This window comes from Bacteroides gallinaceum (assembly GCF_030373775.1).
Taxonomy (GTDB): domain Bacteria; phylum Bacteroidota; class Bacteroidia; order Bacteroidales; family Bacteroidaceae; genus Phocaeicola; species Phocaeicola excrementipullorum.
Genome location: NZ_JAUDEN010000003.1, coordinates 115,344 through 173,014, shown reverse-complemented (window position 1 = coordinate 173,014; position 57,671 = coordinate 115,344). Strand labels below are relative to the sequence as shown.

The following is a 57,671-nucleotide window of genomic DNA, read 5'->3' as shown; positions in this document are numbered from 1 at the left end:
AGCAGCAAAGGTCGTGTCGAAATTCCCCAGAATCATGGAGTTTCCGATCCCTCCCAGCATACCGATAAGCAGCCACGGAAGACGGGCTGTGGTCTGACGGAATACATTATCGTCCGTTTCCACGTCCTGCGACAATCCGGAAGCCAGCTGGTAGTCGCGTTCGGCCTGTTCGCGCACTTCATCCATCACGTCATCAACAGTGATGCGGCCCACCAGCCTCCCGATACTGTCCACCACCGGAACCGCCACCAGGTCATATTTTTCAATCGTCTGCACAACTTCCTCAACCGGCGTATCCACACGCACCGAGATAGGGTCTTTCTTCATCACGTGCTTCACTTTAGACACAGACGGGCTCGTTATCATCTTTTTCAGCGGGAACACCCCCCTAAGCCGCTCGTCATCATCCACCACGTATACATAATAAATTTCATCCATCTCTTCGGCCTGTATACGCATCTCGCGCAAGCACTCAGGCATACTCCAGTTCTCGTTTACGACAACCATCTCCGTACCCATCAGACCGCCGGCAGTGTCTTCATCATATTTCAAAAGATCAACGATGTCGCCCGCCTGCTCGATATCCTCGATGTGAGAAAGCACCTCTTCCTGCTTGTCTTCGTCCATTTCACGGATAATGTCCACGGCATCGTCCGAGTCCATATAGTCGACAAAGCGTTTGGCGATGGTTTCCGACGGCAGGACCTCAAGGAAACGCTTTCGCGCGTCCTCATCCATTTCGATAAGCACGTCGGCCGCAGTTTCATTGTCAAGCAAAAGATACACGAACCGCGCGTCTTCAGGGTCCAGTTCGTTACACAGTTCGGCGATATCAGCCGGATGGAGGCTCGAAAGCACCTCCTTCAACTTGTCTGATTCCTTGTTCTCTATCAGCTCGGTAATCAGTTTGATGTCATCGTTGTTCATCCTGAATGCAAATTATCGTTTGTGTTTACAAATTTTGTGCCCGTCCCGCCAACGCTTCTTCCAGCCTGTTGGTCAGTTCAACAAACTCCTGAACCGACAACTGCTCGGGACGCTTGTCGAAAACCGGATCAGCTGCAAGCGGATGCCCTTTCCCCAATATGGGAGAAATGGAGTTCCGCAAAGTCTTGCGCCGCTGGTTGAATGTGGTCTTGACAATCTGTTTGAACAGTTTTTCATCGCAGCCCAGCTCCCGGGTTGCATTTCTTGTCATGCGGATAACCGCGCTTTTCACCTTCGGAGGAGGATTGAATACATGCTCATGCACCGTAAACAAGTATTCAACCGTATACCATGCTTGAATAAGAACACTCAGAATGCCGTATGACTTGTTTCCCGGAACGGCGGCAATACGCTCGGCCACTTCCTTCTGAATCATGCCTGTACAGCAGGGAATCAGTTCCTTATTGTCCAGCATCTTGAAAAAGATCTGGCTGGAAATGTTATAGGGATAATTTCCCGTAAGCACGAAAGGCTCTCCGCCGAACACTTCCTTCAAATCCATCTTCAGAAAATCCTGTTCAATGATGTCCGCGCCCAACTGAGGAAAATTCTCCTTCAGATAAGCTACCGATTCGAAATCAAGCTCGACCACCTTCACCGGCCTTCTCTTCGGAAGAAGGAACTGAGTCAGCACCCCCATTCCGGGTCCTACTTCCAAGACTGGAATATCCGGACACGCATCCACCGAATCTGCAATATCCTGCGCTATCTGCAGGTCTTTCAGAAAGTGCTGCCCCAAGAATTTTTTCGGTTTTACTAATTTCATTTTGCAGGTTTTAGGGTTTAGTCAAATAAAATTTTCCTGAACGGAATACTATATCAAGCAATGATATTATCTTTGCGTCCTGCAAAGTTAAACATTAATCTTTTTATATACCGTAAATTTTGGAACGAAGTGGCTTAAAAAAAACAATAAATAAGATTCTGCAGATTGCTTTTCCGCTGGTTTTAGGAGCTGCGATTCTGTTATGGACCTATCATGGGTTTGATTTCCGCCAAGTATGGAAAGTGATGAATGGAGGCATGAATTACTGGTGGATGTTGTTTTCACTGGTCTTTGGCGTACTGGGCCATGTGTTCCGCGGATGGCGGTGGAATCTGTCGCTGGCTCCTTTAAACGAATATCCGAAACGCTCGAACAGTGTCTATGCGATCTTTATATCTTATGCGGCCAATCTGGTGTTGCCGCGCGTAGGCGAAGTTTCCCGCTGCGGAGTGCTGTCAAAATACGACGGAGTTTCTTTCTCCAAATCGCTGGGCACTGTCGTGACCGAGCGTTTGATTGACACGCTCTGCGTATTGACAATTACGGCTGTAACATTGCTGCTGCAATCAAGGGTCTTTGCCGCCTTCTTCGACAAGACAGGGACGAATGCCCATTTCTTCACCCATCTGTTTACTTCTACCAATTTCTATATCACACTGGTCTGCATCGCGGCTGTGGGCGTCCTGGCATTCTTCCTGATCAAGAACCTTTCGGTATTTGCGCGCGTAAGGGGCTTTCTAGGAGATATCTGGACCGGATGTCTTTCGCTTCGCCATGTCCACAACCCCGCATTGTTTATCCTTTACACCATCGGCATATGGGCCTGCTATTTCTTTCAGTTCTATGTCAGCATATTCTGCTTCGACTTTTCCGCCGACTTGGGATGGATGGCGGCACTCGTCATGTTTGTTGTGGGAAGCATAGCCGTTGCCGTACCGACACCGAACGGAGCCGGCCCGTGGCATTTCGCTGTAATCACCATGATGATGATGTATGGGGTCAGCAAAGAAAATGCAGGAATATTTGCCTTGCTTGTGCATGGTATTCAAACATTTTTATTAATTTTGCTAGGTATTTACGGACTGGTGGCTCTGCCGCTGACAAATAAAAAACACTAATTGTTTATGAACGAAATCCTTTCTTTAGCTCCGCAAAACGTGTGGAAACATTTCTATTCGTTAACTCAAATTCCCCGTCCTTCGGGACATTTGGAGAAAATCCAGGCTTTCTTGCTCGAATTCGGCAAACAAGCCGGCGTAGAATCATTCCAGGATGAAACCGGAAACATCGTTTACCGCAAACCGGCCACTCCGGGTATGGAGAACCGCAAGACCGTAATCTTGCAGGCACACATGGACATGGTGCCACAGAAAGAAAAAAGCGTTGAACATGATTTTGAAAAAGATCCGCTGCAAGTATATATAGACGGCGACTGGGTTAAAGCCCAAGGAACCACATTGGGTTCGGACAACGGCATGGGAGTTGCTGCCATTATGGCTATAATGGAAGACAAGACATTGAAGCACGGACCGCTGGTAGGGCTGATAACAGCTGACGAAGAAACCGGAATGTACGGAGCTTTCGGACTGAAACCGGGAACGATTGAAGGAGATATCCTGCTGAATCTCGATTCTGAAGAAGAAGGCTTGCTCTATATCGGCTGCGCCGGAGGAGAAGACCTCACGGCTACATTGGAGTACAAAGAAGAAGAAACTGATCCGGAAGACGTTGCGCTGAAAGTAACCTTGAAAGGTTTAAGAGGAGGACACTCCGGAATACAGATCGGATGGGGCCACGCCAACGCCAACAAGCTGATGGCACGTTTCATGAATCAGGTCATTACATACGACGAAGCCTGCCTGGTTTCGTGGGAAGGAGGCAATATGCGCAATGCCATCCCGCGCGAATGCGAAGCAATCATCACCGTTCCCGAATCGGAAGTGGATGATGTACTGGCTTACGTAGGAGAGTGCGAACAAATATGGCGCGACGAATACGACACAATCGAAGACAACTTAAGCTTTACAGCCGAACGCGTCGAACTGCCGAAGTACATGGTTCCCGATGAAATCCGCGACAATCTGGTGGATGCAATCTATGCCTGTCCGAACGGTGTGGAGCGTTATATCCCCACAATCCCGGATACGGTAGAAACATCTTCCAACTTAGCTATCGTAAAGATAGCCGGCGGAAAAGCTGAGATCAACGTGCTGACTCGCAGTGCTCGCGAATCGATGAAAGACTACAGAAATACGGCTATCGAAAGCTGCTTCTCTATGGCCGGCATGCACGTAGAACGTTCCGGAAGTTATTCAGGCTGGGAACCGGATGTAAATTCTCCAATTCTCCATGCCATGAAAGAGTCTTACAAAAAACAATTCGGCGAAACTCCGGAAGTAAAAGTTATACACGCAGGATTGGAATGCGGCATTATCGGTGCAGTAATTCCGGGACTGGACATGATTTCTTTCGGACCAACCTTGGAATGTCCGCACACTCCGGAAGAGCGTTGCAATATCCCGTCTGTCAAGAAATTTTATGAATTTCTGACAGCTACGCTGGAAAATACTCCGGCAAAGGAATAGCGCCAACTTCCATTACATACCAAATCGGTTTCCGCCAAATAACGCAGAAACCGATTTTTTTATACAAAGACAACCTTAGCGGAAAACACAATGAATTTAGAACGATTCCTCAACGCACAAAAGACAACTTACGAGCAGGCTCTCGCCGAAATAAAAGCAGGAAAGAAGACAAGCCACTGGATCTGGTGGATTTTTCCACAGATGAAAGGACTGGGATTCAGCTATAACTCCAACTACTACGGCATTGATGACTTGAATGAAGCGCAAGACTATCTTAAGCACCCAGTTCTGGGGAAACGGCTCCGCGAGGCAACCGAAGCATTGCTCCATTTAAGCGGAAAAAGCGCAAAAGAAATATTCGGACCGATTGACGCAATGAAGGTACGCTCCTGCATGACTCTCTTCAATGAAACGGCAGATGACTGTTTGTTCAGACAAGTAATCACACGTTACTTTAAAGGCGAAGCAGATGAAAAGACGCTGAATCTCATCGGGAGATTCAACAAGCCCGTCTTGTTAGGCAGCATAGCCGGTGATGTCATAGGCTCATTTTACGAACGGAACAGCACCAAAAAGCAGGATTTCCATCTGTTCTGTCCTTTTTCCACTTTCACAGATGACACTGTAATGACTGTTGCAATAGCCGAATGGCTGCTTACCTCAAACGATCTGTCGCAAATAATGCGTCGTTATGGGCGGAGCTATCCCCATGCCGGCTATGGAGGCACATTCAGGAAATGGCTTCAAGGAGAAATCTCCGGCCCATACAACAGTTTCGGAAACGGATCAGCCATGAGAGTCAGTCCCGTCGGATGGGCCTTCGACACACTGGAAGAAACGCTGAGAGCAGCAAAAGAAAGTGCAGAATACACACACAACCACCCGGAAGGCATCAAAGGAGCACAGGCAGTGGCAGCATGTATCTATCTGGCAAGAAACGGAAAAGAAAAACAAGACATCAAAGAATATATAGAACAGCAATTCGGCTACAATCTTGAAAGACGATGCGACGAGATAAGACCGTCGTACAGATTTGACGTCACCTGCCAGGGAAGTGTTCCCGAGTCAATCATCGCATTCCTTGAAAGCACAGACTTTGAAAGTGCTGTCCGGCTGGCTGTTTCATTGGGAGGCGATGCTGACACAATGGGAGCCATTGCCGGAGGAATAGCAGAAGCGTACTACGGCAGCATACCGGACCATATCAGACAGGAAGCAATAAAACGAATTCCCAAAGAGTTCACGGATACCATGCATAAATTTTATAACAGGTTCATATCCCCCAGGAAGCAGTAAGAAAAAAGCCCCCAGGCATGAAACAAACTGCCGATGCAAGGATGATCTTTACAAAACGCATCCGCGAAACAAAACGGACATCTTTTTTGTTTAAAAAATTGGAAGTTATAAATCAAATAGTTACCTTTACAAAAATGAACAAACATTAATTATGAGTCATGGAATTTTACATTTCAAATAATAACGAAAAAGAAGGTCCGTTCACTCTTGAAGAGCTGTCTGCAAAAGACATTACTCCTCATACGCTGGTATGGGCAGTAGGATACAAAGAATGGAAAGCGGCAAAGGATGTTCCCAAGCTGAATGACATTATTTATAAAACACCCCCGGCTCCTCCCGTCCAGCAGCCAATGCCGAAAACATGGCTGGTGGAATCCATTCTGGTCACCCTCTTTTGCTGCCTGCCGTTTGGCATTGTCGGCATCATCAACGCCGTAAAGGTAGACACTCTTTACTACGGCGGGCTTTATGAAGAATCGGTATACCGCTCAAACCAAGCAAAAAAATGGATTCTGTGGGGATTCTTCGTAGGACTGGCAGGCGTTCTGCTTTATGTCTTCTTCCTTGTATCCACCATTATCTTTGAACATTATTCTTAAATATTTTTTATTATGGAAACAAACACATGTCCAAAAACATGGATGGCCGAATCCATCCTCGTTACAATTTTCTGCTGCCTGCCGTTTGGCATCGCAGGTATCGTCTTTGCCGCCAAAGTCAGTTCTCTCTATGCGGCAGGCAAATATGAAGAAGCTGAAGCAGCCAGCAAGAATGCAGGCAAATGGACCAAAATCGGATTCTTTGCCGGAATCGTTGTCATCATTCTCTACACGCTCATCTACGGAGCCACACTTCTCAGTCTGCTAAACTCCTGACAAATGAAAGGAAAGGGCATTCTGATAGCATTGCTTGCCGCTGCTTTAGGATTCGTATTCTTTGCCTTCAATCCCGGCACAACAGCACTGTTTCCCAAATGTCCTTTCCTGATGCTCACCGGATTCCGCTGCCCCGGATGCGGCTCACAGCGGGCTGTCCACAGCCTTCTTCATCTTGACATAGCACAAGCTTTCAGCTACAACGCGCTTCTCGTATTGTCCCTGCCGATTCTTCTTCTTTTGGGATATGCGGAACTTGCAAGAAAAAAGAATCCTCTATTTTACAGAAAGATTCACCGTCCCGTTTTTATCTGGAGCTATTTTGTGATCGTTGTAGCTTGGGGCATATGCAGAAACATATTTAACGTATAGCTGCTTTTGAAGCAGCCAGGCAATCAGTCTGCTTTCAAAAACCTTTTAAAACCATAACAATGAATCTTGAAAAAACATTAGTCATTCTGAAACCCAGCGCAGTACAACGCGGACTGGTGGGAGAAATCACTTCACGTTTCGAACGGAAAGGTCTGCAACTGGCAGGAATGAAAATGATGCAACTGAACGACGAGTTGCTGAATGAACACTATGCGCATCTGGCAGACAAGCCGTTTTTCAGCCGTGTGAAAAAATCCATGATGGCCTCTCCTGTCATCGTATGCTGTTATGAAGGCGTTGATGCAGTACAGGTCGTACGCTCCATGACAGGAGCAACCAACGGGCGAAAAGCTGAACCGGGAACCATCCGGGGAGATTACAGCGTCAGCGGACAAGAAAACATCGTACACACATCCGACTCTCCCGAACATGCGATTGTGGAACTCAACCGCTTCTTCAAGCCGGAAGAAATCTTTGACTATACGCCCAACGCACTGCCTTACCTCTACGCCAACGATGAATATTAAAGAGAGAAAAAACAAAAGCCACAGAATGATTTACCTGCAATCCTCCTGTGGCTTTTTTGCTGATTAACACCGTTAAATCGACAGCTCGTTAAGCACGTCAATCAAACTGTTGTCGATAGGCTTATGCTGCTTGATGGCTTCCGCTATGGGCACATAAACCACTTTGTCGTTACGGATACCTATCATCACATTACGCTGCCCCTCCATCAAAGCCTGAATGGAGGCGCATCCCAAACGGCTGGCCAGGATACGGTCGCCCGCACTTGGCGAACCGCCCCGCTGCAAATGACCGAGAATTGTGACACGCACGTCATATTGCGGATACTCCTTCTTCACACGGTCGGCATAATAAGCCGCACCTTTACCCGTAGCACTTTCCGTCACGATGACGATGCTGCTGTTCTTGGTCTTTCTGAAACCACGGCTGATAAACTCCTCCAACTGATCCTTGTCGGTCTGGTCTTCCGGAATAATGGCAGCCTCAGCTCCCGAAGCAATCGCACTGTTCTGCGCGAGAAATCCGGCATCACGTCCCATCACCTCCACAAAAAATATGCGCTCGTGCGAAGTGGCCGTATCACGAATCTTGTCTACACAGTCGACAATCGTATTAAGCGCCGTATCATAACCGATCGTACGGTCCGTACCGCACAAGTCGTTGTCAATGGTTCCCGGCAATCCGATGCACACCACATCGTCATGTTCCTGAGCAAATACCCTGGCACCTGTAAGGGAGCCGTTTCCACCGATAACAAACAATGCGGTAATTTCCTCTTTCTGCATCACTTCGTATGCCTTCTGCCTTCCTTCTGGCGTTTCAAAATCTTTCGAACGGGCCGTTTTCAGAATCGTGCCTCCCCGCTGGATAATGTTGCTTACATCTTCGGAGGTCAGTTCACGAATCTCATCGTGAATCAGGCCTTCGTAGCCCCTATAAATACCTTTGACTTTATAACCGTTGCAAATAGCACTCCGCGTAATGGCACGGATAGTAGCGTTCATGCCCGAAGCATCGCCTCCCGATGTCAAAATGCCAATATAACCTTTCTTTTCCATAATTTTCTGAGATTAGTTTCTGTGACCAAGGAACTGCAAATACCACTCCACGCAAAAAGGAAAGGCATCCTTTTTCTGAAAATTAAGGCATTTCACAAATTTTAAGACAACAGTCTGCATTTCTGTCAGCCAACGGAACTCTTTACTTCAAGGCATAGAACTGTTCGATAAGCGAAGTCAGATTGGCAGTAAACAAGCGGACGGAAATAGCCAGCAGGATGATTCCGAAAAACTTCCGGATGACATAAATTCCGCCCTTGCCCAAAAGACGCTCGATGCGGTCGGTCAGCTTAAGCACCAGAAAAACGCATATCATATTCAGTACCAGCGCCAGAATAATATTGACCGAAGCATACTCCGCCCGCAACGAAAGCAAGGTAGTAAACGAACCGGCTCCTGCCAGCAGCGGAAAGACAAGAGGAACAAGCGTCGCCTCTTTAATGGGGCCGATATTCTTGAATATCTCAATGTCAAGAATCATTTCAAGCGACATCAAGAAAATAACGAAAGCACCGGCCACCGCAAACGAAGCTATATCCACCTGAAAAAGACGCAACATCATGTCACCGGCAAAAAAGAATCCCAGCAACAACGCAAAAGCGATAAGCGTAGCACGAATAGCGTTGACCGTCCTTCCCTTCTGCTTCTGATCTAAAATAATCGGTATAGCCCCGAATATATCAATCACGGCAAAAAGCACGATAAAAGCGCTCAACAGCTCTTGAAAATCAAATGCACCCATAAGTCTTATAAGTCTTGAATCAGTTTTGGGCAAAGATAGCACAAATTACAATAAATACAACCAGACAATCAAAAACAAATTTCCCCACGAACTCTGTATCTCTAGCCTGAAGATACAAATCTTCAGACTAAAGATATATATATCCAACCTGGAGATGCACATCTTCAGACTGAAGATACAGAAACAGCCGCGACAAAGATCAAAAACATTATCAGACTGTAAGAAACGATAAAAAAGATAAAAGGCAGCACGGCAAACGCATCCTTGTCAAATTTATGGTTAACTTTGTATGTTAAAACGATAACTTAACAAAGTTAATGAAAATGGAATTTCAAATGTATGACAAGCTGTTGCAGCTACCGCTATTTCAGGGATTGGGAAAGAACGAGTTCACCCAAATCATTGAAAAAGTGAAACTGCATTTCCATAAATACAGCAAGGACGCAATCATTGCAAGAGAAGAGGAGGCATGCAAAAAGCTTATCTTCATTCTGGACGGAGAAGTGTTGTATGAAGCGTATGATCCGGACCAGAAATACATGCTTCAGGAAACCATAAAGGCGCCCCATATCATCGAGCCATACTCGCTCTTCGGGCTGAAGCCGTACTACAGCGCAACTTACTTCGCTTCCACAGAAACTAACGTACTGACCATCGACAAGAAATATCTGCTGATCAACCTCAGGCTCTACGATATCTTCATGCTCAACTACCTCAACATGCTGAGCAGCCGGGCGCAAATGCTCAACAAGAAATTATGGGACGTACGCATAGGAAACACGTACGAAAAAATCATATCGTTCCTCACACTGCGCTGCAACACGCAGCAGGGACCGAAAACATTGTATGTGAAGATGGAGGATTTTGCCGAAATGCTCACCGACACCAGGCTGAACATCTCGACCGCCCTCAATGACATGCAGGACAACGGACTGATAAAGCTCAGCCGGAAGAAAATATTAGTGCCCGAGCTTGCAACGCTGATTGACTTCTGTAAAAACAAAAAGAAAAAGGAAACGAACAAATGAACACCCACAGAGAAAACCCTTTTCTGCACGCATACGGAACACCGCACGAAACCGTTCCGTTCAACCGGATTGAGCTGAATGACTATGAGCCTGCCATCCGTGAAGGAATGAATGAGGAAGACAGGGAAATCGAGCGGATAACCGACAATACGGAACCGCCCACTTTCGAGAACACCATTCTGGCTCTGGAGAATTCGGGCGCACTGCTGGAACGTGTCACCACCGTGTTCTTCAACCTGATGAGTGCGGAAACATGCGATGAAATGGACGCGCTGGCAGAAAAAATGATGCCGGAACTGTCTGAACACAGCAACAACATAAGCCTGAACCCCAAGCTGTTCAGCCGTATCAAACAGGTGTATGCGCAAAAAGAATCGCTAAAACTGACTGCTGAAGAGGAACAGCTTCTGCAAAAGACTTACGACGGATTCATGCGCAACGGGGCAGACCTCTCCGACAGCGACAAGGAAATCTACCGGAAACTGTCGGCCGAACTGAGTTCGCTCACCTTGAAGTTCGCCCAAAACCACTTGAAAGAAACAAACAGCTTCGAACTTGTCCTGACAGACAAAAACGAACTGGAAGGATTGCCGGAAAGCACCGTCGAGGCTGCCAGACATGCCACTGAGGAAAAAGGCAAGAAAGACTGCTGGATGTTTACCCTGCAGGCACCCAGCTATGTGCCTTTCATGAAATACAGCGCAAAACGCGGGCTGCGCAAGAAGCTCTACATGGCTTACAACACGCAATGCACGCACGCCAACGAATACAACAACACGGAAATAGTGAAGCGGATTGTAAACATCCGCATGGAAATGGCACAACTGCTCGGATTTAAAGACTTTGCGGACTATGTGCTGCGCAAACGGATGGCAGAGAACAGCGGCAATGTATACAAGCTGCTGAACGACTTGCTGGATGCCTATTCTCCAGCCGCACGCAAGGAAGTGGAGGAAGTTGAAAAATTGGCACGCGAAACGGAAGGCGAAAACTTCATCCTGATGCCCTGGGATTTCTCTTATTATGCCGAAAAGCTGAAAGACCGGAAATACAGCCTGAACGACGAAGAACTTCGCCCCTACTTCGAGCTGGGCAAGGTAAAGCAGGGAGTTTTCGGACTCGCCACAAGACTTTACGGAATCACTTTCAAGGAAAACAAGGAGATTCCCGTTTACCATCCCGACGTTCAGGCTTATGAGGTATACGACAAAGACGGAAGCTACCTGGCCGTACTTTATGCCGACTTCCACCCGAGGGCAGGCAAACGCTCCGGCGCATGGATGACCAGCTACAAAGAGCAATGGACCGACGCTGAAGGCAACAACAGCCGTCCGCACGTTTCCATAACAACGAACTTCACGAAACCCACTTCCGATCGGCCGGCATTGCTGACTTTCTCAGAAGTGACCACTTTTCTGCATGAATTCGGACATGCGCTCCACGGCATATTCGCAAACACCCGGTTCAAGAGCATGAGCGGAACCAACGTATACTGGGATTTCGTAGAACTTCCCTCTCAGATTATGGAGAACTTTGCGACGGAAAAAGAGTTTCTGAGCACCTTCGCACGCCATTACGTGACAGGAGAGCCGATTCCGGAGGAACTGATCCGGCGCATAATCGATTCGTCCAACTTCAATGCGGCTTACGCTTGCCTGCGGCAAGTAAGCTTCGGACTGCTCGACATGGCATGGTACACCCGCACCTCACCGTTTGAAGGGGATGTGAAAGCCTACGAAAAGGAATCGTGGACAAAGGCGCAGACACTTCCCCAACCCGACGAAACCTGCATGAGCGTACAGTTCGGCCATATCATGTCGGGAGGCTACGCCGCCGGATACTACAGCTACAAATGGGCGGAAGTGCTGGATGCCGACGCGTTCTCGCTATTTCAGGAAAAAGGCATATTCAACAGCAAAGTGGCGCAGTCGTTCCGCGACTGCATCCTGTCGAAAGGAGGCACCGAACATCCGATGACGCTCTACAAACGCTTCCGCGGACAAGGGCCAACAATCGATGCACTGCTCAGAAGAAACGGAATAAAACAATAACATTATTGATATACAATTATGAAGAACTTAAGATACATCCTGGCTGTAGCAATGCTTCCGCTGATTTTGTGCGGATGCAACCAGGAGGATGACATCATGGAAATATTTGTCAGCGGGAAATGGCAACTCGTAAACTATTATTCCGGCGGAAACTGGGATGACTGGAACAAGCCGGGACGGCCCAAATACACCACGCAAGGCGATCTCAAGCAACTGCTCGATCTGAGCATAACCTTCAAAGACGACGGCACCTTTGAAGGTACATTGAGCGGAGGAACATTCAGCGGAAAATGGAGCGCCAATCCGGACGACCGCAGCTTCTCCATCTCCGACAATGTGCAGACAAGCATTCAGACAAGCGGAAAAAACGCAGAGTTCATCAACACCCTGAAGCTCGTAAAATATTACAAAGGGGACAGCAACTTGCTCCAACTGGCCCCGCAAGAACGTACAACTTTTATGCAGCTAAGGCATCTTGACTAACCGGCAGATTATGAAACAGACAGAACATAAACAGGAAATCTTGGATAAAAGATACATGCGCATGGCACAAATATGGGCAGAGAACTCCTATTGCCAGCGCAGGCAGGTGGGCGCGCTGATCGTGAAAGACAAAATGATCATTTCCGACGGATACAACGGCACGCCTTCGGGCTTCGAAAACGTATGCGAAGACGAACACGGACTGACAAAGCCTTATGTACTTCACGCAGAGGCAAACGCCATCACCAAAATAGCACGCTCAAGCAACAGCAGCGAAGGCGCTACCATGTACGTGACCGCATCTCCGTGCATCGAATGCGCCAAACTGATTATACAGGCAGGCATCAAACGTGTGGTCTACGCTGAAAAATACCGCCTGGAAGACGGTATCGAACTGCTGAAACGGGCTGACATAGAGGTAGTCTACCTGAATCCAGAAAACATATAAAACAAAAAGATATGAAAAACAACAATTCACGGTTCATGCCCTTCCTGCTGGCAGTGTGTCTGGTAGCAGGTATAGCCATAGGCACATTCTATGCGAACCATTTTTCCGGAAACAAACTGGGCATCATCAATACTTCATCCAACAAACTGAACGCGCTGCTGCATATCATCGACGAACAATACGTGGATACAGTCAACATCACAGACCTGGTGGAGGAAGCGATGCCCCAGATACTTTCTGAACTCGATCCGCACTCTTCCTACATTCCAGCCAAAGACCTGGAAGCCGTCACCGCAGATCTGAAAGGCAGCTTCAGCGGAATCGGCATCCAATTCACTATCCAGGACGACACCATCCATGTGAACAGTGTAATAAAAGGCGGACCTTCTGAAAAAGTCGGACTGATGGCCGGCGACCGCATCATTGAAGTGGATGATTCGGCATTCGTCGGAAAAATCGTCACCAACCAGGAAGCCATGAAACGTCTGAAGGGAGAAAAGGGCAGCAAGGTGAAGTTAGGCATCTACCGCCCCGGAGAAAAAGGAACGCTTCATTTTACGGTGGTGCGCGGCGACATTCCGGTCAAAAGCGTTGATGCAGCCTATATGATCACCGACAAGTTCGGTTATGTAAAGGTCAACAAATTTGGAGAAACCACTTATCCCGAACTGTTGGTTGCACTGGCCAAGCTGAATCAGAAGAACTGCGAAGGGATGATTATCGACCTGCGGGGGAACACAGGGGGATATATGGCAGCTGCCATCCAGATGGTGAACGAATTTCTGCCTAACAACCGACTCATCGTCTATACGCAAGGGCGCAAGGCTCCGCGTGAGAACTACACGTCAAACGGGACAGGAAGCAGCCAGAAGATGCCGCTCATCGTGCTGGTGGACGAAGGGTCGGCATCCGCAAGCGAAATATTTGCCGGAGCCATCCAGGACAATGACCGCGGAACCATCATCGGACGGCGCTCGTTCGGCAAAGGGCTGGTGCAGCAGCCGATAGAGTTCAGCGACGGTTCTGCCATCCGGCTGACCATTGCCCGCTACTACACCCCTTCGGGTCGCTGCATCCAGAAGCCTTATGAAAAAGGGAAAGAAGACGAATACGAACTGGATCTGCTGACAAGATACGAACACGGGGAGTTCTTCTCGGCCGACAGCATCAAGCAGAACGAGAAAGAAGTATACCATACCAGCCTGGGACGCCCGGTTTATGGAGGCGGAGGAATCATGCCTGACATTTTCGTTCCTCAGGACACGACCGGAATGACTTCTTATTTCCGCATGGCGGCAAACAGGGGACTGATCATCCGGTATTCGTTCGACTATACAGACCATAACCGGCAGAAACTGCAAGAATACGATACACCGGAAAAGATGGAAGCTTACCTGAAAAAGCAGAACCTGCTTAACCAGTTTGCTGGATGGGCTGAGAAAAGGGGACTGAAACGCCGCAATAATCTCATGATGAAATCAAGAGAGTTGTTCGAGCTCAGCCTGTATGGAAATATAATCTATAACATGTTGGGCATTGAAGCTTATATCGAGTTCTTGAACAAAACAGACAATACGGTGCAGAAAGCAGTGGAAGTGCTCGAGAAAGGAGAATCTTTCCCGCAGGCTCCTGCATCCGAACAAGCAGCCAAAGAAAATGATGAACGAAGAAAAACAGAAGCTGCGTAAGCAAATTGCCGCTCAAAAGAAACTGTACGCCGAAGCGCAACTTTCAGAATGGTCTTCCAGCCTGCTGCAAAAGCTGGAAGACCATCCGCGCTTCAAACGGGCGCAAACCGTATTGCTCTATCACTCTCTTCCCGACGAAGTGCAGACACACAAGTTCATCGAAAAATGGGAAAAGAGCAAACGGATTGTACTGCCTGTCATCAAAGGCGATGAACTGGAACTCAGAATATACAATGGCATAAGGAATCTGAAGCCGGGTTGTTTCGGCATCGGAGAGCCGGCCGACGGAACGCTCGTCGAAGAACAAGACATCGAATTGGCTATAATCCCCGGAGTGGCATTCGACAGACAGGGCAACAGACTTGGCCGGGGAAAAGGCTATTACGACCGCACACTGTACAGGCTCAGACACACCTACCGCATCGGCATATGCTTCGGATTCCAACTGCTGGATAAAATCCCGGCAGAAAGCAGCGATCAGAAAATGAACGAGGTATGGACAGAAAACGGGCGTGTCAGCGAAACACAATATCCACTATAACTTGCGAACCTACCTGAGCATTCAAATTGCGGACAAGCATCTCGCGCGCCATCATCAGTTCCTGGCGCACCACAGACGAAGCAAGATGCACGTAAAGCACCTGGTTACGGATATAAAGATTCGTTGTGTAGCGGGTAACGGCCGGTCCCACCACATCTTTCCATGCGTCTACCAGACGATATTCATTCAGCGGCGTTTCAAGTCCCTCCAAACGGAGATACCGCCTGATTATATCACCTAACAGTTCGGTATTGCTCCGCTTCATAAATCCTCCTTCCGTTCCGACACAATGCCGTTGTCCACTTCAAAAAGCTTGTAGTCGCCTTCGATTTTGCGCAATATTTTATCCAGATGGTCACGGTTTGTGTCAGTAATGAATATCTGCCCGAAACTGTCCCCTGCAACCACTTTCACAATCTGCTCCACGCGCGAAGCATCCAGCTTGTCAAATATGTCGTCAAGCAGCACCAACGGAGTAGTCCGGCTTCCTGTACGCTTCAGAAATTCAAACTGAGCCAGTTTCAATGCAATCAAGTACGTTTTGTTCTGCCCCTGCGATCCTTCGCGCTTAATGGGGAAATCGCCTATTTTCATAATCAGGTCATCCTTATGAACTCCTTTCAAAGAAAATCCCATAACCCTGTCCTTCTGCCGGTTCTGCTGTATTTGGGCAAGCAGATCTCCCTGCGAAGCACACGACTGATAGGCCAGACTTACACATTCCTGATCCTGCGATATATAAGAATAATATGACTGGAAAATAGGTATGAACTCATCAATGAAAGCTTTCCGCCCTGCATAGACAATCTCCCCGGAAGACGCCATCATTTCTTCCCAAACCGACATCAGCTCTTCATCCGGTTCAACCTCCGACTTCAACAGAGTGTTGCGCTGGCTGACAGCCTTGTTGTAACGAATCAAGGCATCCAGGTATCCGCGGTCATACTGCGAAATCACCATGTCCATGAATTTGCGCCGTTCCTCACTTCCGCCGGCAATCAACAAAGAGTCAGAAGGAGAAACCAGCACCAAAGGTATCAGCCCGATGTGGTCGGAAAAACGGCTGTACTCTTTTTTGTTGCGCTTGAACTTTTTCTTTTGGCGGGCTTTCAGTCCGCAATAGAGTTCTTCCGGCTCTCCTCCGTCCGTTTCATAGAATCCCTGAAGGACAAAAAAGTCCTGCCCATGACGGATATTCTGGGAATCGACAGAGTTTGTCGCACTTTTGCAGAACGACAGATAATACACCGCATCCATCAGGTTGGTCTTTCCCATTCCGTTCTTCCCGATGATGCAGTTCATCTTCCGCGAAAAATCCAGTTCCACTTGCTCCAGATTCTTATAATTAAGTATTGATATCCGTTTCAGCCACATATTTCCATCCTTTTACGATACAAAATTAAGAATAAAAGCAGTATTGATAAAAAAACATGGCTCCAAATTTCATTTATAAGTATAAATAAACTACTTTTGCTGACTGAAAATCGAACAAGGAAATAATAAAAAAACAACAATAAAAATGACTGAACAAAAGCACACTCACGAACCTATGAATGTGGACGAAGCATTAAGCACTTCTGAAGCGTTCCTGATCAAAAACAAAAACGTATTCTTGGGAGCCATCGTTGCAATAGTGGTTATCGTCGGCGGATTCTTGGCCTACAACCATTTCATCGCTACCCCAAAAGAAATCAAAGCTTCTGAAGCAATATTCAAAGGCGAACAATACTTCGGAATAGACCAATTTGAAATCGCACTGAACGGCGACAGTCTGGGATATGCAGGCTTCGTAAAGCTGGCTGATGAATTCAGCGGCACCGATGCCGGAAATCTGGCAAACGCTTATGCAGGAATCTGCTATGCGCAGCTTGGCAAATACGAAGACGCTGTGAAATATCTTGACAAGTTCAGCGGCAAAGACGCACTGGTAGCACCGGCTGTTTTAGGAACATTGGGAAACTGCTACGCGCAGCTCGGACAGCTTGACAAGGCAGCTTCAACGCTTCAAAACGCAGCCGAGAAGGCAAACAGCATGACACTCAGTCCGATTTATCTGATTCAAGCCGGCCAGATTCTCGAAAAGCAAGGCAAAAATGAAGATGCAGTAAAAGTATATAAAGAGGTAAAGACCAAGTATGCCAATTCTTACCAGGCAATGGATATTGACAAATACATCGAACGCGCTTCTTTGAAATAATACAAAAACATCCTTGATGATAACGATTGAAGCGAAGGACCGGAACAGATTCTGATTCTTCGCTTCAGTCATTTATAAAACAATATTTAAACCACAAACCACTATGGCTACAGCTTATCATAACTTGTCAGACTATGACTTCAATTCTGTTCCGGACGCATCGGAAATGCGTTTCGGCATTGTCGTTTCAGAATGGAACCACAACATAACAGGAGCACTGCTTGAAGGAGCAGTCAAGACACTGAAAAAACATGGAGCCAAAGATGAAAACATCTTGGTATACACTGTCCCGGGAAGTTTTGAACTGACTTTCGGATCAGCCCAATTCGTCAAAAGCGGAAAAGTAGATGCGGTCATCGCTTTGGGATGCGTAATACGCGGAGAAACTCCTCACTTCGACTATGTATGCAGCGGTGCTACACAGGGACTCACCCACTTGAATGCAACTCAGGACATACCTGTTATTTACGGACTCATCACAACCAACAATATGCAGCAGGCTGAAGATCGCGCTGGCGGGAAATTGGGTAATAAAGGAGATGAATGTGCTGTAACAGCAATAAAAATGATTGATTTTGTTTGCAGATTAAGAAAATAGTTGTACCTTTGCAACGCAATTGAAAAAACAACAGTTCATTGCGTGTTGGGCAAGTACCAGAGTGGCCAAATGGGGCAGACTGTAAATCTGCTGGCTTATGCCTTCGGTGGTTCGAATCCATCCTTGCCCACACAATTGCGGAAGTAGCTCAGTTGATAGAGCATTAGCCTTCCAAGCTGAGGGTCGCGGGTTTGAGTCCCGTCTTCCGCTCTTTTTCATAATTACAACAAAATGGGGGCAAGTACCAGAGTGGCCAAATGGGGCAGACTGTAAATCTGCTGGCTTATGCCTTCGGTGGTTCGAATCCATCCTTGCCCACACAACTGCGGAAGTAGCTCAGTTGATAGAGCATTAGCCTTCCAAGCTGAGGGTCGCGGGTTTGAGTCCCGTCTTCCGCTCCACTGAATGGATGTATCATTGCGATGCATCCATTTTTTTGTATGCACAAGAAAAAAGGAAGACCCAAGCCTCCCTCTTTCAAATACTTAAAACGCAACCAACGCTCAGAAGCGTATCTCTCCGCTTCCAAAGCAGATGCGGGCATCACGATCGTAAATCACGCCGAACTGCCCCGGAGCAATTCCCTGCAACGGAGCCTCAGACTCCAGCACATAGACTGAACTTTCACCTGCACGCATCAACTTCCCTCGGATAAACTCCGGAGTATGGCGGATTTTGAAACAAACGTCGACCGGAAACGTTTCACCAAGCCAAGGGTCATCTGTAATGAAATGAAAATCATGCAAGCAGACCCGAGTTCCATATTGCAAAGGCGTATCATAGCCATGTGACACATAAACCACATTGCTGTCAATATCCTTATCAACCACAAACCACGGACCGCCGCCTAATCCCAGTCCTTTGCGCTGCCCGATGGTATGAAACCAGTAGCCACGATGCGATCCCAGAATCTTGCCGGTTTCTTTTTCCACGACCGCACCTTCTTTCTCTCCCAAGAAATGACGGATAAAGTCATTGTAATTAATCCTTCCCAAGAAACAAATGCCTTGACTGTCCCGTCGTCTGGCATTGGGCAGCTTCATATTCAAGGCGATTTCTCTCACCTCGCTTTTCATCAGCTTCCCCACAGGGAAAAGCAGTTTGGACACTTGCAGGCTGTCAATCTGCGCCAAGAAATCGGTCTGATCCTTCACCGGGTCTACAGCGGTTCCCAACCATATTTTACCCTCGCGCTCAAGCGTAGTGGCATAATGCCCTGTAGCCGTCTTATCAAAAAGATGCCCTACCCTTTCTTCAAAACAGCCGAATTTTATAAGGCGGTTGCACATCACGTCCGGGTTTGGAGTAAGCCCACACCGCACTTTCTCGATAGCATAAGTTACTACCCGGTCCCAATATTCCTGATGCAGATCGACCACCTCCAAAGGCAAGCCGTAACGCCGGGCCACGGCATGACACATTTCCAGATCTTCTTCCATCGAGCAGTCTGAATAACCGCTTTCATTATTACCTATACGGATATAGAACAGGGACGGTTTATAGCCTTCCGCACACAACTGATGCACAGCAACAGCACTGTCAACCCCTCCCGACAACAACACAGCAATTTCCATCAATAAAAATCTCCTAAATAAAAAATAAACCAACGGCAACCGATGCCAATCAGGGCACAGCCCCAAAGATACATGCAAAAACAGAGAAAGGAAACGGGATGTAAAAGTATCTCCAAAGAAAGACCCACTGAAGTTCAGTGGGTCTTAAATTCTCTTTGTGGACCTGGAGGGAGTCGAACCCTCGTCCAAACAAGGAAGCCATACGCTTTCTACATGCTTATCTCTGCCTTCGGTTTTCGTGCATAAGCAAGACCAGAGCCACCCACTTGTGCCTTAGTCCCTAAAATTTCATCCCAGCCGCAGGACAAGACTGAAACTATTCCCGATTTTGCTGCACCGCTTTATCAAACGCTTCGGAACAAGAGCTTTTGAGCGATGTCTCGTTTCCGCCACTGTGGCAGAAATAAAGCTAATCTACTGTACTTCGATTAAGCAGCGAGAGCATAGTTTTCGTTGCCAGATAAAAGTTCAGTAACTGAGATTATAGTGCAAATCACCGACGCACTGCATGCTTACATACCACCTCTCTCGCTGTCAAAACCAAACAAGCCCAAGAGTTCTGTATCTAATATGGGCTGCAAATATATCATATTTTGCTGAAACGGCAAAAGAATCCATAAAAAATTCACCGCAAGGCAAAAGCCTGCGGTGAATTACCACTATCTGCAGCAAAGAAAAATCAATGATGGAACAGACGGATGCCCGTAAATGCCATTGCAATGCCATACTTGTCGCAAGTGGCGATAACATGGTCGTCGCGTACAGAGCCTCCGGCCTGAGCGATGAACTCCACGCCGCTCTTGTGCGCACGCTCAATATTGTCACCGAATGGGAAGAAAGCGTCAGATCCGAGGGAAACTCCCTTCAGCGATTTCAGCCAATCACGTTTTTCTTCACGCGTCAGCACTTCCGGCTTCTCGGTAAAGAACTGCTGCCATACGCCTTCGGCAAGCACGTCGTCGTGTTCTTCACTGATATACACATCAATCGTATTGTCACGGTCGGCCCGGCGGATTTTTTCCACCCACGGCAAATTGAGAACCTTCGGATGCTGGCGCAGATACCAGATATCCGCCTTATTGCCTGCCAGACGGGTGCAGTGGATACGGCTTTGCTGCCCGGCACCGATACCGATAGCCTGACCGTCCTTCACATAACATACGGAATTTGACTGGGTATATTTCAGCGTAATCAGCGCAATCATCAGATCACGTTTGGCCTCATCCGTGAAATGCTTGTTCTGTGTCGGAATGTTTTCGAACAATTCGGGGCCGTTCAGCTTGATTTCATTGCGTCCCTGCTCGAAAGTAACGCCAAACACATCTTTATGCTCTATCGGATTCGGCTTGTATTCCGGATCGATCTTGATGACATTGTAAGTTCCCTTACGCTTGCTTTTCAATATTTCCAGCGCCGCATCGGTATAGCCCGGAGCAATGACACCGTCAGAAACCTCCCGATGAATAAAGCGTGCGGTTTCTTCATCGCACACATCACTCAGGGCGATGAAATCACCGTAAGAAGACATACGGTCGGCGCCGCGGGCACGCACATATGCATTGGCCAGCGGAGAGAGCGGCAGATCATCCACAAAATAAATTTTCTTCAATGTATCGTCCAGCTCCAAACCGATAGCAGCTCCGGCAGGACTTACATGTTTGAATGAGGTTGCGGCCGGCATACCGGTAGCTTCTTTCAATTCTTTCACCAACTGCCATCCGTTCAACGCATCCAGAAAATTAATGTATCCGGGGCGTCCGTTCAGGACTTCAATCGGCAGTTCTCCCTCCTGCATGAAAATGCGGGCCGGCTTCTGGTTAGGGTTGCAGCCGTACTTGAGTGCGAGTTCTTTTGCCATATATTTTCAGTTTGATAGATTTTCTACAAAAATACGAAAAATCCCGCATCCCTGATTAAAGCCAGGCGAAAGATTATGTATTTTTGCCTGAAAAAGAATCCTAAATACAAAGAATCATGATAGACGAACTGCTTAAATTCAACGGCTCTTTCGTGGAGAGCAAGGGATATGAAAAATACATCACAAACAAGTATCCTGACAAGAAAATTGCCATTGTGACCTGCATGGACACACGTCTGACCGAACTGCTCCCCGCCGCACTGGGAATCAAGAACGGCGACGTGAAGATGATAAAGAACGCAGGAGGAACCATCAACCACCCGTTCGGAAGTGCCATGCGAAGCCTGATGGTGGCTATCTATGAACTGGGAGTGAAGGAGGTGATGATTATCGGGCATACGGACTGCGGAGTGCAGCACATGGACAGCGAAATAATGCTGAAACACATGCGCGAAAGAGGGGTTTCGCAAGACCACATCGACATGATGGAATACTGCGACGTGAATCTCCGCCAGTGGCTCAGCGGATTCACCGACACGGAAGAAGCCGTACAGAAAAGCGTAGCCATCGTGAAGCATCACCCGCTCGTTCCGAACGACATCTCTGTCAGAGGATTCATCATGAACTCCGTCACCGGGGAGCTTGTGGAAATAAACGCCGAATAGTTCCGCCAAATAAAAAAAGACGCAACGCCCCAAACCGGCGTTGCGTCCTAACCCCTATCATAAAGATTCACAAATCTTTCTTACTTTTCTTCTGCCAAAGCAATTTCAGACGATTCTTGAGGGACATAGTCGGCCTGGAAGAAGCGGCTCGCACGGAGCAGATGGCGCCAGATGCTCACCAGCTCCTGAGATTCCTGCAGAATGTTCAGGTAAACCATGTTGGCCTTCAGATAAGTGCTGTCAGCTTCCTGGATGTGGTTCATCTGCTGCTTGCGGAGAGAAGAAATGCTGTTCTTCAGGTCATCTCCCTCTTTCAGGATCTTATCCGCATCCGTATAGTCGTTGGCAAGAATGCAAGCCCTCGTACGCTCCATCAGGTCGCAAAGACGTTCGCGCATCGGAAGGAATTCCTGCACGTACTCGGCCGGAACCGGATTGAAGTTGTTGTCGACATGCTCCTTGCAAGGCTCACAGATACGCTTCAAGCAGTAGAGCATCTCTTCGCAGCTGTTGCTTCCGAGATGGAACCAGGTATTTTTCTCGATAGCCACGGTCATCGGAAGACGGCGCAAGCCAAGGATTTCCTTGCGGCGGCGCTTCTTCAGCATCTTCTTTTCTTCATCCGTTGCATTCATCGCCTTGCGGAGGCTCTTCAAGTCCTCATTGATAAATCCGTCGGTTACTTTCACATAGTTCTTTTCGGCAAAGTCAACATAAAAAGCAAGCGTATCCTTCACATGTTCGCGAAGCAGCGCAAGCACTTCGGCCTTGTCCTTGCTCTGAATCATGCGCTTGAAAATGTTGTCCTGATCTTCCAGCTTCTCTTTCTTTCCGAACTTGATGTTGCTGCGCACAAGCAGGAATACCGCCAGCACGATGAACAGGAACATGCCGACAAAGCTGGCATAATACATCACAAATGTCACGACGGCACAAATGGTGAAGGCCGTAAATGCAGTGATAAACCAGCCGCCGATAACGGAAAGCACGCCTGTAATGCGGTAGACTGCACTTTCGCGGCTCCACGCACGGTCGGCCAGCGAAGTACCCATAGCCACGATAAATGTCACATAGGTGGTAGAAAGAGGCAGCTTCATGGTGGTACCGATGATGATCAGCAAGCCCGAAAGCACCAGATTGACAGAGGCGCGCACCATATCAAAAGCGGCACCGTTTTCAAGAATCACGTCGTCTTTATTGAAACGGCTGTTAATCCAGTTGCGCATTCCCGCCGGAATGTTGCGCACCATAAAATCGTTGAAGTTCGTTGCGCGACGCACAATCAGACGGGCAAGTCCGGAAGAGCCGAACATTTCATCTCCCTCCTCCTGGCGTGCCAGATCGACAGAAGTCTTGATCACATTCTGGGCTTTTTTAGAAGTGGCCAGCGCGTAGACCATGACAAGGCCGGCCGCAATAAGGAACACTACCGGAGTCTTGGCAGAAGCCATCAGCGAATCCATCATAAAGTTATGAGGATCAACTCCGGCGCCATTGGCCACATAGTCGGTGTAAGAAGAGAAGCCTGCCAGCGGCACACCGATAAAGTTCACAAGGTCGTTTCCGGCAAAAGCCAAAGCCAGAGAGAACGTTCCCAGAAGGACGATAATCTTGAACACATTCACTCTGCACCAGTGAAGAATCTGCATCAAGACGGTTGAAACGACAAGGCAGGCGCCCACCAGCATCGGCGTATTGTCGAGCACCCACTGCATCGACTCTTTCGTCATGAACGAGGCGCTGGCCAGTCCCTGGATCACGATGAAGTATCCCAAGGCCGTAACCGCTATTCCGCCAAAGATTCCGATTGTCCAAGAAAGATGTTTCTTATAATTAAATGTAAAGATGATTCGAGAAATGTACTGTACCACCGTACCGGCCACAAAAGCGATTGCTACAGAAAGGAAGATGGCCATAATCACAGAAAGTGCCTTTTCCGTATTCATCATGTCACCCAGGCTCAGCATCCCCGTTTCATCTCCGATAATCTTCAGAATCGCAAGAACGAATGTTCCTCCCAGCAGTTCGAACACCATCGAAACCGTAGTTGAAGTAGGAAGCCCCAACGTGTTGAATATGTCAAGCAGCACCACGTCCGTCACCATAACGGCAAGAAAAATACACATAAGGTCGTAGAAACTGAAGTTGACCGGATGGAATATTCCGTGACGGGCTATATCCATCATTCCGTTACTTGAAACAGCACCGACAAATACTCCCAGAGCGGCAATAATGACGATTGTTCTGAACTTTGCTACTTTCGCGCCGACGGCGGAATTCATGAAATTGACAGCATCGTTGCTGACACCTACCAGCAGATCGAACACCGCCAGCATGAACAGGAAAATAACGATTCCTAAATAAAGGGTTTCCATACGTTAGTTTATTGATTCACTATGTTTTTTCTGGGCACAAAGTTAGTCTTTTTTTCTGAAACAGAAATGTTACGCATGTTACAATTGTGTTACAAAATCGGAGGTGGGGGCAAATAAAGGCAGACCAGACAGACATCGGCCAAGGCAGCAGGCCGCACTTCCGCCGTCCGCCTGCAGAAAATATCCCGACAGCCAAACCTCTTCACTCCAGTGATACGATCTCTTCACTCCAGCGATGCAATCTCTTCACTTCAGTAATACGATCTCCTCACTCCAGTGAAGAGATAAAAATGACGGATAATTCCGGGCAAGATGCCGCGTATGGATATCCCAAACAGCCGTTTTCCGGATGCAGGCAACAGGCTGCATGCCAGCAAAGCCGCCGGAAGCCCGCCAACGTTTGCCCCCAACCATGCAGCCTCCAGCCTGTTAATAAAAATCAATCAATGAACAAAACCGGCATCCGGATTGTATATATTTTTGCAAAATATACATTTATAATATAACAAAGAACAGACAACATGAAACGAAAGAACGTACTGAATGTTTTGGCACTCTTTGCTGCCTTGTCCGGATTGGCTGCCTGCTCGGAAAAGAACAACGACAATCCACCCACAGAAACCTTAACTCTTTCATTAGAAAAAAGCATCACACTTACTGTAGGCGAAGAACATCAGTTGTCGCTCAAAATCACTCCCGCAACCGACTATCAGGTGAATTGGGGAAGTGTCGACGCATCCGTCGCCACCGTTTCCGAAACAGGTCTGCTTAAGGCCGTGGCCAAAGGAGAAACCGAAGTGACGGCAACCGTAAACGGACATACAGCCGTGTGCGAGGTTACGGTGAAGGCTTCAGAAACATCTCAGCCCGAAACTTCCATACGCATCGCCCTCGCCGACTATCCGGATGCAGAATCCGTGGCACGGGCCATAAAGAATGCCGACGGGAAAGGCATTACCGAATACATCCTTTCGGGCGACTTTTCGAAACTGGGCATCGAAACCGTAAAAGACGCCGAGGGATATGTGACGGATGTAAAGAATCCCTTTTTAGGAACCAAGGTCGAAGTGATAGACATGTCGGGCGTAAACGGATGGCCGCAGGTGGAATCCGGCGACCTCAAGACGCTGCCCGGGCTTCCCCCTTATGCGTTCAACGGAAAGAACGGACTGAAACGTGTGGTTCTGCCCGATGAAGTGAAAGCGATAGGCAGCTATGCTTTCATAAGCTGCATCTCGCTCGAGTCCATCACGGGCGAAGGGCTTGTTTCAATCGGAGAGAACGCCTTTACGGAGTGCCACTCGCTGTCTGCCTTATCCATGCCAAAAGTTGAATCGGTCGGAGATTTTGCGTTCATCAATTGCGAGGCGCTGGAAACTGCCGTTTTCCCCAAACTGCAGACCGCCGGCAACGCGGCCTTTTTCGGGTGCTACAGGCTGCGCTCCGCAGAAATGCCGAAAGTTTCCTTCATCGGACAACGCATCTTCCAAGGATGTGACGCGCTGGCCGAACTGAAGCTGAACGCCTCGGCAGAAGTGCTTCCCAACACGTTTGAGGGGCTCGACACTGCAAACTGCACGCTCTGGCTCGACCAAGCTCCCGAATCCGGAAACAAGTGGAAAGACAAGGACTGGAAAAAAATAGAAACATATCCGAAAGAATAAAAAACTTTCATATAGCACCGGCTCAATACTTTTCTTATTTCAATTCCAGGCGGGCCGTCATTCCGGACAAAGAATGGCGGTCCGCTTTGATTTGAAGAAAACCGCGCCGGCATATCCGCCCGGCAAAAAAAGGCAGGAATCCGCTTCCGGTTGCAATTTATCAGATTATCAGAAAAAAAACACATTTTTATGTTTCCATGCAACAACTTATCTCCTGAAAATTTGTATTTTTGCAGCCGAATCACTTTTAAAAGAAAAAAGCATGTCAGAAACAAAAAGAATAAAGACCGCTCTGGTATCCGTTTACCACAAGGACGGACTGGATGCCATTTTGGCAAAGCTTCATGAAGAAGGCGTAGAATTCATGTCAACAGGCGGAACCCGCCAGTTCATCGAATCGCTGGGATATCCCTGCAAGGCAGTTGAAGACATCACAACCTATCCGTCAATTCTCGGCGGCCGTGTCAAGACGCTTCATCCCAAAATTTTCGGAGGCATACTTTGCCGCCGCGAACTGGAAAGCGACCAGCAGCAGGTGGCACAATACGAAATCCCGGAAATAGATCTGGTAATCGTTGACCTGTATCCGTTTGAAGACACTGTGGCCAGCGGCGCTTCTGAACAGGACATCATCGAAAAAATAGATATAGGAGGAATTTCGCTGATCAGAGCCGGAGCCAAAAACTTCAACGACGTGGTTATCGTTGCAAGCAAGCATCAGTACCAGCCGCTGCTCGACATTCTGAAGAGCCAGGGAGCTGAAACGACACGCGAACAGCGCCGCTGGTTTGCCGGAGAAGCATTCACGGTGTCGTCGCACTATGATTCGGCAATCCGCGACTACTTCAAGAAATAAAAAACAGGAAAAGGGAGAAACAGACATTCCCTACGGAATGCATGCTTCCCGCTTAACCGTCTTTCATCAACAGTCAACTATCAATCAACAGAGAAAATGGGCTTATTCTCATTTACACAAAATATTGCAATGGATCTTGGAACGGCCAACACCATCATCATCAGCAATGACAAGATCGTTGTCGATGAGCCGTCGGTTGTGGCTTTAGACCGCCGCACCGACAAGATGATAGCCGTGGGCGAACGTGCCAAGATGATGTACGAAAAAGAAAATCCCAATATCCGCACGGTCAGGCCGCTCCGCGACGGAGTGATCGCTGACTTCAACGCATGCGAACAGATGATGAGAGGGCTTATCAAGAAAGTCAACTCAGGACGCCACCTCTTCACGCCCTCGCTGCGCATGGTTATCGGTGTACCCTCCGGTTCGACGGAAGTGGAACTGCGCGCCGTACGCGACAGCGCTGAACACGCCGGAGGACGCGACGTCTATCTTATCTTTGAACCGATGGCGGCAGCGCTCGGCATCGGGCTGGACGTAGAAGCTCCCGAAGGAAACATGGTGGTCGACATCGGCGGCGGATCCACAGAAATTGCCGTGATATCATTGGGAGGCATCGTGTCAAACAACTCCATCCGTGTGGCCGGCGACGAACTGACTGCCGACATTCAGGAATATATGAGCCGCCAGCACAACGTCAGGGTGAGCGAACGTATGGCCGAACGCATCAAGATTCACGTAGGTTCTGCCATTACCGACCTGGGAGAGGACGCTCCGGAAGACTACATCGTGCGCGGACCGAACCGCATTACGGCACTTCCGATGGAAGTACCCGTAGGGTATGAAGAAATAGCCCATTGCATGGAAAAGACAATCGCCAAGATTGAATCGGCCATCCTCAGCGCACTGGAGAACACTCCGCCCGAACTTTATGCCGACATCGTGAACAACGGCATCTATCTGGCAGGCGGAGGCGCTTTATTGAGAGGACTGGACAAGCGACTGACAGACAAGATCAACATTCCGTTCCACATCGCAGAAGATCCGCTGCTGAGCGTTGCCAAAGGTACGGGTGTGGCATTGAAGAATGTCGACCGCTTCTCTTTCCTGATGCGGTAAACAAGATACACAAGAGCTGGAGAATTGAACATGGAGGGCTGCTTCCGCAACATACCGGAACAAACGCTCATCTCCATCTTCAATTCTCCGTTCAATTAGACCTATAGACTGCCCTGATATGCGAAACTTGATTAATTTCCTGTTAAAATACAACCATTGGTTGCTCTTTGTTCTGCTGGAAGTGATTTCGTTCGTGCTATTATTCCGGTTCAACAACTATCAAGGCAGTGTATTCTTCACTTCGGCCAACCGGCTGAGCGGAGCGGTCTATGATGCTGTCAACCACATCACACGCTATTTCAGCCTGGCAGACATAAACAGCGACCTGACACGGCGCAATGTCGAACTTGAAATAGAACTCGAACGGCTTACCGAGCAGCTGCAACGCTACACGCGCGACACGACTTCGCTCGACAAGCTCCGCCAGGAATCGCTGAAAGGCTACCGGCTGTTCTCTGCACGGGTTACGAACAACAGCGTAACTCATCCCAACAATTTCATAACCATCGACAAAGGCCGCAACGACGGAATACGCCCCGAAATGGGAGTAGTCTGCGGAAACGGTGTTGTCGGCATCATCTATCTCACAGGGGCCAACCACTCCATCGTTCTGCCTGTCCTCAACTCACAAAGCAACATCAGCTGCAAAATCAAAAGGACATCCTATTTCGGCATCCTGAAATGGGAAGGAGGGTCGTCGCAATATGCTTACGTGAAGGACATGCCCAGACACTCAGAGTTCACGCTGGGCGATACAATCGTTACCAGCGGATACAGCGCCGTATTCCCCGCAGGGATTCCCGTCGGCATCATCGACGACATGAAGGACAGCCACGACGGATTGTCCTATCTGCTGAAAGTCAAACTTTTTACCGACTTTGCGAAATTAAATGACGTGCAAGTGATCAGTTCGACAACCGGAACGGAACAAGTACATCTGGAAGACAGCGCACGAACCGCATCCGACAAACAATAGACCGAAAAAAGAATGAAGCTATGCAACATCTAATAAGACTACAATGGTTTGTTCTTCTGGTGCTTCTTCAGGCACTGGTGCTTAACCATATCCATATCGGACAGTTTGCCACTCCATTCTTATACATCTACTTCATCTTGAAATTCAATTCAGGAACGAACATCAAGACCCTCACCTTATGGGCCTTTTTCCTGGGACTCTCCGTTGATATCCTGAGCAATACGCCGGGACTCAATGCCGCGGCTTCCGTGCTCACCGCTTTCTGCCGCCCCCGTATGCTGCGCATCCTCTCTACGCGAGATGTCAGCGACAACTTTGAGCCGAGCATCCGGATAATGGGAATGGCTTCATTTTTCCGCTATTCGCTGGCAACAGTGTTTCTGCACACCGCCACATTAAATGTGATTGATGCCTTTTCATTCGTCAGCTTCAGCACACTGGTGCTGAAAATACTGACTGATACGCTTATAACGCTGGTATGTATCCTATGCATTGATTCGATAAGGAGGAACAGATAGTGGAACGCAACTACAATCTTGAAAAAAGGAAAACGGTAATCGGTGGAGCTGTCGTTGTTGTTGTAGCCATCTTTCTCATACGCCTTCTCTCCCTGCAGATCATGAGCGAAGACTACAAGAAAAATGCCGACAGCAATGCCTTTCTGAAAAAGATACAGTACCCCAGCCGGGGAGTAATCTATGACCGGAACGAGAAACTGCTCGTCTACAACCAGCCGGCATACGACATTACGGTCATCATGAAAGAAATTACGGCACTCGATACGACAGATCTCTGCCAGACACTCGGCATCACTCCAGAGTTTCTCCGGAACCGCTTCAAAGAGCTGAAAGACCGGAGGCTCAATCCGGGTTATTCGCCCTATACCAACCAGGTGCTGCTCACCCAGCTGTCGGCAGAAGAATGCGGAGTGTTTCAGGAAAAGCTTTTCAAGTTTCCCGGATTCTACATACAAAGACGCACCATCCGGAAATACGCTTATCCGGTGGGGGCACACATATTAGGTGATATCGCAGAGGTATCCAAGTCGGATATGGAAAAAGACGACTATTACATTCCGGGCGACTTCATCGGAAAGCTTGGCGTAGAACGCTCCTACGAAAAACAACTGCGCGGAGAAAAGGGAGTGGAAATTCTTCTGCGCGATGCCAGGGGCAGAATACAGGGAAACTACATGGACGGAAAATTCGACAAGGCACCGGTTGCCGGAAAAAATCTGAAGCTGAGCCTGGACATCGAGCTTCAGGCACTGGGAGAACGGCTCCTTGAAGGGAAAATCGGAAGCATCGTGGCCATCGAACCTTCCACGGGGGAAGTGCTGTGCCTGGTGTCATCTCCCTCATACAATCCACAGCTCATGTCTGGACGAAACAGAGGCAAAAACCACATGAAGATGGCCAAAGACCCATGGAAGCCTCTGTTAAACCGTGCCATCATGGGAACATATCCCCCCGGCTCTACATTCAAGACGGCACAGGCGCTGACTTTTCTTCAGGAAGGAATTATCGCCCCGTCTACAACCTATCCGTGCAACAAAGGATTCAATTTCCGCGGGCTGCACGTGGGATGCCACGCACACCCCTCTCCGCTCCCGCTGATTCCCGCCATAGCCACATCATGCAACGGCTATTTCTGCTGGGGACTTTATCACATGATCGGCGCAAAAAAGCAATACGGCTCCGTGCAGAAGGCCATGAACACCTGGCGCGACTATATGGTATCAATGGGATTCGGATACACACTAGGAATCGACCTCCCCGGAGAAAAGAGAGGGTTTATTCCCAATGCAAGCGTCTACGACAAAGCTTACCGCGGCTCATGGAACGGACTGACCATCATCAGTATCGCCATCGGGCAGGGAGAGGTGACCTTGACTCCGCTGCAAATAGCAAACCTCGGAGCTACAATAGCCAACAGAGGATATTTCATCACGCCCCATGTGGTAAAAGAAATTGAAGGAGAATCCATCGATTCGATATACCGCGAGAAAAGATACACCAAAGCCGACCGGTCACACTACGAGGAAGTGGTGCAAGGAATGCGGGCTGCCGTAACCGGAGGAACATGCCGCATGGCAAATCTTCCTGACATCGAAGTGTGCGGCAAGACCGGAACGGCTCAGAACAGAGGAAAAGACCACTCTGCATTCATGGGGTTTGCACCTATGGACAATCCTAAAATCGCCGTTGCCGTATATGTCGAGAACGGAGGATTCGGCGCCGTATACGGAGTGCCCATCGGCAGGCTCATGATTGAAAAATACCTGAAAAGGGAATTATCTCCACAAGACGAACTATTGGCAACAGACATTCAGAACCGGAGGATAGAATATGGCATACATGAGAGGTAGCGTTTGGAAAAATATCGACTGGTGGACCGTGGGGCTTTACCTTGCCCTGGTCATCTACGGATGGTTCAGCATATGCGGAGCCAGCTACAACTATGGGGAGCCGGAGTTCTTCGACCTTGCCACACGGTCGGGCAAACAGTTGATGTGGATAGGCTGCTCACTGGGGCTGGGATTCGTTCTGCTAATGCTTGAAGACCGCATTTATGACACATACGCCTACCTGATTTATGGCATCCTGATTCTTCTGCTATTCGGAACGATTTTCAACCCTCACGAAATAAAAGGCTCACGCTCATGGATCGTGCTGGGACCCGTCAGTCTGCAACCGGCAGAGTTTGCAAAGTTCGCCACAGCCCTTGCGCTGGCAAAATATATCGGAGAATACACGTTCTCCATGCAACGCACACGCAATCTGCTGACCGTTCTGGCCATTATCCTGCTTCCTATGATGCTGATAATTCTTCAGCAGGAAACAGGATCTGCACTGGTATACTTGTCATTCTTTCTCATGCTGTACCGCGAAGGGATGACAGGCGCTGTACTTTTTTCGGGAGTCTGCGCCGTTGTCTTTTTCATTGTCGGCTTACGGTTCGGAACAGAAATGATGCCGGATGAAATGACCTCATGGGGAGAGTTCTCGGTATTGACACTGATTGTGCTGCTCGCCGGAATACAGGCATGGATTTACAAGGGCCGGGGATCCTGCACTCACATGTATATTTTAGGAATAGGCGGAGGGATCATATTGGCAAGCAGCCTGTTCTCATGCTACGTCATACCGTTCAACGTGTGCCACCTGCAATTATGGCTGTGCGGAGCCTTATGCGTGTTCCTTTTCCTGCTTTTTCTGCGCGAACGGCTGCGCAACTATCTGTACATCATTTTCTTTACAGCAGCATCCATCGCTTTTTTCTTTTCTACCGACTATGTTTTCAACAAAGTTCTTGAACCTCACCAGAAAGTCCGCATTGAGGTTCTGCTGGGAATGAAAGATGATCCGGCAGGTGCCGGATACAATGTAAACCAAAGCAAAATAGCCATCGGGTCAGGAGGACTCTTCGGCAAAGGCTTCTTAAACGGAACGCAGACAAAACTGAAATATGTGCCGGAGCAAGACACCGACTTTATTTTCTGCACAGTGGGAGAAGAGCAGGGATTTGTAGGTTCTGCAACAGTCATCCTTCTCTTCATGGCACTTATACTGCGGCTTATCATTCTATCGGAACGCCAAGAAACACGCTTCGGCAGAGTGTACGGCTATTGTGTATTGGGAATTTTCTTCTTCCACCTGTTCATCAACATAGGTATGGTGTTGGGACTCACACCCGTAATCGGCATTCCTCTGCCGTTTTTCAGCTATGGAGGCTCCTCTTTGTGGGGATTCACCATTCTGCTGTTCGTCTTTCTGCGGATAGACGCAACGCGCGAGAAATAAGCACACTACTTTCTCAAAAGACGTATGCCGACATCAGCGATCCCCGGAAGCGGATTGTCGCGCATCACATGGATGATATGCAGACTTCTGTTGAAAGAGTCTGTCCCGATAACCAGCGGCTCGTCGCAGACAAATGTGCTTTGATAATACCCGCCCGCACTGCGGTCTTCATTCCACCGCCCGTTTTCATCGGCAAGGTAAAAATGCAGCGTATCTGTTACAGCAGGTAAGGTGTCACTCATAACCTTGGTAGCTTCAAGCCAGATATCCCTGTACGGATACATGTCAGTGTTCCGTATGCCTACTTCAAGCGTATACGCTGCCGGAGGAATCCCTGGAGGGAAGTAAAAATTCAGCGAATCCCCCCGCCCCCATCCGAAGTTCTCGGGGATAGCCTGGTAAGTATGATACACCGTATCATTCTGGCACGAAAAGGAAAGACAAGCCAGAAATGCCAGCAAAACAAAGTTTCTGAACTTGTAGAAGAAATAAGCGCCGCATGAATTTGCGTGATACACACTAGGGCCGGCACCACGCAAACTCTTTTCATCAAAATCACCATGCAAACAACTCTCAGACAGTCTGAAAAATGTCTTCGAATCAGGCCTGCACTTCTGGAACTGTTTTATTATCATTGCCTGAAGCATTAGTATTGCCTTCCTTTTCCGGCTGGCGCCTGTTTCCGTCATTCCGCCGGAACTTTCTGCCGTTCCGGTTCTGGCGCGGCTGCTGCGAAGCGTTGCTGCCTCCTTCTGCCACAACCTGCCTGCCGTCAGCCGGACGGCCTTCACGATGCTCTGCCGCAGCAGACTGTGCCTGAACAGCCTGCTGCATTGCTCCCCCTTGTTTCTGCCGCCCGTCGGAAGCAGGCTTGCGCGCCTGCTTATTCCGGTTCGCATTCGGTTCGCCTGCATTCTGCTTCTTTTCACTCTTTGCAGAAACATCCTTATTCTGTACAGAATTATTTTTCTGTTTTTTCTTCTTTTTCTTGTTCTTGTCAAAACGAGTCAGGCTTTCCTGCTCCAAAAGATCTTTTGAACGGGGGACATCAGACACTGTTGCATTTTCGCCCAGGGTGTCGGGCTTCTCCCCCTTTTTGTTCATGCTGATGACTTCAAACGCACGCCGTGCAGAGATTGTCACCTCATTCGCCAAAATGCCTTTGTCTGTGCTGTATGTCACCTGGTTTTTCAGGATATCAGCCTTGAAGTAATAATAAGTGCTGTCCTTCGTTTCCAAAGTAATCTCTTTGCTTGGAAGACGTTTCTGACATTCCACATAAGCGTCCACTTCATAATTGAGGCAGCATTTCAGCTTGGCACATTGTCCGGCCAGTTTCTGAGGATTCAATGAAATATCCTGATAGCGGGCGGCACTGGTAGATACAGACACGAAATTCGTCATCCATGTCGCACAGCACAGTTCACGTCCGCACGGCCCTATTCCACCGATGCGGCCGGCTTCCTGACGCGCTCCGATCTGCTTCATTTCAATGCGGACACGAAATGTTTCAGCCAGCACCTTTATCAGCTGCCGGAAGTCCACACGTTCGTCTGCTATATAATAAAAAATCGCCTTATTGCCATCTCCCTGATACTCTACGTCGCCGATTTTCATCTGCAAGCCCAAACTCTCCGCTATTTTCCTCGAGCGGATCATTGTATCGTGCTCACGCGACTTGGCTTCTTCATACTTCTCCATATCCACCGGCTTCGCTTTCCGATAGATTCTGCGGATTTCAGCGTCAGGCTTGATATTGGCCTTCCGCATCTGCAACTTCACGAGCCTGCCTGTCAGCGTCACAGTACCGATATCATGGCCTGGACTTGCTTCGACCGCCACTACATCGCCCTTTTCCAAATGCAGTCCGTTGCTGTTCTTGAAATATCCCTTACGCGTATTCTTGAACTGCACTTCCACCATATCCTGCTCCTCCGCATTCCCTGGAATATCAGCCAGCCAGTCGTAAGTGTTCAGTTTATTATTCTGTCGTCCGCAGCCCTTGCAACAAAGCGGGCCGCTTCCGTTTTTAAGCTTGAATTCATTCATATATCGTTATCGTTGTTTCATTTCAATAATCATTTTCAGTGCCATATCAAAGAAAACCATTTTGGGATTCACATTCTGTTCAATATGGGCTTGAGCTTCTCCCAACAATGCCATTATCTGAAAGATATTGCGTTCGTTGATGAACGGAGAGAACCGGACCGCAAAATGCTCCTCCTCCGCATTCATATAAACCATTTCCTTACGGTGGAAATTGTTGACAAAATTCTCTCTTGCCATCCGCTGGCAATACTCCAGCAAGTTCTTCTGCCGTTCGCGGCCCATCCCGGCAACCTGTTCGCTCCATGATTTGAGCCCGCGGATATCACGGCTGTATGCCTGACGCATCAAACTGACAAAAAGTTCGAAACAAAGCTTGTTCTCGTCGCTCAACTGAATGTTTTCAAGAGCCTTGATCAAACTTCCTGCCGAACGGTGAGCTATATCATGCGCATCCTCCTCCACCAGTCCGCAGCGTTCCTGCAGGAAGCGGACAATGTCCGCATCTTCCAACGGATGAAGATTTATCCGCTGCGTGCGGCTGACAATCGTGGCAAGCAACTGTTCAGGCTGCTCGCTCACCAAAAGAAACACGGTTTTGGCAGGAGGTTCTTCAAGCAGCTTCAGAAGTTTGTTGGCACACTCCACGTTCATCTTTTCAGGCAGCCAGACCAGCATCACTTTATAGCCTCCCTGACTCGATTTCAACGAAAGTTTCCGCTGGATCTCGTCACTTTCGCGCACATAAATCTGCGGCTGCTGGTTGCCGGCATCAATCTTCTCCATCCATTGCTGCAAAGTGACATAAGCGTTCCTCTCCAGCATTTCCCGCCATTGGGACAGATATTCATCACAAACCGTATCTTTACCGCCTTTTCTCTTGACTATAGGAAAAACGAAATGCAGATCAGGATGTGCCAGACGGTCCATCATCTTACAGGCAGGGCATTTGCCGCAAGCGTCTTCCGGATCCGGATGCTGGCAGAGAAGATAGCGTGACAGAGCCAATGCCAAAGGAAGCTTCCCGGTTCCAAGCTTGCCCGCGAACAACAGGGCATGCGGCATTTTGCCGTCATGCGCACAGCCCAACAAAAGTCGCTTCGCCTCATCCTGTCCAACTACATCTCTAAAAAATGGCATATCCCGTCTAAATTACTATAGCTGGACAAAAATAAAAAAAATATTGAACATAATGTGAAAGATATGACGTTTTTATTTCCTTTCTATAACAACGGAGTAAACAAATGCGCAAACCAGCCCACAAAACGTTTCCACGGGCCGCGCTTCCGATACTCTTCGCGCGTCATAACAGTACTGTTCTTTTTGTCGGCCTTGAACACATCTCCCAGTTCGGCAGTAGTGGGCAGGTCAAAGATAAACGCATTGATTTCATAATCACAGCGCAGACTCCTGCTGTTGAGATTTGTACTTCCTACCGTACAGAAGCGGTCGTCCACAATCATCACCTTAGAATGATGGAAGCCTCCGTTAAACACATAAATGTGCGCTCCTGCTTTTCGCAGCCTCTCGGCAATATAGAATGCCGCATCGGGCGTAAAAGGAATGTCTGATTTGCCCGGAATCATGATCTCAACCCGCACCCCGCGTCTGGCAGCCCGCTTAATGGCTTTCCGCACGCTGCGTGTAGGCGTAAAGTAAGGATTGATTATCTGAACCTTATGTTCGGCCACATCCAAGGCTGTGATATAAGCTTTGCGCATAATGTCGGGAGCCACCTTTGGCACACGCTGCACAATGGCCACCTGGTTGCCGAGATGAGAAGAAGCTGTATCTGCATGCAGCGCGCCCGAAGTGTAGGGAAAATACCGGCTGCCTTCCACCTGCTGGTGCGACTCCTGATTCCATACCCGGAAAAAAGCTTTCTGAAGCTGTTCGGAAGCAGGCCCTTCAATCCGTACATGCATATCGCGCCACTGGCCCACTTCAGGAAGGCCGTTTATATAATAATCAGCTATATTCATTCCCCCCGTATATCCCGTCGTTCCGTCAATGACCACAATCTTCTGATGATCTCTGCAAAAGATATGGTTCACATAAGGAAAGCGGATAGGATCGAACTTGATGATTTCGATGCCACGGTCGTTCAACATTTTCAGATGCTCCTTCCGGAGCGGGCGGCTGTTTGACAAGTTTCCAAAGTCATCGAACATGGCGCGTATTTTCACCCCCTCCTTCGCCTTTTCGGCCAGAAGGGTAAAAAGCTCCTTTGCTATCGAGTCGTTGCGGAAATTGAAATACTCCAAATGAATATCCTGCTTTGCCTTCCGTATATCCTTGAACAGATGGGCGAACTTGCTCCTTCCGCTGGTCAGGAGAGTGATTTTATTATGCTGTGTCACAGGTATATCCCTGCTATGCAGGAAACGGACAAAAAGAGAATCGGAGGGCAAATAAGCCTTCGATGAGTCTACAGCCGCCGCATTCTGCGCCTGCACACCAAAGACGCACCAAAGAAAGAAAAACGACAACAAACATCTATTTTGATTTTTCTTCATTCCAATTCTGATTCAAACCGAAGCAAAAGTATGGAATATTTCAGAAACAGCAAAAGCACACGCACAAAATACACGCAACTCCGACAAAACAAGCCATTACCCCAGCCAAGACGACCACTTATCCTCCCGACATTCTGACCATAGCCTGCCGCCTGTCCGGACATTACAGATTGCCCAGTGACACGCTCAAGCGAAGCAGTCCCACCACATCCTTGCGGTGATGGCTATAAATAAAATGCAGTGCCGGCTGTATGGAAAGCCAGTTGTTCAACGGAACCAGCCACGTATGCTCCATACCCACTTCATTGCCTTCAAGGTGGTCATGCATGCGGTTGACGGCAAACCCAGCCATCATCTTCCGATTTGAGATGCCGTTAACCGTAAGCCCTGCGCCCCAATAGCCATGCGTTCCTGACGTGTGGCGTGTCATGACGGCCCCCTGCAAGAGCAAACACCACTGCGTTCCCCTCCAATGCAGGAACGGCTGTTCCACCAGTCCCCAAAGTCCCGTTTTCCGGTCGAAAGAAGCTTCTGCGCCTTCCCCTGGAATTTTTCCATACACGTATCCCAGCGTATAATTGGCTGAGTGCTCGCCCTTGGTCTTATATTCATACGAAAGACTGCCGATAGAAAACAATCCCTCGGCAGACGGCCTGAAATGGAACTGCGTATCGAATGTTTCATGAGCCACACCGTTATATACGCTCACCTTGGCGACAAAGCCCTCAAATGGATACACTTCAAGATGACCGCCTATTGCCGACATCGGGAAAGTAGCCACCGGATAGTTGTTTGAAATAATCGGAAAGTCCGCATCGGCCGGCGCCGTAAAGAAGCTGGTAGAAGGGGTTGTAAAATAATCAATGTCGATGTTGCGCAACCCCACAGACAAATACAGCAGGCTTCCAATCCGCTGTCCAATGGAAGCCTGAATCAGACGAAACGGCTTATTCTCATCGGTATAAATATTTGAATATCCCAGCAAACTGTTTTCAACCAGCTTGCCGGCCGCATAAGTAGCTATGGCTGCTCCCTCAAACTGGGCTCCTTTCCACAATGCCACATTCAAATCCGCCTCAAGATAATTCACCCATGCCGTCTTTCCGTCCGACATGTTCCAGTTGCCTTCAGTCATTGCAGTTACGCCCCATGACACGCGCGACTGCCCATAGGAACAGCACACACACAGCAAACAGCTCAATAAAGTTGTCAGCTTTTTCACCTCAAATAATATACGTAAATAATAATAAGAACATAATGCCGATTTATCAAAATCGCGCTGCAAATTTATATTCTTTTTTGCAATCCGCATAATTTAGACAAAGACAAAATTAAAATAAACAAAAACAAAGCATATAAACAACTGATAACAAACAATATACAGACAGAAAAAAATAAAAGCAGGCAGCCTATACCCTGATTCCTGACAAGCCTGCATGCAGACACAAAACTGAAGCACCCCGCAGAAAAGTCTGTCTTCAGGATAAAGACATGCATCTTCAGATTAAAGATACATATCTCCAGGCTGGAGATTTACATCTTTAGGCTGGAGATACAGATTTTTCACGGAAAAGTTTCACTTTTCAACAGGCCGGACAACTGGAACCAGCGTATTTTGACCCTCGATGATATAGCGTGTATCCCTTGACACATCGCCGACGGCATACACATGCAGCCTCAAATCTCCGGGACCGAGCAGCTCAGAACGTCCTTTTGCCTGTGACAGTTCGCTAATCTGCCGGATTTATTCGATTTTTCCAGTGATATTTCCTAACTTTGCATGCCGAATTTCATAGCACATGATAGACCAAGCCACCATAGACCGTATTCTTGATGCCGCTCAGATCGTTGATGTCGTATCAGAGTTTGTCACACTCCGCAAACGGGGAGTGAACTACATCGGACTCTGTCCTTTCCATAACGAAAAGACACCTTCGTTCAGCGTTTCTCCAAGCAAAGGCGTATGCAAATGTTTCAGCTGCGGAAAAGGAGGGAATGTGGTTCATTTCATTATGGAACATGAGCAACTGTCTTATTATGAAGCACTCAAATGGCTGGCAAAAAAATACAACATCGAAATCAAGGAACGTGAACTGACAAAAGAAGAAAAACAGGCGCACGATCTTCGTGAAAGCCTTTTTGTTGTGAATCAGTTCGCAAACGACTATTTCCAGAACATTCTGCACAACAGCATCGAAGGCCAGCGCATCGGAATGACATACTTCCGCGGAAGAGGATTCAGGGATGACATCATCAAAAAATTCCAGCTCGGATACAGCACCGACTCCCACAAAGCATTCGTGCAGGCTGCCCTGAAGCAAGGATATAAAGAAGAGTTTCTGGTCAAGACCGGACTTTGCTACCGAAAAGAAGACGGATCGCTGAACGACCGTTTTTGGGGGCGTGTCATATTTCCGGTCCATACGCTTTCGGGAAAAGTCGTGGCCTTCGGCGGGCGCGTGCTGAACGCTGCCACGAAAAACGTACAGATGAAATACGTCAACTCGCCCGAGTCGGAAATCTATCATAAAAGCAAGGAACTGTACGGAATCTATTTCGCCAAACAAGCCATCGTGCGCCAGGACCGCTGCTTTCTTGTAGAAGGGTATACAGACGTGATTTCCATGCACCAAAGCGGAATAGAAAATGTTGTCGCCTCTTCGGGCACTGCCCTGACATCCGACCAGATCCGGCTGATCCATCGCTTTACGAACAACATCACCGTGCTTTACGACGGCGACGGGGCCGGAATCAAGGCCAGCATACGAGGCATCGACATGCTGCTTGAAGAGGGTATGAATGTAAAAGTCTGCCTGCTCCCTGACGGAGATGATCCGGACAGTTTCGCACGCAAGCATAACGCGACAGAATATCAGGCCTATATCAACGGGCATGAAGTGGACTTTATCCATTTCAAGACCAACCTGCTGCTCGCAGAAACCGGCAAAGACCCGATAAAGAAAGCTGCGCTCATCTCAAGCATCGTGAAAAGCATTTCCGTCATTCCAGATGCAATCGTGCGCTCGGTTTATATCCGCGAGTGTGCCCAACTGCTTGAAATGAATGAAAAGATACTGGTGGAGGCCACCGCCAAACTGATCGAACAGGCTAAAGAGAGCAAACAAAAGGAAACGGAACGCAAGAAACTGCGCGAACAGCGGAATTCCTCCTCGCCTGCTCCAGCCGTACAGGAAGGGGCGAAACCTGCACAAGAAGCGCAAGAATCAACAGGCCAGCCGGCTTTGTCCGACGGAAACGGCATCCCGGCAAACGACGAGATTCCGGCTGACAACTATACGTCGTTCATTCCTGCCGAAGGAAACGAACGGAAAGTCTTTTATGAAAAAGAAGAAGACTTGGTGCGGATGCTTATCCGCTATGGAGAAAGAGTGATGTGCTATGTAGAAAACGAGAACGGCGATGAAACGCCGCTGACTGTCATCGAATACATTGCACAAAGTCTGAAGGAAGACGATCTCCAGTTCCACGACGCACTGCACCGGGAGATCCTCAAAGAAGCGGAAGAACGTCTGCACGATGACAGCTTCGTTGCCGAACGGCACTTTGTAAGCCATCCGAACCAGGCTATCAGCAAACTTGCAGCAGACCTGATCAGCGAACGCTACCAGCTGAGCAAATACCATTCAAAAGGCCAGAAAATAGTTACAGACGAGGAACGGCTCTACGAACTCATTCCCCGTCTGGTTATAGACTTCAAGCTGTCAATTGTAGAAGAAGAGATGAAACACACGCTTCAAGCTCTGACAAAACCGGAGATTGTCAACGACCCGCAACAATACACCCGCGTCATGATGCACTTCAAGGACATACAGCAAACCCAAATCGCCTTGGCAAGAAAAGCCGGCGACCGGGTGGTCAATGCTTCATAAGCCTGTTGAGCACCCCTTTCTCCCACATAACAGGCAGGCCTTCAGAAATACGGGAACGTCCCGGATCACGTCCTTCATTTATAGTGAACTCCATCACTTTTCTGGCTCCGGTCAGTTCTTCATCAATGGGATTGTCCGGCTCATTTACAGGAAATTCTCCGGTTACGGGATTTTCTCCCAAACTGTTGCTGATCATGCTTCCCTTGTAATTCGCCAGCACAGCATAACCGGTAGGAGTGCTCGGATCACAGTTCGAATACATATTCACCCATACTTCATACGTGCCTTTCTGCAGACAGGCCTCGTCAAAGAAAATATTCTCACTGTTTATATTGTCAATGTTACATCCGGCATTAGAGTCCACATCCAGGCCTATCGGATCCCACTCAGGCTCTTCGTCCGTATCAGCATATTCCCAGCCCATATATGCCTGATAATTTTCTGAATAATACGGGAAAGGCATACCATAATAAATCACATTCCCGTTCGGTTCCACTACATAAAGATCCACGTCCTTTGCATTGCTGAAACGCAGATTCACCTGGAGCGAACCAGTACCAGCTTCCACATAGCTGACATTTCTGGTCACTTTCGAAGAAACCTCACCATTCTTGTTTACCGTAGTGAATTCAATGGTAAAGTCACTGTCAAGATGCTGGCTGATCATAACAAGCACCTGATATTCATACAAAGATGCAGAACGCACCTTTGCGCTGACTATTTCAGGATTGCTCAAAGGAACCCTGATATAGCCAGTCTGTCCCTGAACGGTCAGATTCACTTCACTCAATTCTTCAGTAGACTGAAGTACCAGAAACGAGCTTCCTCCCGGAAGAGCCGAACCGTCAAAAGTAGCCGACTGAAGCATCAAATCATTGTCCCCAACAGGCAATTCGCCTGCAACAAACTCCCCGCCTGCAACATCCAAATAATCATTCTGCAATCCACTGATTCCGGGGTCATCGTCGCTTCCACACGAAAACAAGAAGAAGGAACACAGCCCCAATACACACATCCGCAGTTTTTCCATGTTTTTCATAATTACATTCATTTACAGCGCCACTTCCCAAATCGCCGTTAACACTGGAGGACACAGGAAATGTTCTTTCCGCCAAAAGAAGTGCCCTTAACTATCAAAAGCAAAATTAACGTTTCAAGCGAAAAAAGAAAAGCACGAATATCCTGATTCCTAACTAAGCAGCAGAAACAGGCGACTATCATAATGAAATATGCAACTATCCGGATAAAATTGACAATCATCACGTTACTACTCCCAACTTCACCCGACACAACGTAAAAAATAAAAATCGAACGGGACAGAATCGTCAAAGACGACCTGCCCCGTTCTTCAAACTTAATATCTATGCAATTCGCCAATTGCCACAACTTGATTTACCAGCCAGGATTCTGATGCCCTTTCAGATTCGGATTGATATCCATTTCTGTCTGGGGAATCGGCCAGAGATAGTCACGTTCACGGACTACACGGGTGTAGAAAGCTGTATTTATATTAGTGATATACTTCTCTTCTCTGCCTATCGTTTCAAGCAGTCCCCAACGCTTCATATCACTGAAGCTGTGCCCTTCAGCAGCAAGTTCAACGGCGCGCTCATGCTTAATGCAATTAAATACAGCATCCTTATTTTCTGCTACCTGATACGGGCTTCCAGTCTCATTTATTAACGGCATGCCGACACGATTGCGAACCAAATTGATATAGCGAATAGCCTCACTCTGATTTCCACCTTCCATCTGATTATGGCATTCTGCCATCATCAAATACACATCAGCTAAACGTATCAGCGGGAAATTAATCGGAGTATCCTCACGGTTATTGATTGCCCCATCCATATCTGCTTCCGCAACGAATTTTCTCCACACATAAAGTTCATGGCCTTGGTTTACCTGAACAAATCCATTTAAAACTGTAGTTTCATTTGTATTTCCAGTCAACACATATTCCGTAGTCTTTGGAGCATTCTGACTCCATCCTTCATATGTAGAATACGGACAAATCAGAGAAACAGACATGCGTGGATCGCGTTCATTTTCATACATGTCTATAAGCTGGTCCCTATATGCCGTATAAGTAGCGACAGCTGTCTTGTCCGCATTCAAGGTGGAATAGAAAACTTGTTTTCTCACACTTTCATCCGTAGAGTAGTTCAAACCGGTGAAACTATCCCAATCAAACTGAAATGTTGAGTAATCATAGTTACGTCCGTTTCTTGTTTCATATGAATCGGCAAATGTTGTAGCAACCATCATATTATTCCAGCAACTGCCGTAAGAAGCACGAGTTCCCATATAAAAAGTCATCGGCATACCAAAGTTTTGTCCTACACCGCCAATATTCTGAATTGCGAAAATCATTTCGCTGCTTTCGTCACCTCCCGGCTTGAACAGGTTAGCATAGTCAGTCTTAGAATCTCCGGTCGGCTGATACAATTTATAGGTTGCATACTTCCCTTCCGTATTGTCCAACAACTCATTGAAGCAGTTGAGAGCTTCCTGATACTGCTTGTTCCACAAGTACACCTTACCTTTCAAAGCCAAAGCCGCACCGCAAGTTGCTCTACCGCTGTTTGTGTTATCCCATTCTCCCGGCAAATAATCAATAGCATCATTCAGGTCTTCAATAATAAATGCTCTTACCTGCTCTGCTGTAGATCGCGGTTCCAGCATGTTCATAAAATCCTCAGAAACAACAGTTTCCTCATCATATATGGGAACCCCTCCCCAAAAGTCCAGCAATGTGAAATAAAATAAAGCGCGCATAAACTTTGCTTCAGCTTTATACTGCAGCTTTAAGTCATCAGTCATGTCACAGTTATCTACATTCTGCAATACGATATTTGCACGCGAGATACCTTCGTATAATTTCTGGAACTTATTGCTAACAGCACTTTCCGAAGTGGTATAAGTGCCTCGTGCAATAGACTGATAAGCATAAGGATCGTATCCGGCTCCAATCCCTCCCAAACAGTCAAAAGCAAACTGACGTCCGAAAACATCGTTATCCGTCATTATATTATAGACTCCCATCATAGCTTGATCAGCATGATCCTGAGTCTGAAAGAAAGTACCGCTTGACAGCTCGTCCTCCGGATATACGTCCAAATCATAACATCCGGTAGTCAGGCACATACATGCTCCTAAACCTAAAATCAATTTATATGCTTTCATAGACATTTTTTCTATTTAATTAAAATGTAACATTAACACCTACTACCATACTCTTCATGGCAGGATAAGCCACAGTCGCTCCCAGCTCAGGGTCAAAGCCTCTGAATGAAGTAAATGTAAAGAAGTTCTCCATACTTGCATACACACGGATTCTGTCAAGAGTCAGCTTGTTAGTCCATGTTTTCGGCAGTGTATATCCCAACTGAATATTGCGAATCTTGAGGAACGACAGATTCTCCAAATAAAAATCACTCACCTGCTTGTTTCTCTGATCCTGATATTCCAGCAATCTTGGATAAGAAGCATCTGTTCTGCCTTTATACCATCTGCCGTCACAAACCTCCTTGTTCAGCTGATAACCTTGCCTTACACTGGCAGTGTTGACCAAATCATTCTGCCAATAGACCTCCGCACCGGCTTGTCCCTGGAACAAAATAGCGAAATCTATTCCTTTCCATGCAGCGTTCAGATTCAGACCAAACTGGAACTTCGGATTCGGACCGTCGCTCACGATATCGCGGTCATTCAAGTCGATAATACCGTTGTCGTCCACATCCTTATACAGAAAGTCACCCTTCTCGGGCACACCGAAGGCATCAAATGCTTTCGGATTCTTAGCCAACATCTCGTTTACTATAGCCAGATCTTCGTCTGTCTGAATGATACGGTCTACCTGCAGCAGATACTGAGAGTTAATGGGATGTCCTTCCCAAATCACATTGGCACCGCTAATGGTCATGCCACCCTTATCCGTCCCCTTATATTTATCAACCATATTCTTCACGTATGTAAAGTTTCCGGTTATTCCGTAAGAGAATTCACCCACTTTATCCTGCCATCCCAAAGTGAATTCGATACCTTTGTTTGTAACCGTCGCACTGTTCTGCTTGGGGATTGAAGCTGTTCCGTGAACGATAGGAGCCGGCAAATCGATAAGAATGTCTTTAGTCCTTTTATGGAAATAATCGACAGTTCCGGTCAAACGATTATTGAAAAAGCCGAAATCAACTCCCACATTAGTCATATACGTAGACTCCCATGTTAAATCCGGATTTGCCAGACGTGCTTGCACCAGTCCTAACACCAGCGCATTGTTCAGCACATAATTATAAGCGGTGCCCGAACTAGGACGATTAGCATAAGTTGCCAGCGCATCATAGTTCCCCACCGAATTGTTACCCAAAGATCCATAAGACAAACGGAGTTTCAGGTTGCTCAGTCCCTTGTCAACCAGATTTGCCATAAACGGCTCCTGCTCAATGCGCCATGCAACTGAAGCTGAGGGGAAATAGCCTGTACGGTTCTTTGACAAGAAACGGGAAGACTGGTCTGCACGGAGATTCACTTCAAGCAAATACTTGCTTTCCCAATCCAAATTGACACGTCCGAAGAAAGAACGCATTGCCCATTCGGCACTGGAACCGGAAGCCGAAGCCTCGCCAATCGCAGCATTCATAACATTCAGGCTCAAGTCAATAAGGTCATACTTTGAAGCCGAGAAATTGTGCGTATAATATCTTTCCTGACTGGCACCGATCATCGCATTCAGTCCTAAACGATCTTTCAAAAAGCGTGATTCGTAACGAGCAACTACATCTCCGAAGAAACGCTGAGTTTTTCCGTCATAATTATACAGAGAAGTTCTTCCTCTTGTCGTTGCCGTCACCGTATTGGTCTGAAAGTTCCAGCTATCTATAAACACAGGTTTTCTTGAACGGTCCTCATCCAGAAACTCATACGTATAAGACGCTGTAATAGAAAATCCTTTGAAAGGTTTCAACGTGCCGAAGAAACGGGCACGCATATTGGTTTTACGAATATTCCCTGCAACAGCATTCAAGCGTTTCAACGGATTGTTTACAGAACTCTGAGCGGCATCCTCTGTATTATTAACCGCTCCATATCTGCCGTCAGGCGCACGGAACACCATACCCGGGGTTGTTGCACTTGCATATGTAAACACTTCGCTTACAGCCGTCGTATTGTCACTGCTGTCATAGTTGGCCGCAGGATCCATGTTAGAAACATAACCGTTAGCCTGCACGCCCAAACTCAGCCAGGGCTTCAAATCAGCCGAAACATTCAAACGCCCTGTAAATTTTTCAAAACCGGTATTTTCCATAACACCCGGATTGTTCTGATAACCGAACGATGAATAAAAACGAATCTTCTCAGTACCGCCACTCATGGAAAGCACATGGTTGTGGGCAACAGAGTTGCGGAATGTATCATCCAGCCAATTTGTATTAGGATAAAGCAACGGATTTTGTCCGTTGTCATTACGCCATGACTGAATTACTTCGGGAGAAAATACAGCATTACTGTTTGAATTGGTGTAACCTTCATTGATCAGATCCATATAGTCCGCATAATTCGACACCGGATCCATCGTGCTCGGGATGGTAGGCGAAGTGAACGAAACATAACCGTTGTAGTCAATCTTCATGCTTCCGGCCTTGCCCTGCTTGGTGGTAATCAGGATGACGCCGTTTGCGGCACGCGAACCGTAAATGGCAGCCGAAGCCGCATCTTTCAGCACAGACATCGCCTCAATATCCTGAGGGCTTACAGAGCTGATGCTCGATTCCACACCGTCGATGATGACGAGAGGCGCAGAGTCGTTCAGAGTTCCTTGCCCGCGCACCTGGATGGTTGCATCGTCATTACCGGGCTGGTTGCTTGCCGACTGCACATTCACACCGGCGGCCATACCTGCCAGAGCATGAGAAACGTTGGTAATCGGGCGGCTCTCGGTCAGTTCGTCCATATTAATGGAAGAAACAGAACCGGAAAGGTTTACCTTTTTCTGCACACCATAACCGACAACTACAACTTCGTCCAGTGTCTTTGAATCTTCCTTCAACGACACAGACAACCGGGTGGTCGATGATGTAACTCTGATTTCCTGGCTGTTATAGCCAATATAAGACACCACAACAACACACTCTGCAGGAACTTTCAGTGTGAATTTTCCATCCAGGTCAGTAATCGTACCGTTCGTCGTGCCCTTGACAACAACATTCGCACCGATAACAGGTTCCCCCGAACCATCCACTACGGTACCAGAGATTTCTTTCTGCTGAAGGATACTCTCTACAGCGTCTACATGGGAAACAGGAGAAGAATCAACGGCTCCCATCACGTTTGTGGCAGCAAAAATGAGCGATGCTCCCAACAACATCCTTTCAGAATAAAGGACTGTCATTCGTTTTTCCGTTTTCATTAAGCATTAAATTTTAGTTGGTCATATAATTCGGTTTCAATTATATCGGGAGCAAATATAAAGAAAGTATTTAATCTATTTAATTTTAGTCCGGAAAAATTCATCAAATACCTTAATCCATAATAAAAAATCACAAAAAGCAAAAGGACCACATCCGCAAAAAATGCTCCTGCCGCAAAAGAAGAATAATCGAAATTCGACGGAGGAAGTTATAAACAACAATGTTGTTTATACAAACCACAATGCGGTTCGTACAAACCACAACGTCGTTTATAGAAACCACGATGCCGTTTGCAAATTGAAGGGTGAAAAAGCACGTTTTTCAGAACAGAAAACAGCATTTCCCGGCTTGGAGATACAAAAGGCGCGTTTGCATAATTCAATCATTCTGCCTACATTTAACCGCAAAATTCTATAAAATCAACATCTATGAAAACTAAAAACTTTTTTCTGGCAGTCATTACATTCCTGGCGGCATTTCCGGCAACGCTGGAGGCATATACGGAAAGAAACCTGCTGCAAAGCAAAATCACCCGAGAACAAATCTCAGACTATCTGGTCACGCAACAGAAATGGGTGGACTATCCATCCTATGCAGACCGGGAAGGATGGGACAAGCTGCTGGGCAAAAATAAGGAAACAGTCATCAGAAACGGAGAAAAGCAGCTGAAGCACGAATGGAAGGTGATTACCGCAACCGACTATCTCGAGTTTGAAAGAAGCGGAAACCGCAAGATCATGGAATCACCGTTCGATGCAAACAACTATGCCATCGTACAACTGCTGCTGGCAGAACTGGCAGAAGGAAAAGGACGCTTCACCGACCAGCTGATAAACGGAGTGTTCCACACCTGCGAAATGACTTCATGGGCTCTGTCGGCGCATCTCCCCAACCAGCCGTCCGGCCGCTCGCTTCCTTCATACGAATATGATCTGATCGACCTGACAGCAGGAGATTTGGGAAACATCCTTGCATGGACCTATTATTTCATGCACGACACCTTCGACAAAACAGATCCGGAAATCTCCCGAAGGCTTTATCATGAACTGGACAAACGCATCATGAAACCATATCTTGAGGACGACAGATTCTGGTGGATGGCAGTCAACTATAAGGAAGGAAACATGATAAACAACTGGAATCCATGGTGCAACAGCAATGCGCTCATGACATTCATGCTCCTGGAAAACAATCCGCAACGGCTTGAGGCAGCAATCTGGAGAAGCATCCAGTCTGTGGATAAATTCCTGAATTACGTACATAGCGACGGAGCCTGCGAAGAAGGGCCTTCTTACTGGGGACATGCATCAGGGAAAGTGCTGGATTACCTCGTCCTGCTGTCGGACATCACAGGCAACCGCATCAACTTCTTTGAGGACAGCCAGATCAGAAACATGGCAGAATACATATCAAACAGCTATGTAGGAAACGGATGGGTGGTCAACTTTGCAGACGCATCTGCCAAAGGAGGAGGAGATCCCCAGCTGATTTTCCGGTTCGGACAGGCTATCGGAAGCAGCCGGATGAAGCAGTTCGCCGCCTATCTCAAACAAAAGCAGAAAAACAGGATTACGCTTGCAAGCAGAGATTTCTACAGAATACTGGAAGGGCTGAAAGCGGATGCTGAGCTGTCCGGATATGCTCCGGCGCACGAAACTCCCGACTTCATCTGGTATCCGGAAACGCAATTCTGCTATATAAGGAAAGGAAAAGCGTTCTTTGCCGCCAAAGGAGGATATAACGACGAAAGCCACAACCACAATGACATCGGAACTTTCTCCCTATGGGTGCAGGACACCCCGGTATTTCTGGATGCAGGAGTAGGCACCTATACCAAACAAACATTCAGTTCGGAAAGATACAAGATATGGACCATGCAAAGCAACTATCACAATCTGCCCGTCGTCAATGGCATCCCACAAAAATACGGAAGAAAATACAAGGCCCAAGATGCAGAAGCCTCTCCCAACGAGTTCAGGCTGAACCTAAAAGAAGCCTACCCTGCGGAAGCCGGAATCAAAGACTGGATCCGCTCGTATCAGCTTAAGAACAACCAACTGGTCATCAGGGACAAGTTCAGTCTTGAAGAAGCCATTGCTCCCAATCAGATCAACTTCATGACTTGGGGGAACATCAGCATCGAAGGCGACAAGGTAAGCATCAGCAGAGAAAACATTTCCGCAACCATAAAGTTCAATCCGGACGAGTTTGAGGCATCAAAAGAAACGATACCGCTTACCGATCCGACACTGTCGAATGTTTGGGGAAAGGAAATCTACAGAATCTCGTTTACGGCAAAGCGTCTGTCTAAAGAAGGAAACTATAAGTTCACGGTCAGTTTTTGACCTTGCAGAATAACGCAACAATTCTGCAAGACGAACGCAGAGGCACGAAGCCACAGAGAAAACGCATTCAAGTTCAATACAAAAGTTCTGCGACTTTGTGCCTTTGTATTCAGAACGGTATCGCCTCAGGTCAGTATCTCGCCCGAATAAGGTTCATGAATTCTTCACGGGTTTTGGCCTGGTTGAAAGCCCCCGTAAAATCGGAGGTAGTCGTGACCGAATTCTGTTTCTCCACACCACGCATCTGCATACACATGTGTTTCGCTTCAACAACCACCATTACTCCCAGCGGATTCAAGGTTTCTTGAATACACTCTTTGATCTGCAGCGTCATGCGCTCCTGAACCTGCAGGCGGTGAGAAAAAATATCCACCACACGGGCAATCTTGCTCAATCCCGTAATATATCCGTTAGGGATATAAGCCACATGCGCCTTCCCGTAAAAAGGAAGCATGTGATGTTCGCACATCGAAAAGAAATCGATGTCTTTTACTATGACCATCTGACTGTAAGGCTCCTTGAACTTCGCCGCATTCAAAACCTCCCTGGGATCCATTTCATATCCGCGGGTCAAAGTAAGCATGGCCTTGGCCACTCTTTCCGGGGTTTTCAGCAACCCTTCACGATTCGGATCCTCTCCCAGCAGCGAAAGGATTTCAGCGTAATGCGCCTTCAGTTTCTCTACCTTCTCTTCCGGCCAGTTTATCAAGCTGTTGTCAATCATCATTCTATCGGTATATTTATTTGTTCGCGCACAATGGACACTTCCTTGAAGACGCCTGTCGCTTTCAGCATACGCATTGCCGAATGAGCTTCCTCCATAGTCTTATAGTCACCAACGCGGCACAACCAGCGTGGAGGCTGGAAATAGGTATAAACCGGCATATCTGGAAATTCCTCCTTCACCTTTGCCGCCACATCATACGCTTGCGAACGCGCCTGGCGGGAATTGTTCCCGGCATACACTTGCACGCGGAATCCTCTGGTCCTCAAAACATTCGGCTGTTCTGACGGTGAAAGTACATAGCGCTTGCCGATCATTCCGGAGATTTGCGCATCCTGATGAACAGTCACAACTCCTTCACCTGCACGGCGAGTCTGCAAACTCTCGATAATATTGCTTTGTGCGTATGCTCCGGCAGCACTGACCAGAAAAGCAACGACAGAAAAGAAAAGATATTTCATAATGTCCGGATTAAAAATAAAAGCACAGAGAAGCAAAAATGCACGCTGAAAGAGCGCCTGTTTCTGCTCCCCTGTATAAAATATAAAACGTTAAAGCTGTTCTGCCAGATTATTTGAAAGCATCGATAATGCCCTTGAAGTCAGCAGCCTTCAGCGCAGCACCGCCGATCAGTCCGCCGTCAACATTCGGTTTTGCAAACAGTTCTTTTGCATTTGAAGGCTTGCAGCTTCCTCCGTAAAGGATAGAAGTATTTTCAGCCACCTCATTGCCATACTTGGCTGCAACCAGCGAACGGATATGTGCGTGGATTTCTTCTGCCTGCTCCGGAGTTGCGGTCTTTCCCGTACCGATAGCCCAAACCGGCTCATAAGCCAGAATAACCTTGCTGAAATCTTCAGCCGACAGAGAGAATACAGAAGCCAACTGAGCTTCAACAACTTCGTTCTGCTTGTTTGCTTCACGTTCTGCCAGTACTTCACCGATGCAGAAAATCGGCTTCAGGTTGTTGGCCAATGCCAGTTTAACCTTTTCAGCCAGGATTTCAACTGTTTCATGATAATATGCACGGCGTTCTGAATGTCCCAGAATAACATACTGAGCACCTGTTGATGCCACCATCTCAGCCGAAACTTCACCGGTATACGCACCAGAAGCCTTGTCTGCACAGTTCTCGGCACCTACGCCAATGATAGCGCTGTCAACGATCGGAGTCACAGAAGCCAGATGGATAAACGGAGTGCAAATAATCACGTCGCAATTCGGCTTGTCTGCGGTCAGCACTTCGTTCAATTCCTTTGCCAAAGCAATACCTTCCTGCAGGTTCTTGTTCATTTTCCAGTTACCTGCTACAATGTTCTTTCTCATTTTGTTTAATTTTAAAGGGTTAGTATTTATAGTCAATGTATCAATCATTCCTCAGGATTCCCATTATCCGCTCTGTCGGGAACTTTTTTCTGTTTCTTCTCCTTCCTCCTGCGATATTTCATCCAAAGCAGATCTATAATTGTCAAAGCCGCCAGCGGAGCCAGAAAACTTCCGGTCACCTCCATCAATTTTCTGGATACGCCCTTGAGCTGTATCTCTCCCAAAGGCAAACGGTCAAGAGGAGCATTGAGCTGATATTCATCAGGCAGCGCATTCGCACTCCATTTATTGAGCACCACACCGTTCTTCAGCAGCATCAGTCCGGGATTGTAGCGGACCATGCTTTTCAATGTTATCTCATCTGCCAAAGCAAACGGATATTCGGCTCCTGTATTTTCCTGCCACGCCGATATCGCCTCATCTGTTGAAGAGGTCACACACAAGAAACGGTAGTCATGCTCCACACTGTAGTCGTAAATTTCATTGATCAAGTCTATCGAACTGTCATCAGCCCGATCCAGCCAGGGAGCTACCAGCAGAAAAACATATTGGCTGTCAGCCAATATCTCATCAGTCAAATTTGTTCCGTCCTCATATGACATCAATGCAAAATCCTGTATGGGAGGTTCATAACCTTTTTCCTTCAAGACCGTATGAGAATCAACAAAAGTCCAGAGGGAGTCGCCTGGATAGTTATCTATGGTAAAATCCTTTTTCACTCCGTCCTTTTCATACGTAAAGATCGTTTCATACACAGAAGGCTTTTCACCCTCCGGTATTTCCATACCTTTGCGGATATCCGCCCCTATATGATAAGGAAGAAAATCAAACACAGGCAGATAACGGTAACAGAAAATTGTAAAAAACAGAATAAAGATTATGCTGTACAATGATATCAGCCAGTCTACCTTGGTTGTCACAAGCTTAAAGATAAACCTCCTCCATTTGAACAGGCAGACAGCGGCAGCCAGCAGCACCAGATTCTTGAAAAAAGTTTCCCAATTGGTCAGCACTACCGCATCGCCAAAACAACCGCAGTCCGAAATCGGGTTCGCAATAGCCAGCCATAAAGTAAGGGGAGTCATGACCGACATGAAGAGAAGAACCAAAATGGAAGTCGCCCAACGGCGGATTCCAAAAAGAAGATAAACGCCGATGCTGAACTCAAAGGCAGCCATCAAGAAACTCGCCAGATAAGGAAACGAACCGCCGCTCAGACTAAACGCTCCCCATGCGTCCAGATAATCCTGCACTTTATAAACCGTGCCCAACGGATCATTAGCCTTAACGAATCCGGAAAACAGAAAAACAGCCGCCAAAAGAAAACGGCATGTATTTGCTCCAATTACAATTGCGTCATGTATATGTAAATGTTTGCTCGCCAAAGTTCTATCTCAATAAACAATTTTTCTGCACCTGCAAAAATACAGTTTTTTCACGGAGCAGCCAACAAAAATTCCATATAAAAAAAGCCATCCGGAACGAAGCGTTACCAACTTCATTCGGGATGGCCCACTGAAATATCAAAGTAGATAATTATTTATGAACATCTCAATACTTGCCCGATCCGAAGAACCGTCGTGCGCTTGATGCCATTCAGACGGCACAGCTTGTCAATCGAAACATGATAGATACGCGATATGCGGCCCAACGTATCGCCTTTACGGATCTTATGGTAACGGATCGCAGCCTTTTCAGCTTCATCCGCACCCGACTTGCCCGCTTTCACGGCAGCCAATGCCCTTGTACGCTGGTAAGTGTAACGGTTGGCGCCACGAACGAACAGATAACTGTCGGCTACAATATCCTGATTCGGAAAGTCAAACATGAATTCCGGATTGATCACTTCCCCGAGAAAACGTGTTTCAAAATGCAAGTGAGAACCGGTCGAACGGCCCGTATTTCCTCCAAGACCGATCGGATCTCCCGCCTTCACATACTGGTCCTCATCCACAATCTGTTTCGACAAGTGTCCATAAATCGTTTCCAGACCATTATCATGACGAATCACCACATATTTGCCGTATCCGCGGCGTTCATACTTCACCATACGCACGCGCCCGTCGAATGCAGCACGGATTGTATCGCCGATATAAACTTTTATATCCAGTCCGTTATGCATACGCCGCCAGCGAGGGCCGCATTTAGAAGTAATTTTAGTGTGAGTTGTCGGCATGCAGAAGCCTGTAAGATCTATACGGAAGCTGTCGGGGATTTGCACTGTATTACCATAGGCATGGACGCGGTCATGGCTCCAGTTCGGATAAAGACTATATGCAGGATAAACGGCCTGCTCCGCCTTGATCTGGCGTATCAACGCCAATGAGTCTACAGCTTTCAATTTTCTGTCGATGGGAGCCTGTCGAGCCAGCAAGTCCTGTCCGCAGACATTTACACTCACAAAGGCCAAAGCCGCCATCGTCACTGTTCTAATACATTTTAAAATCATTACGTTATAATATTTTTCAGCAAGTATCCGTCGGCAAACTTTTTGAGAAAGTTTCGAACGTCTTCAGAATACCACTACAGGTTTACACAAATCAACTAAAAACGGCGATATTCTCCCCCTCTTTATGAAGGATAGTCTATCATATCCAACAAATTGTTCCAAAGATAATATTTTTCTCTTTGCCCACACCGGATGATTAACTATTTTTTATGTATTTTCAGTTGAAATCAATTCACGAAGCGCAGATTCCTGCTTTACAACATAAAAAACAGCCGGCGATATCGCATGATCAAATATTGCCTGAATCTTCTTTCCTCACGAACTTGCCTGCACTCCATTCATAGCGAAGCGGACAAGAACGCAGATAGGCCTTCAATTTGTCTGCCGTCCCCTTATCCAGATAGTCAGGAGTGCTATAGACAAACGAAATGGAAGGGCTTTCGGCGGAAAGTTCCGCTTTCAGCAGATACATGTCGGCATACGAACGCAGATTATCCAACGAGTCCTTTCCCGCCTCTGTCTGAGGAGAAAGATAAAAGTCCGTTTCAAGCGGGAGCTGCAAATAGTCGCCGGCAGGAAGCTCTTTCCAGTCGGAAGTAAAGAAAGAAACCTTGCTGTCAGCAGCCGGTGCCATATAAGTCTTCACCACACAGACAACATTGACGCTGTCGTTCATCGGAAGAAGCTTCATTTCCAATGTACTGGCCGATGTCAGTCTAACCGACAGGTAATCATCTGTCAGCCGGGTCATTTCCGAAATATTGCCAAAACGGTTTTTCACTTCCGCCTTCATGTTGCTTGCCAAAAAGTCTCCGAAATCCGCCCGATTGACTTCCGTCAACAGTGGAGATAATGAATCAGGCAAAGCCACAAACAAGGATTTCAAGTCTTGCGACCGCAATCCGCACGCATAACACAAAATCAATGCAAGTCCTATAACAATACGCTTCATAAACTTTGTTCTAAATCCGAGCCAAAGATACAACTATTTGCCGAACCGCAGCCATCATTTCCCATTTTTCCTTTTCAGAAAGTCTGTGGGACTTTCTCCGAAATAATCTTTATAACAACGCGCAAAATACGACGGAGAACTGAATCCGACTTCATAAGCGATCTCAGCTATCGTCTTCTCCGTAGAAGCCAGCAAAGCCGAAGCTTTCCTCAACCGGACAATCCGAAGCAGCTCATTCGGAGAATAACCGGTCAGTGCCTTGGTCTTTCTGTACAACTGCACACGTCCAAGACCAATCTCGCTTCCAATATTCTCCACATTCAAATCAGAATCACTCATCCGTTTTTCAATCAAGTCATACAGCCTGTCAACAAACCCCTTGTCAATATTGCCCAAGGGCGTTTCCTGCACCGTGGCAGCGCGGTCACTGAAAAAGGATTTCAGCCGCTTATGATTGGCTATCAGATTGTGAAGACGGGTCAGCAGCAACTTCGCGCTGAAAGGTTTCGACAAATAAGAATCGGCGCCACATTCATATCCTTTGATCTTTTGCTCATCCATTGCATATGCCGTAAGCATCATCACAGGAATATGAGATGTCTGAAGCTCGCTCTTCAACCGTTTGCAGCACTCCATACCGTCCATCACCGGCATCATCACATCGCAAATGATCGCATCGGGAACATATTTCATTGCCTGCTTCACCCCCTCTTGTCCGTTAACGGCTTCAATCACCGTATATTTCCCTTGCAAAAGCATACGCACATAGTCGCGTATGTCCTGATTGTCATCAATGACCAGCACCGTTTCCTTATCTTCCGGAATGAACTTATCACCTTGCTGGCTGACGGTTTCCAGATCCGCGTCAAGCACAGCTCCTTCCTTCAGGTTTGTCAGCATCACATTGCGCTGCAATCCCTCTTCCAATGCACCAGCCTGGCGCATCGGTATTTCAATTATAAAAGCCGTCCCCTTTTCTTTTCCGCTTTCTACCCGAATCACCCCTTTGTGCATTTCCACAAAAGCCTTCACCAAAGCCAGTCCGATACCCGAACCGGCATGATGCACATCGATTTGGTAGAAGCGTTCGAAAATGTGCTGCACATGCTCGGCCGACATGCCTATGCCCGTATCAGAAAACTGCATTCTCAGCCAATCAGCCTCATCCCGCCTAAACCGTGAGAGCCTGACGGATATGCGGCCATTTTCTGGAGTAAACTTGAAGGCATTCGACAATAAATTATAGGTAATGCGCTCCAGCTTTTCTGCATCAGCTATCACAACGTATCCCTGCCCAGCCTCATCAACAGACATGTCAAAACGGATATGCTTACGGAACGACAAGGTGCGGAACGCTTCGGTCCACTCCTTCATCTCGCTGCAAATGTCGAACTCGGAAAGATGCAGCTTGAGCTTGCCGCTCTCAAATTTCCTGAAATCCAATATCTGATTGATCAGCCGGAGCAGAACAACAACATTCTTATGTGCAATGTTAAGCAAAGAGCGTTCATGTTCATTCAAGTTACGGCTTTGCAACAGTTGATCCACCGGATCGGCTATCAGCGTCAGAGGCGTGCGGAAATCATGCGACACATTGGTAAAGAAAGCCAGTTTCGCATGAGTTGCCTCTTCCAACTGATGAGAAAGATCAATCAGCTGATCACGCTGTTCCTCCAGCTTCGTCTTCTGGCACGAAAGTTCTGCATTAAGCCTGTTTTTTGTCCAAAATGCACGGACAACGAAAACCAGCAATGCTCCCACAAGCAAAAGAATGACAATACATGCATACAGGAACATGCGCTGGGAAGAGTAACGAAGGAAATAAGCATCTACCTTCTTATTCAGATATTCGATTTTCTTGTCCAATTCAAAGATATGCTCCG

Annotated in this window: 48 protein-coding genes, 4 tRNA genes, 1 other RNA gene and 1 pseudogene (2 of these 54 cut by a window edge); 29 read left to right on the top strand and 25 right to left on the bottom strand. The window is 47.5% G+C overall.

Going from position 1 to position 57,671, the window contains the following annotated elements:
* Nucleotides 1-927, bottom strand: partial view of a magnesium transporter gene (mgtE, locus tag QUW60_RS03055; protein WP_258338100.1) — the 5' portion only. It extends 414 nt beyond the left edge of the window; only the first 927 of its 1,341 coding nucleotides appear in the window; the start codon lies at nt 925-927; its stop codon lies off the left edge, out of view.
* Between the two features lie 25 nt (nt 928-952).
* Complete coding sequence (gene rsmA / locus QUW60_RS03050; protein WP_289558386.1) at nt 953-1,753, bottom strand: 16S rRNA (adenine(1518)-N(6)/adenine(1519)-N(6))-dimethyltransferase RsmA; 801 nt, start codon at nt 1,751-1,753, stop codon at nt 953-955.
* A gap of 119 nt (nt 1,754-1,872) precedes the next feature.
* Here rsmA and QUW60_RS03045 point away from each other — a divergent pair, with 119 nt between their 5' ends.
* From QUW60_RS03045 to ndk, 7 genes are all read left to right on the top strand, one after another.
* Nucleotides 1,873-2,871, top strand: a complete 999-nt coding sequence (locus QUW60_RS03045; RefSeq protein ID WP_258338102.1) for a lysylphosphatidylglycerol synthase transmembrane domain-containing protein — start codon at nt 1,873-1,875, stop codon at nt 2,869-2,871.
* 6 nt (nt 2,872-2,877) lie between these two features.
* Complete coding sequence (locus QUW60_RS03040; RefSeq protein ID WP_289558385.1) at nt 2,878-4,338, top strand: aminoacyl-histidine dipeptidase; 1,461 nt, start codon at nt 2,878-2,880, stop codon at nt 4,336-4,338.
* A gap of 90 nt (nt 4,339-4,428) precedes the next feature.
* Nucleotides 4,429-5,634: a DUF1810 family protein gene (locus QUW60_RS03035; RefSeq protein ID WP_289558384.1), complete on the top strand. Its 1,206-nt coding sequence runs from the start codon at nt 4,429-4,431 to the stop codon at nt 5,632-5,634.
* Between the two features lie 158 nt (nt 5,635-5,792).
* On the top strand, nt 5,793-6,233 hold the full coding sequence (locus QUW60_RS03030) for a CD225/dispanin family protein (protein WP_289558383.1): 441 nt from the start codon (nt 5,793-5,795) through the stop codon (nt 6,231-6,233).
* 12 nt (nt 6,234-6,245) lie between these two features.
* Nucleotides 6,246-6,509 (top strand): CD225/dispanin family protein, encoded by a 264-nt coding sequence (locus tag QUW60_RS03025; protein WP_258338106.1) that lies wholly within the window; start codon nt 6,246-6,248, stop codon nt 6,507-6,509.
* Nucleotides 6,510-6,512: 3 nt separating this feature from the next.
* Nucleotides 6,513-6,881, top strand: a complete 369-nt coding sequence (locus QUW60_RS03020; RefSeq protein WP_258338107.1) for a DUF2752 domain-containing protein — start codon at nt 6,513-6,515, stop codon at nt 6,879-6,881.
* Between the two features lie 59 nt (nt 6,882-6,940).
* Nucleotides 6,941-7,408: a nucleoside-diphosphate kinase gene (gene ndk, locus QUW60_RS03015; protein WP_258338108.1), complete on the top strand. Its 468-nt coding sequence runs from the start codon at nt 6,941-6,943 to the stop codon at nt 7,406-7,408.
* A gap of 72 nt (nt 7,409-7,480) precedes the next feature.
* Here the strand turns inward: ndk and pfkA are convergent, their stop codons facing one another.
* Nucleotides 7,481-8,464, bottom strand: a complete 984-nt coding sequence (gene pfkA / locus QUW60_RS03010) for a 6-phosphofructokinase (protein WP_258338109.1) — start codon at nt 8,462-8,464, stop codon at nt 7,481-7,483.
* A gap of 142 nt (nt 8,465-8,606) precedes the next feature.
* A complete protein-coding gene (locus tag QUW60_RS03005; protein WP_258338110.1) occupies nt 8,607-9,206 on the bottom strand; it encodes a MarC family protein in 600 nt (199 codons plus the stop codon).
* 323 nt (nt 9,207-9,529) lie between these two features.
* On the opposite strand from QUW60_RS03005, the gene QUW60_RS03000 reads away from it, so the two are divergent.
* Genes QUW60_RS03000 through QUW60_RS02975 form a run of 6 tightly spaced genes read left to right on the top strand, consistent with a single transcriptional unit; the run spans nt 9,530 to nt 15,445 of the window.
* A complete protein-coding gene (locus QUW60_RS03000; protein WP_258338111.1) occupies nt 9,530-10,234 on the top strand; it encodes a Crp/Fnr family transcriptional regulator in 705 nt (234 codons plus the stop codon).
* Entirely contained in the window at nt 10,231-12,285 is a 2,055-nt protein-coding gene (locus QUW60_RS02995; protein WP_289558382.1) for a M3 family metallopeptidase, read from the top strand. The genes QUW60_RS03000 and QUW60_RS02995 overlap by 4 nt, the downstream gene beginning before the upstream one ends.
* A gap of 18 nt (nt 12,286-12,303) precedes the next feature.
* Entirely contained in the window at nt 12,304-12,768 is a 465-nt protein-coding gene (locus QUW60_RS02990) for a DUF4847 family protein (protein ID WP_289558381.1), read from the top strand.
* Between the two features lie 10 nt (nt 12,769-12,778).
* Nucleotides 12,779-13,216 (top strand): dCMP deaminase family protein, encoded by a 438-nt coding sequence (locus QUW60_RS02985; protein WP_289558380.1) that lies wholly within the window; start codon nt 12,779-12,781, stop codon nt 13,214-13,216.
* An 11-nt stretch (nt 13,217-13,227) separates the two neighbouring features.
* Nucleotides 13,228-14,904, top strand: a complete 1,677-nt coding sequence (locus tag QUW60_RS02980) for a S41 family peptidase (protein ID WP_289558379.1) — start codon at nt 13,228-13,230, stop codon at nt 14,902-14,904.
* Nucleotides 14,873-15,445, top strand: coding sequence for a 5-formyltetrahydrofolate cyclo-ligase (locus tag QUW60_RS02975; RefSeq protein ID WP_258338116.1), 573 nt, complete (start codon nt 14,873-14,875; stop codon nt 15,443-15,445). The genes QUW60_RS02980 and QUW60_RS02975 overlap by 32 nt, the downstream gene beginning before the upstream one ends.
* Here the strand turns inward: QUW60_RS02975 and QUW60_RS02970 are convergent.
* Both QUW60_RS02970 and recF read right to left on the bottom strand, forming a co-directional pair.
* Nucleotides 15,420-15,710, bottom strand: coding sequence for a DciA family protein (locus QUW60_RS02970; RefSeq protein ID WP_289558378.1), 291 nt, complete (start codon nt 15,708-15,710; stop codon nt 15,420-15,422). The two genes, QUW60_RS02975 and QUW60_RS02970, sit on opposite strands and share 26 nt — an antisense overlap.
* Complete coding sequence (gene recF / locus QUW60_RS02965; protein WP_258338118.1) at nt 15,707-16,819, bottom strand: DNA replication/repair protein RecF; 1,113 nt, start codon at nt 16,817-16,819, stop codon at nt 15,707-15,709. The genes QUW60_RS02970 and recF overlap by 4 nt, the downstream gene beginning before the upstream one ends.
* Before the next feature lie 145 nt (nt 16,820-16,964).
* Between recF and QUW60_RS02960 the strand changes: the two genes are divergently transcribed.
* The 6 genes from QUW60_RS02960 (at nt 16,965) to QUW60_RS02935 (ending at nt 18,641) form a co-directional block, all read left to right on the top strand.
* Nucleotides 16,965-17,642: a tetratricopeptide repeat protein gene (locus tag QUW60_RS02960; protein ID WP_258338119.1), complete on the top strand. Its 678-nt coding sequence runs from the start codon at nt 16,965-16,967 to the stop codon at nt 17,640-17,642.
* A 103-nt stretch (nt 17,643-17,745) separates the two neighbouring features.
* Nucleotides 17,746-18,240: a 6,7-dimethyl-8-ribityllumazine synthase gene (ribH, locus tag QUW60_RS02955; RefSeq protein ID WP_258338120.1), complete on the top strand. Its 495-nt coding sequence runs from the start codon at nt 17,746-17,748 to the stop codon at nt 18,238-18,240.
* Between the two features lie 47 nt (nt 18,241-18,287).
* Nucleotides 18,288-18,370 (top strand) — tRNA-Tyr (locus QUW60_RS02950).
* A gap of 7 nt (nt 18,371-18,377) precedes the next feature.
* Nucleotides 18,378-18,450, top strand: a tRNA-Gly gene (locus QUW60_RS02945).
* A 25-nt stretch (nt 18,451-18,475) separates the two neighbouring features.
* A tRNA-Tyr gene (locus tag QUW60_RS02940) sits at nt 18,476-18,558 on the top strand.
* A gap of 7 nt (nt 18,559-18,565) precedes the next feature.
* Nucleotides 18,566-18,641, top strand: a tRNA-Gly gene (locus QUW60_RS02935).
* Between the two features lie 102 nt (nt 18,642-18,743).
* Here the strand turns inward: QUW60_RS02935 and mnmA are convergent.
* The 3 genes from mnmA to QUW60_RS02920 form a co-directional block, all read right to left on the bottom strand.
* Nucleotides 18,744-19,814 carry a tRNA 2-thiouridine(34) synthase MnmA gene (gene mnmA / locus QUW60_RS02930; protein ID WP_289558377.1) on the bottom strand — a complete coding sequence of 357 codons (1,071 nt, stop codon included), beginning with the start codon at nt 19,812-19,814 and terminating at the stop codon, nt 18,744-18,746.
* A 155-nt stretch (nt 19,815-19,969) separates the two neighbouring features.
* Nucleotides 19,970-20,366, bottom strand: a transfer-messenger RNA (tmRNA) gene (ssrA, locus tag QUW60_RS02925).
* Between the two features lie 127 nt (nt 20,367-20,493).
* Nucleotides 20,494-21,672 (bottom strand): phosphoribosylaminoimidazolecarboxamide formyltransferase, encoded by a 1,179-nt coding sequence (locus QUW60_RS02920; RefSeq protein ID WP_289558376.1) that lies wholly within the window; start codon nt 21,670-21,672, stop codon nt 20,494-20,496.
* A 116-nt stretch (nt 21,673-21,788) separates the two neighbouring features.
* Between QUW60_RS02920 and QUW60_RS02915 the strand changes: the two genes are divergently transcribed.
* Nucleotides 21,789-22,337: a beta-class carbonic anhydrase gene (locus QUW60_RS02915; RefSeq protein WP_258338123.1), complete on the top strand. Its 549-nt coding sequence runs from the start codon at nt 21,789-21,791 to the stop codon at nt 22,335-22,337.
* An 80-nt stretch (nt 22,338-22,417) separates the two neighbouring features.
* Here the strand turns inward: QUW60_RS02915 and QUW60_RS02910 are convergent, their stop codons facing one another.
* Entirely contained in the window at nt 22,418-24,712 is a 2,295-nt protein-coding gene (locus QUW60_RS02910; protein WP_258338124.1) for an inorganic phosphate transporter, read from the bottom strand.
* A gap of 521 nt (nt 24,713-25,233) precedes the next feature.
* Here QUW60_RS02910 and QUW60_RS02905 point away from each other — a divergent pair.
* The 7 genes and pseudogenes from QUW60_RS02905 (at nt 25,234) to rodA (ending at nt 33,130) form a co-directional block, all read left to right on the top strand.
* Nucleotides 25,234-26,376 (top strand): leucine-rich repeat protein, encoded by a 1,143-nt coding sequence (locus QUW60_RS02905; RefSeq protein ID WP_289558375.1) that lies wholly within the window; start codon nt 25,234-25,236, stop codon nt 26,374-26,376.
* Nucleotides 26,377-26,638: 262 nt separating this feature from the next.
* Nucleotides 26,639-27,223: pseudogene (locus QUW60_RS02900) on the top strand (IMP cyclohydrolase); the annotation flags it as partial.
* Nucleotides 27,224-27,328: 105 nt separating this feature from the next.
* Nucleotides 27,329-28,351: a rod shape-determining protein gene (locus QUW60_RS02895; RefSeq protein WP_258337808.1), complete on the top strand. Its 1,023-nt coding sequence runs from the start codon at nt 27,329-27,331 to the stop codon at nt 28,349-28,351.
* 118 nt (nt 28,352-28,469) lie between these two features.
* Complete coding sequence (gene mreC / locus QUW60_RS02890; RefSeq protein WP_258337809.1) at nt 28,470-29,327, top strand: rod shape-determining protein MreC; 858 nt, start codon at nt 28,470-28,472, stop codon at nt 29,325-29,327.
* A gap of 20 nt (nt 29,328-29,347) precedes the next feature.
* Complete coding sequence (mreD, locus tag QUW60_RS02885; RefSeq protein WP_258337810.1) at nt 29,348-29,845, top strand: rod shape-determining protein MreD; 498 nt, start codon at nt 29,348-29,350, stop codon at nt 29,843-29,845.
* Nucleotides 29,845-31,695 carry a penicillin-binding protein 2 gene (gene mrdA / locus QUW60_RS02880; RefSeq protein ID WP_289558374.1) on the top strand — a complete coding sequence of 617 codons (1,851 nt, stop codon included), beginning with the start codon at nt 29,845-29,847 and terminating at the stop codon, nt 31,693-31,695. The genes mreD and mrdA overlap by 1 nt, the downstream gene beginning before the upstream one ends.
* On the top strand, nt 31,676-33,130 hold the full coding sequence (gene rodA / locus QUW60_RS02875; RefSeq protein WP_289558373.1) for a rod shape-determining protein RodA: 1,455 nt from the start codon (nt 31,676-31,678) through the stop codon (nt 33,128-33,130). The genes mrdA and rodA overlap by 20 nt, the downstream gene beginning before the upstream one ends.
* 5 nt (nt 33,131-33,135) lie before the next feature.
* Here rodA and QUW60_RS02870 read toward each other — a convergent pair whose 3' ends face one another.
* From QUW60_RS02870 to QUW60_RS02850, 5 genes are all read right to left on the bottom strand, one after another.
* Entirely contained in the window at nt 33,136-33,765 is a 630-nt protein-coding gene (locus QUW60_RS02870) for a gliding motility lipoprotein GldH (RefSeq protein ID WP_258337813.1), read from the bottom strand.
* Entirely contained in the window at nt 33,731-35,179 is a 1,449-nt protein-coding gene (locus QUW60_RS02865; RefSeq protein WP_289558372.1) for a PSP1 domain-containing protein, read from the bottom strand. The genes QUW60_RS02870 and QUW60_RS02865 overlap by 35 nt, the downstream gene beginning before the upstream one ends.
* A 6-nt stretch (nt 35,180-35,185) precedes the next feature.
* On the bottom strand, nt 35,186-36,316 hold the full coding sequence (gene holB / locus QUW60_RS02860; RefSeq protein ID WP_289558371.1) for a DNA polymerase III subunit delta': 1,131 nt from the start codon (nt 36,314-36,316) through the stop codon (nt 35,186-35,188).
* Between the two features lie 83 nt (nt 36,317-36,399).
* A complete protein-coding gene (gene cls / locus QUW60_RS02855; protein ID WP_434736838.1) occupies nt 36,400-37,704 on the bottom strand; it encodes a cardiolipin synthase in 1,305 nt (434 codons plus the stop codon).
* A 151-nt stretch (nt 37,705-37,855) separates the two neighbouring features.
* Nucleotides 37,856-38,914: a carbohydrate porin gene (locus QUW60_RS02850; RefSeq protein WP_289558369.1), complete on the bottom strand. Its 1,059-nt coding sequence runs from the start codon at nt 38,912-38,914 to the stop codon at nt 37,856-37,858.
* A gap of 577 nt (nt 38,915-39,491) precedes the next feature.
* Here QUW60_RS02850 and dnaG point away from each other — a divergent pair.
* Nucleotides 39,492-41,582 (top strand): DNA primase, encoded by a 2,091-nt coding sequence (dnaG, locus tag QUW60_RS02845; RefSeq protein ID WP_289558368.1) that lies wholly within the window; start codon nt 39,492-39,494, stop codon nt 41,580-41,582.
* Here dnaG and QUW60_RS02840 read toward each other — a convergent pair.
* The 3 genes from QUW60_RS02840 to QUW60_RS02830 form a co-directional block, all read right to left on the bottom strand.
* Entirely contained in the window at nt 41,569-42,621 is a 1,053-nt protein-coding gene (locus tag QUW60_RS02840) for a hypothetical protein (RefSeq protein ID WP_289558367.1), read from the bottom strand. The genes dnaG and QUW60_RS02840 overlap by 14 nt on opposite strands.
* 353 nt (nt 42,622-42,974) lie before the next feature.
* Nucleotides 42,975-44,768: a RagB/SusD family nutrient uptake outer membrane protein gene (locus QUW60_RS02835; RefSeq protein ID WP_289558366.1), complete on the bottom strand. Its 1,794-nt coding sequence runs from the start codon at nt 44,766-44,768 to the stop codon at nt 42,975-42,977.
* A gap of 19 nt (nt 44,769-44,787) precedes the next feature.
* Nucleotides 44,788-47,973 carry a SusC/RagA family TonB-linked outer membrane protein gene (locus tag QUW60_RS02830; protein WP_289558365.1) on the bottom strand — a complete coding sequence of 1,062 codons (3,186 nt, stop codon included), beginning with the start codon at nt 47,971-47,973 and terminating at the stop codon, nt 44,788-44,790.
* A 447-nt stretch (nt 47,974-48,420) separates the two neighbouring features.
* Here QUW60_RS02830 and QUW60_RS02825 point away from each other — a divergent pair, with 447 nt between their 5' ends.
* Nucleotides 48,421-50,337 (top strand): heparinase II/III family protein, encoded by a 1,917-nt coding sequence (locus tag QUW60_RS02825; RefSeq protein ID WP_289558364.1) that lies wholly within the window; start codon nt 48,421-48,423, stop codon nt 50,335-50,337.
* A 130-nt stretch (nt 50,338-50,467) separates the two neighbouring features.
* On the opposite strand, the gene folE is transcribed toward QUW60_RS02825, so the two are convergent.
* The 7 genes from folE to QUW60_RS02790 form a co-directional block, all read right to left on the bottom strand.
* Nucleotides 50,468-51,061, bottom strand: a complete 594-nt coding sequence (gene folE, locus QUW60_RS02820) for a GTP cyclohydrolase I FolE (RefSeq protein WP_258337864.1) — start codon at nt 51,059-51,061, stop codon at nt 50,468-50,470.
* Nucleotides 51,061-51,522 carry an SPOR domain-containing protein gene (locus QUW60_RS02815; RefSeq protein ID WP_258337823.1) on the bottom strand — a complete coding sequence of 154 codons (462 nt, stop codon included), beginning with the start codon at nt 51,520-51,522 and terminating at the stop codon, nt 51,061-51,063. The genes folE and QUW60_RS02815 overlap by 1 nt, the downstream gene beginning before the upstream one ends.
* A gap of 109 nt (nt 51,523-51,631) precedes the next feature.
* Nucleotides 51,632-52,387 carry a triose-phosphate isomerase gene (tpiA, locus tag QUW60_RS02810; RefSeq protein WP_258337824.1) on the bottom strand — a complete coding sequence of 252 codons (756 nt, stop codon included), beginning with the start codon at nt 52,385-52,387 and terminating at the stop codon, nt 51,632-51,634.
* A gap of 44 nt (nt 52,388-52,431) precedes the next feature.
* Nucleotides 52,432-53,772: a BT_3928 family protein gene (locus QUW60_RS02805; protein WP_434736782.1), complete on the bottom strand. Its 1,341-nt coding sequence runs from the start codon at nt 53,770-53,772 to the stop codon at nt 52,432-52,434.
* 155 nt (nt 53,773-53,927) lie between these two features.
* Nucleotides 53,928-54,836 (bottom strand): M23 family metallopeptidase, encoded by a 909-nt coding sequence (locus tag QUW60_RS02800; protein ID WP_258337826.1) that lies wholly within the window; start codon nt 54,834-54,836, stop codon nt 53,928-53,930.
* A gap of 289 nt (nt 54,837-55,125) precedes the next feature.
* Complete coding sequence (locus tag QUW60_RS02795; RefSeq protein WP_258337827.1) at nt 55,126-55,788, bottom strand: DUF3256 family protein; 663 nt, start codon at nt 55,786-55,788, stop codon at nt 55,126-55,128.
* A gap of 54 nt (nt 55,789-55,842) precedes the next feature.
* A protein-coding gene (locus QUW60_RS02790; RefSeq protein ID WP_289558362.1) for a hybrid sensor histidine kinase/response regulator transcription factor crosses the window boundary here: on the bottom strand, nt 55,843-57,671 show its 3' portion. It continues 913 nt past the right edge of the window; 1,829 of the gene's 2,742 nt are visible here — the last part of the coding sequence; its start codon lies off the right edge, out of view — the gene reads right to left on this strand; its stop codon occupies nt 55,843-55,845.

Bases quoted from the DNA above. Each gene is read 5' to 3' on its own strand.
- rsmA (WP_289558386.1), bottom strand. From the start codon at position 1,753: ATGAAATTAGTAAAACCGAAAAAATTCTTGGGGCAGCACTTTCTGAAA.
- QUW60_RS03040 (WP_289558385.1), top strand. From the start codon at position 2,878: ATGAACGAAATCCTTTCTTTAGCTCCGCAAAACGTGTGGAAACATTTC.
- QUW60_RS03035 (WP_289558384.1), top strand. From the start codon at position 4,429: ATGAATTTAGAACGATTCCTCAACGCACAAAAGACAACTTACGAGCAG.
- QUW60_RS03030 (WP_289558383.1), top strand. From the start codon at position 5,793: ATGGAATTTTACATTTCAAATAATAACGAAAAAGAAGGTCCGTTCACT.
- QUW60_RS03025 (WP_258338106.1), top strand. From the start codon at position 6,246: ATGGAAACAAACACATGTCCAAAAACATGGATGGCCGAATCCATCCTC.
- QUW60_RS03020 (WP_258338107.1), top strand. From the start codon at position 6,513: ATGAAAGGAAAGGGCATTCTGATAGCATTGCTTGCCGCTGCTTTAGGA.
- ndk (WP_258338108.1), top strand. From the start codon at position 6,941: ATGAATCTTGAAAAAACATTAGTCATTCTGAAACCCAGCGCAGTACAA.
- pfkA (WP_258338109.1), bottom strand. From the start codon at position 8,464: ATGGAAAAGAAAGGTTATATTGGCATTTTGACATCGGGAGGCGATGCT.
- QUW60_RS03005 (WP_258338110.1), bottom strand. From the start codon at position 9,206: ATGGGTGCATTTGATTTTCAAGAGCTGTTGAGCGCTTTTATCGTGCTT.
- QUW60_RS03000 (WP_258338111.1), top strand. From the start codon at position 9,530: ATGGAATTTCAAATGTATGACAAGCTGTTGCAGCTACCGCTATTTCAG.
- QUW60_RS02995 (WP_289558382.1), top strand. From the start codon at position 10,231: ATGAACACCCACAGAGAAAACCCTTTTCTGCACGCATACGGAACACCG.
- QUW60_RS02990 (WP_289558381.1), top strand. From the start codon at position 12,304: ATGAAGAACTTAAGATACATCCTGGCTGTAGCAATGCTTCCGCTGATT.
- QUW60_RS02985 (WP_289558380.1), top strand. From the start codon at position 12,779: ATGAAACAGACAGAACATAAACAGGAAATCTTGGATAAAAGATACATG.
- QUW60_RS02980 (WP_289558379.1), top strand. From the start codon at position 13,228: ATGAAAAACAACAATTCACGGTTCATGCCCTTCCTGCTGGCAGTGTGT.
- QUW60_RS02975 (WP_258338116.1), top strand. From the start codon at position 14,873: ATGATGAACGAAGAAAAACAGAAGCTGCGTAAGCAAATTGCCGCTCAA.
- QUW60_RS02970 (WP_289558378.1), bottom strand. From the start codon at position 15,710: ATGAAGCGGAGCAATACCGAACTGTTAGGTGATATAATCAGGCGGTAT.
- recF (WP_258338118.1), bottom strand. From the start codon at position 16,819: ATGTGGCTGAAACGGATATCAATACTTAATTATAAGAATCTGGAGCAA.
- QUW60_RS02960 (WP_258338119.1), top strand. From the start codon at position 16,965: ATGACTGAACAAAAGCACACTCACGAACCTATGAATGTGGACGAAGCA.
- ribH (WP_258338120.1), top strand. From the start codon at position 17,746: ATGGCTACAGCTTATCATAACTTGTCAGACTATGACTTCAATTCTGTT.
- mnmA (WP_289558377.1), bottom strand. From the start codon at position 19,814: ATGGAAATTGCTGTGTTGTTGTCGGGAGGGGTTGACAGTGCTGTTGCT.
- QUW60_RS02920 (WP_289558376.1), bottom strand. From the start codon at position 21,672: ATGGCAAAAGAACTCGCACTCAAGTACGGCTGCAACCCTAACCAGAAG.
- QUW60_RS02915 (WP_258338123.1), top strand. From the start codon at position 21,789: ATGATAGACGAACTGCTTAAATTCAACGGCTCTTTCGTGGAGAGCAAG.
- QUW60_RS02910 (WP_258338124.1), bottom strand. From the start codon at position 24,712: ATGGAAACCCTTTATTTAGGAATCGTTATTTTCCTGTTCATGCTGGCG.
- QUW60_RS02905 (WP_289558375.1), top strand. From the start codon at position 25,234: ATGAAACGAAAGAACGTACTGAATGTTTTGGCACTCTTTGCTGCCTTG.
- QUW60_RS02895 (WP_258337808.1), top strand. From the start codon at position 27,329: ATGGGCTTATTCTCATTTACACAAAATATTGCAATGGATCTTGGAACG.
- mreC (WP_258337809.1), top strand. From the start codon at position 28,470: ATGCGAAACTTGATTAATTTCCTGTTAAAATACAACCATTGGTTGCTC.
- mreD (WP_258337810.1), top strand. From the start codon at position 29,348: ATGCAACATCTAATAAGACTACAATGGTTTGTTCTTCTGGTGCTTCTT.
- rodA (WP_289558373.1), top strand. From the start codon at position 31,676: ATGGCATACATGAGAGGTAGCGTTTGGAAAAATATCGACTGGTGGACC.
- QUW60_RS02870 (WP_258337813.1), bottom strand. From the start codon at position 33,765: ATGATAATAAAACAGTTCCAGAAGTGCAGGCCTGATTCGAAGACATTT.
- QUW60_RS02865 (WP_289558372.1), bottom strand. From the start codon at position 35,179: ATGAATGAATTCAAGCTTAAAAACGGAAGCGGCCCGCTTTGTTGCAAG.
- holB (WP_289558371.1), bottom strand. From the start codon at position 36,316: ATGCCATTTTTTAGAGATGTAGTTGGACAGGATGAGGCGAAGCGACTT.
- dnaG (WP_289558368.1), top strand. From the start codon at position 39,492: ATGATAGACCAAGCCACCATAGACCGTATTCTTGATGCCGCTCAGATC.
- QUW60_RS02840 (WP_289558367.1), bottom strand. From the start codon at position 42,621: ATGAAAAACATGGAAAAACTGCGGATGTGTGTATTGGGGCTGTGTTCC.
- QUW60_RS02835 (WP_289558366.1), bottom strand. From the start codon at position 44,768: ATGAAAGCATATAAATTGATTTTAGGTTTAGGAGCATGTATGTGCCTG.
- QUW60_RS02830 (WP_289558365.1), bottom strand. From the start codon at position 47,973: ATGACAGTCCTTTATTCTGAAAGGATGTTGTTGGGAGCATCGCTCATT.
- QUW60_RS02825 (WP_289558364.1), top strand. From the start codon at position 48,421: ATGAAAACTAAAAACTTTTTTCTGGCAGTCATTACATTCCTGGCGGCA.
- folE (WP_258337864.1), bottom strand. From the start codon at position 51,061: ATGATTGACAACAGCTTGATAAACTGGCCGGAAGAGAAGGTAGAGAAA.
- QUW60_RS02815 (WP_258337823.1), bottom strand. From the start codon at position 51,522: ATGAAATATCTTTTCTTTTCTGTCGTTGCTTTTCTGGTCAGTGCTGCC.
- tpiA (WP_258337824.1), bottom strand. From the start codon at position 52,387: ATGAGAAAGAACATTGTAGCAGGTAACTGGAAAATGAACAAGAACCTG.
- QUW60_RS02800 (WP_258337826.1), bottom strand. From the start codon at position 54,836: ATGATTTTAAAATGTATTAGAACAGTGACGATGGCGGCTTTGGCCTTT.
- QUW60_RS02795 (WP_258337827.1), bottom strand. From the start codon at position 55,788: ATGAAGCGTATTGTTATAGGACTTGCATTGATTTTGTGTTATGCGTGC.